The sequence below is a fragment of the Hydrogenophaga sedimenti genome, from assembly GCF_051857515.1.
In the GTDB taxonomy this organism is placed as follows: domain Bacteria; phylum Pseudomonadota; class Gammaproteobacteria; order Burkholderiales; family Burkholderiaceae_C; genus Hydrogenophaga.
Map to the genome: position 1 here is coordinate 163,463 of NZ_JBPZHA010000003.1, position 56,235 is coordinate 219,697.

The window sequence follows — 56,235 nt, forward strand, 5'->3', positions numbered from 1 at the left end:
CTGGTCGGCATCGACCACGCAGACGATCAGCAAGCCCTCGTCAACCAAGGCAGCAGCGGCCAGTGCCGGGGTGTCGGCCAGGGACGCCCCAGCCGACGCCGCCTGCTGCTGCCGCCGCAGATCGATGTCACAGGCCACGACCGGCACGCCGCCGTCACACAGCCGCGCCACCATCGCTCCGCCCATGTTGCCGGCGCCGATGACCGCGACCGAGTACCCGCGCAGCGGCGGAGCGTGGGGGCCGTCACCCGTCATGACTGCATTAGCCGCTTGGACTTGGCGATCGACATCAGGATGCCGAGCGCCACGCCCAGCGTCACCATCGCGGTGCCGCCATAGCTGATGAAGGGCAGCGGCACCCCCACCACCGGCAGGATGCCACTGACCATGCCCATGTTCACGAACGCGTAAACGAAGACGTTGAGCGTCATCGCCCCGGCCAGCAGACGCGCGAACAGGGTCGGCGCCTCCAGCGCGATGGTCAGGCCGCGCACGATCAGGAAGATGAAACCGGCGATCAGGCTCAGCGTGCCGGCCAGCCCGAATTCTTCGGAAAACGCGGCAAAGATGAAGTCGGTGGTGCGCTCGGGGATGAACTCCAGGTGGGTCTGCGTGCCCTGCATGAAGCCCTTGCCCCAGACACCGCCGGAGCCGATCGCGATCATGCCCTGGATGATGTGGAAACCCTTGCCCAGCGGGTCCTTGGAGGGGTCCAGCAGCGTGCAGATGCGTTGGCGCTGGTATTCGTGCAGGATCTTCCAGTCCACATCGGGCGCGCACCACTGCGGCTCCATGGCGACGATGACCACCACCCCGATCACCCCGAGCAGCACCGGCGGGATGATCAGCTTCCAGCTCAGACCGGCGAAAAAGATCACCGCCAGGCCCGACGCCACCACCAGCAGCGTCGTGCCCAGGTCGGGCTGCTTGAGGATCAGCGCGGCCGGTACCGCCAGCAGCACCCCGGCCATCACGAAGTCCAGCGGCTTGAGCATGCCTTCCCGCCGCTGGAACCACCAGGCCAGCATCAGCGGCATGGCCACCTTCATCACCTCGCTGGGCTGGATCACGATGCCCACGTTGATCCACCGCGTCGCGCCCTTCTTGGTGATGCCGAACAGCGCCACGCCCAGCAGCAGGATCACCCCCAGCGTGTACATCGGCACCGCCAGCGCCATCAGCCGCTGCGGCGGCACCTGCGCCAGGGTGAACAGCACCACCGCCGCCAGCGCCATGTTGCGGCCATGGCTGGAGAAACGCGTGCCGTGGTCGAACCCGACCGAATACATCGTGACCAGACCGCCGCAGGCCAGCAGGATCACGGCGAGCGCCAGGGGCACATCAAAGCCCCGGAAGACCGGGCTGATGCGTTGCCAGAGAGTGGGTTTGTCGAGAACGGCGGCCATGAGGACGCGATTATCCTTTGCCCATGACCACCTCCGCCGCCCCCCGCACCAGTCACCTGCTCTACCTGCACGGCTTCCGGTCCTCGCCCCAGTCCGCCAAGGCGCTGATGGTGGCGCAACGGGTCCGCGAGCGGCACCCGGGCGTGGTCTGGTGCTGCCCGCAGCTGCCGCCCTCGCCGCAGGAAGCCACCACGCAGATGCGTTCGCTCACGGACGGCTGGCCGCGCGAAGGCATGGCGGTGATCGGCTCGTCGCTGGGTGGCTTCTATGCGCGCTGGCTGTCCCTGCAGCGGGACTGCCGGGCGGCCCTGCTCAATCCGGCGCCATTTCCCCAGCGCGACCTGAAGAAATACATCGGCGAGCACCCGGTCTGGCAGAACCCGGACGAACACATCTTCTTTCGCGCCGAATTCGTCGATGAGCTGCAAGCGCTGGCCCGCGACATCGACCGGCGGATGCCACAGACCCCGGCGACACCAGACCGGCTGTTCGCCCTGGTTTCCGAGAAGGACGAGGTGCTGGACTGGCACGAAATGACGACGTTCTGCGCCGGCGGCGACATCCGGCGGCTGCCCGACGGCGACCATGCGATCAGCGACTTCGAGCAACATCTGGACGCGCTGATGCGGTTCCTGCGACCGCTGGACTGAGCGCGGGATGCACCGCCCGGCATGGGACAATCCCGCCCCATGCACATCCTGTTCGATGAAGCCGGCAAACTGATGACCGGCCGTCTCCTGTCCGAAGCCGAAAGCTCCCTGCAAGTCGAGCTCGACTCCGGCAAACGCGTGAAGGTCAAGCTGGCCAACACCCTGCTGCGGTTCGAGAAACCCGCCCCGGCCCAGCTCATGCCCGCCGCCACCACCCTGGCCGCGTCCATGGAGCTGGAGCTGGCCTATGAGTTCGCCCCCGAGGACGAGTTCGGATTCGCCGATCTCGCGGCCGACTATTTCAGCGATCCGGCGACCACCGAGCAGCAGGTCGCCGCGCTGATCTGCCTGCAGGGCGCGCCGCACTACTTCCGCCGCGCCGGCAAGGGCCGTTACAAAAAGGCGCCGGCCGAGGTCGTGGCGCAGGCGCTCGCCGCGATCGAGAAGAAGCAACAGATCCAGGCGCAGATCGACGGCTGGACCGCCGAACTGGTGGCCGGCCACTGCCCGGAGCCGGTGCGCCAGCAGCTCTACAAGATCCTGTTCAAGCCCGACAAGAACGCGCCCGAGTACAAGGCCGTGGTCGAGGCCGCGCGCAGCAGCCACCTCAATCCGCTGGCCCTGCTGGAAAAGGCCGGCGCCATCAGCAGCGCCTACCAGTTCCACTGGCAGCGCTTCCTGTTCGACCAGTTCCCCAAGGGCACCGGCTTCCCGGCCCTGCAGGCGCCGGCCATCACCGACGAATTGCCGCTGGCCGCCGTGCAGGCGTTCTCCATCGACGACTCGCAGACCACCGAGATCGACGACGCGCTCTCGCTGCAGGGCCTGGGCAGCGGCACGGTCACGCTGGGCATCCACATCGCGGCACCGGGCCTGGCGGTCCAGCCCGACAGTCCGGTCGACCAGGTCGCGCGCCACCGCCTGTCCACGGTCTACATGCCCGGCCACAAGATCACCATGCTGCCCGACGCCGTGGTGCAGAGCTACACGCTGGAAGCCGGGCGCGACTGCCCGGCGGTCTCGCTGTACGTGAGCTTCGACGAAGCCACGCTGGAACTCAAGGACAGCCGCACCGCGCTGGAGCGGGTGCCGATCGCGCACAACCTGCGCCACGACCAGCTCGACAGCGTGATCACCGAAGCCTGGCTGACCGGGGAATCCCCGGTGGGCGCCGCGAACGGCGAGATCGCCGCGCTGCAGCCGCAGCTGGCCTTCATCTTCCGCCTCGCGAAGCACCTCAAGTCGCAGCGCGAGGTGGTGCGCGGCAAGCCCGAGACCTTCAACCGGCCCGACTACACCTTCAAGCTGCAGGGCGTGACCGGCAGCGAACCGGACGGCAGCGAGACCGTGGTGATCGGTACCCGCTCGCGCGGCGCGCCGCTGGACCTGATGGTGGCCGAGGCCATGATCCTGGCCAACAGCACCTGGGGCCTGTGGCTCGCCGCCTGTGGCGTGCCCGGCATCTACCGCAGCCAGGCCAGCCTCGCGCCGGGCATGAAGGTGCGCATGGGCACCCGCGCCCAGCCGCACGCCGGCATCGGCGTCAAGGCCTACGCCTGGAGCACCTCGCCCTTGCGCCGCTATGTCGACCTGGTCAACCAGTGGCAGATCATTGCCTGCGCGCGCCACGGCAACACGGCCGCGCTGGTGGCGCCGTTCAAGCCCAAGGACGCCAACCTGATGGCCGTCATCAGCAGCTTCGACGCCGCCTACACCGCCTACAACGGCTTCCAGAACGGCATGGAACGTTTCTGGACCCTCAAGCACCTGCAGCAGGCCGGCATCACGGAGCTGACCGCCACGCTGATCAAGGACAACCTGGTGCGCGCCGACAGCCTGCCGCTGGTGCTGCCGGTGATGGGGGCCGAAGGCCTGCCGCGCGGCGCGCACGTGAAGGTTCGCCTGGGCGACATCGACGAGATCGCGCTGGACGTCTCGGGCACGGTGATCGAGCGGCTGGACGGACCGGTGGCGGATGCCGACGAATCGGCCGAGGAAGACGACGAAGACCTGGGCGCGCCGCTGGCCCTGGCGATCGACGTCAGCGAGGCCGAGCCCGGCGCTGCCGACGCGACGGCCGCCCCCTGACGCTGCACGGATAATCGCGCCCGTGAATCCGGTTCTGAACTTCCTGCGGCGGCTGAGCACCCTGCAGATCGCGCTCGGCATCTCCGTCGCGGTCCATGCGGTGCTGCTGACGGTCCGCTTCGTCGACCCCGAGGGCTTCAACCGGGTGTTCCAGGACACGCCGCTGGAGGTGATCCTGGTCAACGCCAAGAGCGAGGAGCGGCCCGAGAAGGCGCGCGCCATCGCCCAGGCCTCGCTGGCCGGCGGCGGCGATGCCGAAAAGGGCCGCGCGACCTCGCCCCTGCCCTCGATGCAGGAAGCCCGGCTGGGCGAAACGCCGGAAGAAGACGAGCGCATGATCGAGGCGCTCAAACAGCAGCAGAGCCAGATCCTGGCCCAGGTCAAGCAGCAGCTGGCCACCATGCCGCCGCCCGACCTGCAGGCCGTGAACCCGAGCCCGGAATCGGTCGACCGCGAGCGCCGCCGCCAGTTGCTGACCAAGCTGCTGGCCGAGATCGAAAAACGCATCAACGAAGAGAACGCGCGGCCGCGCAAGCGCTACATCAGCCCGGCCACGCGCGAAGAGGTCTACGCGATCTACTACGACGAGCTGCGCCGCAAGATCGAGGACCGCGGCACCACCAACTTCCCCGAAGTCGCCGGCCGCAAGCTCTACGGCGAGCTGACCATGGTCATCACGGTCAACCACACCGGCCAGGTGCTCGGCACCGAGATCGTGCAGACCTCGGGCAACACCACGCTGGACCGGCGCGCCGAGTCGATCGTGCGCAGCCTGGGCTTTGGCAAGTTCAACGAAGCGATGCGCCGCCGCGCCGAGCAGATCGTGGTGGTGTCGCGCTTCCGCTTCACACGCGAAGCCGGCCTGCAGACCCAGATGGGTGCGCAGTGACATGAGATCGATTGGCCGCTGGTTGCTGTGGGTGGTGCTGGCGGGTCTGGCCCTGCAGCTGTTCTTCGTGCTGCGGATCGCGCTGATGCTGGTGGTCGCGCCGCAGAGCACGGCCTTCATGCGTTCGGAGGCCTGGCAGATCGCCAGCGGCTCGCTGACCACCGACAAGTCCTGGCACTGGTCGTCGCAATGGGTCGACTACCAGGACATCAACCCCAACCTCAAGCGCGCGGTCATGGCCTCGGAAGACGCCGGCTTCCCCGAGCACGGCGGCGTCGACTGGGACGCCATCGAGGCGGCCTGGGCCAAGAACGAGAAGCGCCAGGAGCAGGCCGAGAAGCGCCAGGAGCAGATCGAGAAGAAGCTGGCCAACAAACCCGAAGCGGCCGAAGCGGCCCTCAAGAAGGTCAAGCCGGCCAAGATCCTTGGCGGCTCGACCATCACCCAGCAACTGGCCAAGAACCTGCTGCTCTCGGGCGAACGCAGCCTGCTGCGCAAGGGCCAGGAACTGGTGCTCACACTGACGCTGGAAGCCGTGCTGAGCAAGCGCCGCATCCTGGAGATCTACCTCAACAGCGTCGAGTGGGGCGAAGGCGTGTTCGGTGCCGAGGCCGCGGCGCAGCGCTACTTCAAGAAGCCTGCCTCGCAGCTCAATGCCCACGAAGCGGCGCGGCTGGCGGTGATGCTGCCCAGCCCCAAGTTCTTCGAAACCCGTCCCGGCTCGGCCTACCTGTCCCGGCGCACTGCCACCATCGTCGCGCGCATGGGCGACGTGAACCCACCATGAGCGTCGCCCGGCCGCTCCGAAGACGCTCTGCCCCGAAGTGCGCAGCACGAAGGGAGTTCCATTGAACTGGCGCGCCAAGGCCATGGGCATGTTCCTGCTGGGCCTGGTGCGTGCGCTCACCGGCGCGCAGGCCCGCTGGTACGGCTGCCCGCCCAAGGCCGAGCAGCGCATCTATTTCGCCAACCACCAGAGCCACGCCGATCTGGTGCTGATCTGGGCGGCGCTGCCGACCGAGCTGCGCAGCATCACGCGCCCGATCGCCGCCAAGGACTACTGGACCGCCTCCAACTTCAAACGCTGGATCACCACCGCCGTGTTCAACGCGGTCTACGTCGAGCGCGAACGCAAGGGCGACGAAGACCCGCTGCAGCCACTGATCGATGCGCTGGACAGCGGCGACTCGCTGATCATCTTCCCGGAAGGCACGCGCGGCCACGCCGACGAGCCGCAGCCCTTCAAGTCCGGCCTGTACAACCTCGCAAAACGTTTTCCGGACGTCGTGCTGGTCCCGGCCTGGATCCACAACGTGCAGCGCGTGATCCCCAAGGGCGAGGTGATTCCGGTGCCCGTGCTGTGCTCGGTCACCTTCGGTGAGCCGGTGAAGCTGGGTGCCGACGAAGACCGCGGTGTCTTCCTCACCCGCGCCCGCGACGCCGTGGTCGCCCTGCGCGAGGTCTGATCCATGGGCCTGACCTCCTTCCTGCGCAGCCTCACGCCCGACCAGCAGGTCAGCCTGGTGTTCGTGCTGCTGTTCGGCCTGCTGTTGCTGGCCAGCGGCGTGTCGGTGCTGCTGTCGATGCGCGAACGCCGCCGCGCCGATGGTGCCGAACCCTCGCCCGCCCGGCCCCATGAATACCAGGCCCTGCTGCGCAACTCGTGGATCATGGCGCTGGTGTTCTGGGTCGCCTGGGCCGCGGGCGACGGCTTTGCCATCGTGCTGTTCGGCTTCGTCTCGTTCTTCATCCTGCGCGAGTTCATCAGCCTTTCGCCCACCCGCCGGGGCGACCACCGCAGCCTGGTGATGGCCTTCTTCATCGTGTTGCCGCTGCAGTACGCGCTGGTCTGGAACCGGGAGTTCAACCTGTTCACCGTGTTCGTCCCGGTGTACGTGTTCCTGGCGATCCCGGTGGTCAGCGCGCTGGGCAACGATCCGCAGCGCTTCCTGGAGCGCAACGCCAAGCTGCAGTGGGGCATCATGGTCTGCGTTTACGGCATGAGCCACGTGCCGGCCCTGCTGTTGCTGCAGTTTCCGCGCTTCGCCGGCAAGATGGCCTTTCTCGTGCTGTTCCTCGTGCTCGTGGTGCAGACCTGCATGCTGGTCCAGCACCTGGTCGCGCGGCGGCTGGACAAACCGGTCGCCCCGGCCATCAGCGAGAGCTTCCAGTGGCGCAGCTGGGGCGCCGGCCTGCTGGTCGGCGGACTGCTGGGCGCCGCGCTGGCCGGGCTGACGCCGTTCAAGCCTCTGCCGGCGCTGGCCATGGCGCTGATCGCCTGTGCGGCCGGTTCGCTGGGACACCTGGTGATGAAGGCCATCAAGCGCGACCGCGGCGTGACCCACTGGGGCTCGGCCGGCCGCTCGGTGACCGGCGCCAGCGGGATGCTCGACCGTGTGGACGCCCTGTGTTTTGCCGCACCGGTGTTTTTCCATTCGGTGCGCTGGAACTTCAACCTCTGACGGGCGACCCCACCCATGCGCATCCTCGGCATCGACCCCGGCCTGCAGTGCACCGGCTTCGGCGTGGTCGACACCGAAGGCGCGGCCCTGCACTACGTGGCCAGCGGCACGATCCAGACCAGCCCCAAGGACGGCGCCCTGCTGCCGGCGCGGCTCAAGATCCTGTTCGACGGCATCAGCGAGGTGGTGCAGCGCTACCAGCCCGAAGTGGCGGCCTGCGAAATCGTGTTCGTCAACGTCAACCCGCAGGCCACGCTGCTGCTGGGCCAGGCGCGCGGCTGCTGCCTGACGGCCCTGGTCGCGAACAACCTGTCGGTGGCCGAGTACACGGCGCTGCAACTCAAGAAAGCCGTGGTCGGCTACGGCCGCGCCGACAAGGCGCAGATGCAGGAGATGGTCAAACGCCTGCTGCAGCTGCCCGGCCTGCCCGGCAAGGACGCGGCCGACGCGCTGGGCCTGTGCATCACGCACGCGCAGGTGGCGCGCAGCGTGGCAGCGATCAACAAGGTGTCACCGCTGCAGGCACGGACGCATGCGGCCTACAAGGGCGGGCGCAGCTACTGAACGCCGCTACAGCAGGCGTTCCAGCACCAGGATGCCGAAGAAGATCAGTGCCGCACTCAGCGACCACTTGAGGATCACCCAGCCCCAGCGCAGGTAGCGCTGATCGCGGGTAAAGGCATAGACGCCGAAACACACGCCCGAGACGATCAGCAGCAGGACCAGGGCAAAACGCAGCAGCAGCATGGTCTGTCCCTGGTCCGCGGCCTCACCAGGCCGGAGCGAGCTGGGCAAAACCCAGCGGTGCTTCGCGCTCGTGTTCGAAGCTCACGATCTCGTAGGCATCGGGCTGGGCCAGCAGGGCGCGCAGCAACTGGTTGTTCATCGCGTGGCCGCTGCGGAAGGCACTGTAGGCGGCCAGCAGAGGCTTGCCCACGATGTACAGGTCGCCGATGGCGTCGAGGATCTTGTGTTTGACGAACTCGTCGGAGTAGCGCAGGCCATCGGCATTGAGCACCTTGACGTCGTCCATCACGATCGCATTGTCCAGCCCGCCACCCAGCGCCAGGCCGTGCGAGCGCATCATCTCGACGTCGCGGGTGAAGCCGAAGGTGCGGGCACGGGCGATCTCGCGCGCGTAGCGGCCGCTGCCCATGTCGAACTCGACGCGCTGGCCGCTGGAGTTGACCGCCGGGTGGTCGAACTCGATCTCGAAACTGAGCTTGTAGCCGTGGAACGGGTCCAGCCGCGCCCACTTGAGGTTGCGGCCCTCCCCCTCGCGCACCTCGACCGGTTTCTTGACCCGGATGAAGCGCTTGGGCTTGTTCTGCAGCGCAATGCCCGCGCTTTGCAGCAGGTAGACGAACGAGGCCGACGATCCGTCAAGGATGGGCACCTCTTCGGCCGTGATGTCGATGTAGAGATTGTCCAGCCCGAGCCCCGAGCAGGCGCTCATCACGTGCTCGATGGTGTTGACCTTGACCCCGCCATTGGAAATCGTCGAGGCCAGCCGGGTGTCGGTCACGGCTTCGGCGGTGACCGGAATGTCCACCGGTTCGGGCAGATCGACCCGGCGGAACACGATGCCGGTATCGGGTGCTGCCGGCCGCAGCGTCAGCTCCACCCGCTGCCCCCCGTGCAGGCCGACACCGACCGCCTTGGTCAGGGATTTGAGCGTTCTTTGAGCAAGCATCCAGCGATTGTAGGTTTCAGGGCAGCTCCGCCATGGCCGGGAAAGCTATCCCGGCCATAGCGAAGTCCCGGAATCAATCGGCTTGCTTGCGCAGGAAGGCCGGGATCTCGAAATCGTCCATGCCACCCGACGCCAGGGCATCGACCTTGGCGGCCGCCTGGGTGCGGTTGGTGCGCCAGACGCTGGGCACGGCCATCGACTCGTAGTTCGGCTGGGCTGAAGCCCCCGGGCCACCAACCGCGGCGTTGACCGTCGGCACGTTGAACGGGGCGTTGTCGGTGCCGGTGCGCAGCACCTGCAGCGGAGGCGCGGTGCGGCGGGCGCCGGCGCGGCTCAGGCCGGTGGCCACCACGGTCACGCGCATGTCGTCGCCCAGGCTGTCGTCGTAGGCGGCGCCATAGATCACATGGGCGTCGGCCGCGGCGTAGGCCTTGATGGCGTTCATCGCCTCCTTCGACTCCTTGAGCTTCAGGCTGCCCTTCGAGGCAGTCACCAGCACCAGCACGCCCTTGGCGCCGGACAGGTCGACCCCTTCCAGCAGCGGGCAGGCCACGGCCTGCTCGGCGGCGATGCGGGCGCGGTCCGGACCGCTGGCGGTCGCGGTGCCCATCATGGCCTTGCCGGGTTCGCCCATCACGGTGCGCACGTCTTCGAAGTCGACGTTCACGTTGCCGTACTCGTTGATGATCTCGGCGATGCCGCCGACGGCGTTCTTGAGCACGTCGTTGGCGTGGGCGAAGGCTTCGTCCTGCGTGATGTCATCGCCCAGCACGTCCAGCAGCTTCTCGTTGAGCACCACGATCAGCGAATCGACGTTGGCTTCGAGCTCGGCCAGGCCGCTGTCGGCGTTCTGCATGCGGCGGCCGCCTTCCCAGTCGAAGGGCTTGGTCACCACGCCCACCGTCAGGATGCCCATTTCCTTGGCCACACGGGCGATCACGGGCGCGGCGCCGGTACCGGTGCCGCCGCCCATGCCGGCGGTGATGAACAGCATGTGGGCGCCATCGATGGCGGCGCGGATTTCTTCTTCGGCGGCTTCGGCAGCCTCACGGCCCTTTTCCGGCTTGCTGCCGGCGCCCAGGCCCGAACCACCGAGCTGGATGGTGCGTGCGGCGTGGCTGCGGGTCAGGGCCTGCGCATCGGTGTTGGCGCAGATGAACTCCACGCCCTGAACATGGCGTTCGATCATGTGGTCCACCGCATTGCCGCCACCGCCGCCGACGCCGATGACCTTGATCTGTGTGCCCATGTTGAACTCTTCCACTTCGATCATTTCGATGCTCATTGTTCTCTCCTGTGAGGCCCTGGTCCGCTGGGGGTCGGGCATGGTTTCAATTGTATGTGTGAGTAGGGGTATTTTTCAGAGGGAGCAACCCTCATCCAGGCGGTCCCGTGCACTCGAGACATCGACCGAAGAAACCGCATCTTTTGGTGCTCGTGTTCATCAGAATGTCCCCACAAACCAGTTCTTCACGCGGTCCAGCGCGCCCTGCATGGACCCGGCCTTCTGCGCCACCTTGTGACCCCGCACGCGGGCCAGCCGCGCCTCTTCCAGCAGCCCCATGACCGTGGACGCACGGGGCTGGGCCACCATGTCGGACAGGGCACTGGTGTAGTGCGGCACGCCGCGGCGCACCGGCTTGAGGAAGATGTCCTCGCCCAGCTCGACCATGCCCTGCATCACGGCGCTGCCACCGGTGAGCACGATGCCCGAGGACAGCACTTCCTCGAAGCCCGAATCGCGCACCACCTGCTGCACCAGTGCAAAGATTTCTTCCACCCGCGGCTCGATCACGCCGGCCAGCGCCTGGCGGCTGAGCATGCGCGGACCGCGGTCGCCCAGGCCCGGCACTTCGACCTGCGTGTCCGGATCGGCCAGCAACTGCTTGGCGCAACCGCTCTCGACCTTGATGTCCTCGGCGTCCTTGGTCGGCGTGCGCAACGCCATCGCGATGTCGCTGGTGATCAGGTCACCGGCGATCGGGATCACGGCCGTGTGGCGGATCGCGCCGCCCGCGAAGATCGCCACGTCGGTGGTGCCGGCGCCGATGTCCACCAGCGCAACACCCAGATCCTTCTCGTCGTCGGTCAGCACCGCCTGGCTCGAGGCCAGCGGGTTGAGCATCAGCTGGTCGACTTCCAGGCCGCAGCGGCGCACACACTTGATGATGTTCTCGGCGGCGCTCTGGGCGCCGGTGACGATGTGCACCTTGGCTTCGAGGCGGATGCCGCTCATGCCGATCGGCTCCTTGACCTCCTGGCCGTCGATCACGAACTCCTGCGGCTCGACCAGCAGCAGGCGCTGGTCGGTCGAGATGTTGATCGCCTTGGCGGTCTCGATCACGCGCGCCACATCGGCCGTCGTCACCTCGCGGTCCTTGATCGCCACCATGCCGCTGGAGTTGATGCCGCGGATGTGGCTGCCGGTGATGCCGGTGTAGACGCGGGCGATGCGGCAGTCGGCCATCAGCTCGGCCTCTTTGAGCGCCTGCTGGATGCTCTGCACCGTGGCGTCGATGTTGACCACCACGCCGCGCTTGAGGCCGTGGCTGGCGGACACGCCCAGACCGGCCAGCTTGAGCTCGCCGTTGGCCTGGACCTCGGCCACCACCACCATGATCTTGGCGGTGCCGATGTCCAGTCCCACCACCAAATCCTTGTATTCCTTGGCCATGATCGTCTTCTTGTGTTCAGCGGGTTTGGGTTGGTTTCTTGGAAGCGTCTTCGCTCACGGTCGTCACACCCTGCACGCGCAGGGCATAGCCGTTGGGGTAGCGCAGGTCGACCGACTGCAGGGTGCCCGGGTAGCGCTGCGTCAGCTGCGCCAGGGTGGCGGTGAAGCGGCGCACACGCTCCATCAGGTCCTCCGGCGTGCCACGCCCCAGTTCGATGAAGGCGCCGCTGTCGAGCTCGGCGCGCCAGTTGCCGCGTTCGTTGAGCTCCAGCCGCACCAGGCCAAGTTCGAGCCGCTCCAGTTCGGCCGACAGCGACTGGTAGAGGCTCCAGATCTGGGGTGCCTGCTCGGTCGGGCCGGCCAGCTCGGGCAACTCTTCACCGTCGTCGGGGTTGGCCTCGAACACCTGGCCCTGGTCGCTGACCAGCTGGCCGGACCCGGCCTCGCCCCACCAGGCGACGGCGCGGTGTTCTTCGAGCGTGACGCGCAGGCGGTTGGGGAATTCGCGCTGCACCCGCGCGTGCTTGACCCAGGGCACGGCTTCGAACATCTGACGGACCTGCTGCAGGTCCAGGGTCAGGAAACTGCCCTGCAGCTTGCTGCGCAGCGGCGCCGCCAGCTGGGCGCGCAGACCCACCGCGTTCTGGTGCGTCACCTCGCCCTGCACCGAGATCGCGCGCACCGACCAGGCCGGATGGCGCACGATCCAGGTCGCGATCGCGCCCAGGCACAGGACGGCGAAGACCAACACCAGGCCACGGGTGACCACAGTCATCAGTCTCACGTCCAGGGGCAGGTCGGCGCGTTCCATCTTGCTTGCTTCAGACCGTGGTGTTGTCCAGCGACGCAGTCGCCAGCACCTGCAGACACAGGTCCTCGTACGACAGGCCGGTCGCGCGCGCCGACATCGGCACCAGCGAATGGCCGGTCATGCCGGGCGAGGTATTGATCTCCAGCAGCCAGGGCTTGCGGGCGTTGCGGTCGATCATCACGTCGGCGCGCGCCCAGCCGCGGCAGTCCAGGGCGCGGAAGGCCTGGAGCACGATGGCCTGGATGTCGGCCTCTTCGCCCTCGGGCAGGCCGCAGGGCACGAGATACTGGGTGTCGTCGGTGAAGTACTTGTGCTGGTAGTCGTAGTTGCCGTCGGGCGCCACGATGCGGATCAGCGGCAGCGCGCGGGCGTCGCTGCCCGTGCCCAGCACCGGACAGGTCACTTCGTCGCCGGCGATGAACTGCTCGCACATCACCATCGGGTCCTGCCCCGAGGCCAGCGCGTAGGCGGCGTCGCACTGCTCCAGCGTCATGACCTTGGTCAGGCCGATGGTCGAACCCTCGCGCACCGGCTTGACGATCATGGGCGAACCGAGCGCAGAGAACGCGGCGCGCGTTTCGGCCGCGCTGTGGACCTGGCGCCAGGCCGGCGTTGGCAGGCCCTCGGCCAGCCAGATGCGCTTGGTCATCAGCTTGTCCATCGCCACCGACGAGGCCATCACGCCCGAGCCGGTGTAGGGGATGCCCATCAGCTCCAGCGCGCCCTGCACCGTGCCGTCCTCGCCGAAGCGGCCATGCAGCGCGATGAACACCCGCTCGAAGCCTTCGCGCTTCAGATCGCCCAGATCGCGTTCGGCCGGATCGAAGGCGTGCGCATCGACGCCCTTGGACTTCAGCGCGGCCAGCACGCCGTTGCCCGACATCAGCGATACCTCGCGTTCGGCGGAGCGACCGCCCAGCAGCACGGCGACCTTGCCGAGCGCTTGTACATCGATGGAGTTCACAGCAGCTCCCACGTTCACACCTTGCCTTTGCCAGCCAGCTCGACCACCTGCCCGGCCACCGCGCCGATGGAGCCGGCGCCCATGCACAGCACCACATCCCCGTCGCGCGCGTTGTCCAGCACCGCCTGCGGCATCGCCGCGATGTCGTCGACAAACACCGGCTCGACCTTGCCCGCCACCCGCAGCGCGCGGGTCAGCGCGCGCCCGTCGGCGGCCACGATCGGCGCCTCGCCGGCGGCATACACCTCGGCCAGCAGCACGGCGTCGGCGTTGCCGATCACCTTCACGAAATCCTCGAAGCAGTCGCGCGTGCGGCTGTAGCGGTGCGGCTGGAAGGCCAGCACCAGGCGGCGGCCCGGGAAGGCGCCGCGCGCCGCGGCCAACGTGGCCGCCATCTCGACCGGGTGGTGGCCGTAGTCGTCGACCAGGGTGGCGGTGCCGCCCGACGGCAGGGCCGCTTCACCGTAGCGCTGGAAGCGGCGGCCGACACCCTTGAACTCGGCCAGTGCCTGTTGCACCGCCGCGTCCGGCACGCCCAGTTCCTCGGCGATGCCGATGGCCGCCAGCGCGTTGAGCACGTTGTGCAGGCCCGGCAGGTTCAGCACCACCGGCAGCGGCGGCTGGCCGTCGTCGCGTTGCACGGTGAAGTGCATCTGGCCATCCACCGCCCGCACGTCCACCGCGCGCAGCTGGGCGCCTTCGGCGAAGCCGTAGCCGGTGATCGGGCGGGCGATCTGCGGCAGGATGTCGCGGATCGCCGGGTCGTCGGTGCAGACCACGGCGGCGCCGTAGAACGGCATCTTGTGCAGGAAGTCGACGAAGGCCGACTTGAGCTTGCCGAAGTCATGGCCGTAGGTGTCCATGTGGTCGGCGTCGATGTTGGTGACGACCGACAGCACCGGCAGCAGCATCAGGAACGAGGCGTCCGACTCGTCGGCCTCGACCACGATGTACTCGCCCGAGCCCAGCTGGGCGTTGGCACCGGCGCTGTTCAGGCGCCCGCCGATCACGAAGGTCGGGTCCAGTCCGGCGGCGGCCAGCACGCTGGCGACCAGACTCGTGGTGGTGGTCTTGCCGTGGGTGCCGGCGATCGCGACACCCTTCTTCATGCGCATCAGCTCGGCCAGCATCACCGCGCGCGGCACCACCGGAATCAGTTTTGCGTGGGCCGCGACCACCTCGGGGTTGTCGGCCTTGACCGCGGTCGAGGTGACGATGGCGTCGGCGCCCTCGATGAACTTCGCGTCGTGGCCCTTGTGCACCGTGGCGCCCAGCGAGACCAGACGGCGCGTGGCCGCGTTCTCGCCCAGGTCGGTGCCGGAGATCACGTAACCCTGGTTGAGCAGCACCTCAGCGATGCCGCTCATGCCCGAGCCACCGATGCCCACGAAATGGATGTGTCGGATCGCGTGCTTCATGACGCCTTCACCTTCGCGAGTTGCTCGCAGGCCGCCACCACGGCGGCCACGGCCTGTGTCTTTTCCATCTGCTTGGCCTTGCCGGCCATCTCCAAAAGTTGCGCGCGATTGACCGAGCGCAGCCGCTCGGCGAGTGCCTGTGGCGTGAACGCGGGTTGCGGCACCAGCCAGGCGCCACCGGACTCGACCAGGAACTTCGCGTTGGTGGTCTGGTGGTCGTCGACCGCGTGCGGGAACGGCACGAACAAGGCCGCAGCGCCCACGGCAGCGATCTCGGTCACCGTGCTGGCGCCGGCGCGGCAGACGATCAGGTCGGCCTCGGCGAAGGCCTCGGCGGTGTCGTCGATGAAGGGCGTGAGCTGGGCCTGGACACCGGCAGCCGCGTAGTTGGCCTTCAATGCGTCGATCTGCTTCTCGCCGCTCTGGTGGATCACCACCGGGCGTTCCTCGGCGGGCAACAGCGCCAGCGCCTGCGGCACGGTGTCGTTGAGCGCCTTGGCGCCCAGGCTGCCACCAACCACCAGCAGGCGCAGCGGGCCGCTGCGGCCGGCGAAACGTTCGGCCGGCGCGCCCTGCTTCAGGAACTCGGCGCGCAGCGGGTTGCCGACCCATTCGCCTTTGCCGAACACGCCCGGGAAGGCGGTGAACACCTTGTCCGCGATGCCCGACAGCACCTTGTTGGCCATGCCGGCGACCGAGTTCTGCTCGTGCAGCACCAGCGGTTTGCCGCGCAGCACGCCCATCATGCCGCCCGGGAAGGTGATGTAGCCGCCCAGACCGACCAGCACGTCGGGCTTGACGCGACCGACCGTGGCGAACGCCTGCGCAAAGGCCTTGAGCAGGCGCAGCGGCAGCAGGAACAGAGTCTTCAGACCCTTGCCACGCACGCCGCCGAAATCGATCAGCTCCAGCGCGAACCCGCGCGGCGGCACCAGCCGGCTTTCCATGCTGTCGGGCGAGCCCAGCCAGTGCACGCGCCAGCCTTTTTCACGCAACGCCTGGGCCACGGCCAGACCCGGGAAGATGTGGCCACCGGTGCCGCCGGCCATGATCAGGGCGCAGGGTTGCTGGCTCATGCCCGGCCTCCCTTCATCAGCTGCCGGTTCTCGTAGTCGATCCGCAGCACGATGGACAGCGCGACCAGCTCCAGCAGGATGGCCGACCCCCCATAGCTCATCAGCGGCAGCGTCAGGCCCTTGGTCGGCAAGGCGCCCAGGTTCACCCCGATGTTGATGAAGGCCTGGAAGCCCATCCACAGACCGACGCCCTGCGCGACCAGCCCGGAGAACACCTGGTCCAGCGCGATGGCCTGGCGGCCGATCAGCATGATGCGGCGAACCAGCCAGAGGAAGGACCCGATCACGACCAGCACGCCGATGAGGCCGAATTCCTCGCCGATCACGGCCAGCAGGAAGTCGGTGTGGGCCTCGGGCAGCCAGTGCAGCTTCTCGACGCTGCCGCCCAGGCCGACGCCGAAGATTTCTCCGCGACCGATGGCGATCAGCGCGTGCGAGAGCTGGTAGCCCTTGCCCAGCGCGTGGTCCTCGCTGAACGGATCGAGGTAGGCAAAGATGCGCTGGCGCCGCCATTCGCTGGTCAGCACGATCACCGCGAACGCCGCCACCACCAGCAGCGCCATCAGGAAGAACATGCGCGCGTTCACGCCACCGAGGAACAGGATGCCCATGGCGATCACCACGATCACCATGAAGGCGCCCATGTCGGGCTCGGCCAGCAGCAGCATGCCCACCACCAGCACCGCCACCGCCATCGGCAGCACGGCGCGGAAGAAGCGCTCCTTGACCTCCATGCGCCGGACCATGTAGTCCGCCGCGTAGAGCAGCACGGTCAGCTTGGCCAGCTCGGACGGCTGGAAGCTCATGAAGCCGAACGAGATCCATCGCCGCGCGCCATTGACCACCGAGCCGATGTGCGGGATCAGCACCAGCACCAGGAACACCAGCGAGACGGCGAACAGCCAGGGCGCGAACCGCTCCCAGGTCTGCATCGGCACCTGGAAGGTGATCAGCGAGGCCACCAGCCCGATCACGATGAACAGGCCGTGGCGCACGACGAAGTGGGTCGGCGCGTAGTTGGTGAACCGCGGGTTGTCGGTCAGCGCGATGGAAGCGGAATAGACCATCACCAGCCCCCAGCACATCAGGGCGATGACCACCCAAGCCAGCGGCTGGTCAAAGCCCAGTTCGCGCACCGGTCGCTGCTGCGTCCCCGCGTAGGTGCGGTTCGACAGCCGCACCGGCAGCCCGTCGGCACCGACCGCGTTGCCCAGTCCGATCAGGGCGGGCATCTTGCTGCGCAGCGTGGCGCGCATGCGATCCAGGGCGTTGGAGAAGAAGGCCTTCACAGCGATCCTCCCAGGCTCACGCCGCGCTCGTCGGCCAGCGCACCCACGGCCTCGACGAACACGTCGGCGCGGTGCTTGTAGTCGCGGAACATGTCCAGGCTCGCGCAGGCGGGCGACATCAGCACCGCGTCACCGGCTTGGGCCTGCCGGGTGGACTGCGCCACCGCGTCGGGCAGGGAGGCGGCATCGCTCATCGGAACGCCCGCCGACTCCAGCGCCTCCGCCACCTGGGCGCGGATCTTCGGCGCATCGCGACCGATCAGCACCACGGCACGCGCGTGGCGCGCGAGCGGCTCGGCCAGCGGAGCGAAGTCCTGCCCCTTGCCGTCGCCCCCCAGGATCACGACCAGACGCCGGTCGGCCCCCAGCCCGCGGATCGCGGCCAGCGTGGCGCCGACATTGGTGCCCTTGCTGTCGTCGAAGTATTCGACGTCGTCGATGATGCCCACCGGCTCGACGCGGTGCGGTTCGCCGCGGTACTCGCGCAGGCCGTGCAGCATCGGCGCCAGCGGCGCGCCGGTGGACGTCGCCAGCGCCAGCGCCGCCAGCGCATTGGCCGCGTTGTGGCGGCCACGGATGCGCAACGCATCGACCGGCATCAGCCGCTGGAAATAGATCTCTTCCTCGTCGTCCCGGCCACGGCCGCGCAGACGGGTCTCGTCCACCGCCAGGGCACGCACCAGCCACTCCATGCCGTTGACCGACTCGATGCCCCAGTCGCCGGCGCGCGTGGGCGCCTCCAGGCCGAAACTCGCCCAGGGGCGCGCCGGCTGCTGGCGGTTGCGGCCACTGATCTTCACGGTCACCATGCCCGGCGCCATCGCGGCCACCAGCGGGTCTTCGCGGTTGAGCAGCATCAGCGCCTGCGTGCCGAACACCGCGGCCTTGGCCTGCGCATAGGCGGCCATGGAGCCGTGCCAGTCCAGATGGTCTTCGGTGATGTTGAGCACCGTGGCCGCGGTAGGCACACGGTCCCAGGCGCCACCGGCCGTGCCGTCGAGCTGGAAGCTGGAGAGTTCGAGCACCCAGGCCTGCGGCAGGTGCGGCGGTTCGGGGTCCGACACGGGCGGCGGCACGAGCAGGGTCGGGCCTTCTTCATCGGCTGCCGGTTCGTCCGCCGGACCGGTGGCTTCCACGCCTTCGCCGGCGGGTGCGTCTTCCGGCGCCACTTCAACGCCATCCAGCGCCGGCGCTTCCGGTGCAGCGGCTTGCGCCGAAGCCTCCACATCCTCCGCAGCAGCAGCCTCTGCTTCGCTCTCGGCGCGTGCCGCATCGGCGGCATTGCCTTCGGCTTCGGCATCGAGCGCCGCCGACAGCACGTCCAGCAACGCCGGGCCGATGTTGCCCGCGACCGCCACACGCCAGCCGGCGCGCTGCAGCAGCAGACCGGTGAGCGAGGTCACCGTGGTCTTGCCGTTGGTGCCGGTGATCGCCAGCAGCCTGGGCCGGTAAGGCAGGGTTTCGCGCTGCGCCAGGTCGTTCAGCGCCTGGGCGAACAGGTCCAGTTCACCGACAAAGCCCGCACCGTTCGCCTCTGCCCAGGCACGCGCCGGAGCCAGCTGTTCGGGCGGCAGGCCCGGGCTGCGCGCGATCAGGTTCCAGTGGGCGCGCGACAGCAGCGCCTGGTCGAACGCTCCCGCCACGAACTGCGCCGCCGGGCATTCGGCGCGCAGCGCGGCCAGCGACGGTGGGCTCTCGCGTGTGTCGGCGACCGTCACCTGCGCACCGTGGCGCACGCACCAGCGCGCCATCGACAGCCCGGAAATGCCGAGGCCGAGGATGAGCACGTGTTGGTCTTGAAGAGCGTTCATGGGTGGTTCAACGCAGCTTCAGGGTGGACAGGCCGATCAGGCACAGCAGCATGGTGATGATCCAGAAGCGGACCACGACCTGGGTCTCTTTCCAGCCCTTCTTCTCGAAGTGGTGGTGCAGCGGCGCCATCTGGAACAGGCGCCGGCCTTCGCCGTATTTCTTCTTCGTGTACTTGAACCAGCTCACCTGCAGCATCACCGACAGCGCCTCGACCACGAAGATGCCGCCCATGATGGCCAGCACGATTTCCTGCCGCACGATGACCGCGATGGTGCCGAGCGCGCCGCCCAGGGCGAGCGCACCGACGTCGCCCATGAAGACCTGGGCCGGATGGGTGTTGAACCAGAGGAAGGCCAGCCCCGCCCCCGCCATCGCTGCGCAGAAGATCAGCAGCTCGCCCGCACCAGGGATGTAGGGCATCAGCAGGTACTTCGAATACACCGCGTTGCCGGTGACGTAGGCGAACAGGCCCAGCGCCGTGCCGACCATCACCACCGGCATGATCGCCAGCCCGTCCAGGCCATCGGTCAGGTTCACCGCGTTGCTCGAACCCACGATCACCAGGTAGGTCATCAGCACGAAGCCGAACACGCCCAGCGGATAGCTGATTTCCTTGAAGAACGGCACCATCAGACCGGCCTGCGGCGGCAGCTCGACTGTGAAGCCCGAGATGACCCAGCGGAAGAACAGTTCGAGCACCCGCAGGTTGGTGGTGCCGGACACGCTGAACACCAGATAGAACGCGGCCACCAGCCCGATCAGCGACTGCCAGAAGTACTTCTCGCGCGAACGCATGCCTTCGGGGTCCTTGTGCACCACCTTGCGCCAGTCGTCGACCCAGCCGATGGCGCCAAAGCCCAGCGTCACCACCAGCACGATCCAGACGAAGCGGTTGGTCAGGTCGAACCACAGGACGGTGGAGAGCGCGATCGCGAACAGGATCAGCACGCCGCCCATGGTCGGTGTGCCGCCCTTGCTCAGGTGCGACTGCATTGCATAGCCGCGGATCGGCTGACCGATCTTGAGCGCGGTCAGGCGGCGGATGAAATACGGACCGGCCATCAGACCGACGATCAGCGCCGTCAGCGCGGCCATCACCGCGCGGAAGGTCAGGTACTGGAAGACCCGCAGGAACCCGAATTCGGGTCCCAGGCTTTGCAGCCAGAGGGCCAGGCTAAGCAGCATGTGCGTCCTTCTTGTTCTGTTCGTGTTGAGCCGAAACGTCCAGGGCCAGCAGTCCCTGCACCACCCGTTCCATGCGCATGAATCGCGAGCCCTTGACCAGCACGCTGCGCAGCGCGGGCGCCGGACCGGCCGACACCATGTGGCAGACGTGCGCCACCAGGTTGTCCACCTCGCTCCAGTGGCGCGGCGCGGATTCACCAGCGGCCTGCATCGCGGCCACGGCCTGCGCCATCCAGTCGCCGGCGCAATGCACCGACTCGATGCCCGAGGCCATGGCGTGGCGCAGCACTTCGAGGTGGAAATCCAGGCCCTGGTCACCGACCTCGCCCATGTCGCCCAGCACCAGCAGGCGTGGCGCAGGCAGTTCGGCCAGCACACGGATCGCGGCCACCACCGAATCGGGGTTGGCGTTGTAGGAGTCGTCGATCAGTGTCACGCCGCGATCGGCCAGCGCCAGGCGCAGCGCGCGCGAGCGGCCACCGACCGGTTCAAAAGCGTTGAGACCCCGCTCGATGTCGGCCAGCGACACCCCGGCCGCCAGGGCGCAGGAGGCCGCGGCGAGTGCGTTGCGCACGTTGTGGCGGCCGGCGATCTGCAGGCGAACGTTCGCGGCACCGGCCGGGGTCTTGAACGACACCGTCCAGGCACCGTCCTTCCAGTCGGCCTGCAGCGCGTGCACGCTGGCCTGCGCATCGCTGTCGCTGAAGGTCAAGGTGGTGCGCGCACCGGCCAGCTCGCGCCACACCGGCGTGTAGTCGTCGTCCGACGGAAACACCGCCACACCGTCGGCCGCCAGCGCGGCGATCACCGAGCCGTTTTCGCGCGCCACGGCCTCGACCGTGCCCATGAACTCCTGGTGTTCGCGCTGGGCGTTGTTCACCAGGGCGACGCTCGGCCGGGCCAGGTCGGCGAGGTAGGCGATCTCGCCGGGATGGTTCATGCCCAGCTCGATCACCGCCAGCCGGTGCGAAGCGGTCAGGCGCAGCAGCGTCAGCGGCACACCGATGTCGTTGTTGAGGTTGCCCTGCGTGGCATGGGCGGCGGTGCCGGCCGCCGCGCGCAGGATGGACGCGATCATCTGCGTCACCGTGGTCTTGCCGTTGCTGCCGGTCACGCCGATCAGCGGCAGCGTGAACTGCGTGCGCCAGCGCCGGGACAGCTCACCCAGCGCCAGCCGGGTGTCGGGCACTTCGGCGCCCGGCAGTCCGGCCGCGGCCAGGCCGGCATGGGCGATGGCGGCCACGGCGCCCGCAGCCCGGGCCTGGGGCAGGAAGTCGTGGGCATCGAAGCGCTCGCCCTTGAGCGCGACAAACAGGTCACCCGGCTGCAGGCTGCGGGTGTCGGTGTGCACCCGCGCGATCGTCTGGTCGACGGTGCCCACCGGGCGGGCGCCCGTGAGTTGCGGCAGCAGTTGCGCCAGGGTCTTCATGCGCTGCCTCCTGCCGCAGCGCGGGCGACCAGCGCCGCACGCGCGTGTTCCACATCGGAGAACGGCTTCTTTTCGCCCATCACGTCCTGGTAGTCCTCGTGCCCCTTGCCGGCGATCAGCACCACGTCGGCCGGCGAGGCCATGGTCACGGCCTCGGCAATGGCCCTGGCGCGGTCGACCTCGATCCGCGCGGCATCGGCCCGCTGCAGGCCGGCGCGCATCTGGTCAAGGATGGCCACCGGGTCTTCGGTGCGCGGGTTGTCGCTGGTCAGCACCACGTGCTGCGCTTCGTGCTCGGCCACCGACGCCATCAGCGGGCGCTTGCCCGGATCGCGGTCACCACCACAACCCGCCAGCGCCCACAGCGCCCCGCCCCGCTGGCGGGCCAGCGGCTGCAGGGCCCTGAGCGCCTTCTCCAGCGCGTCGGGGGTGTGGGCGTAGTCGACCAGCACCAGCGGCTGTCCGGCGACGACCGCCACCTGCTCCATGCGACCCGGCACCGGGCTGAGCGCCGCACAGGACCGCAACGCATCGTCCAGCGACAGGCCCAGCGCCCGCGCAGCAGCGATCACGCCCAGCAGGTTGGACACGTTGTAGCCGCCGATCAGGTTCACGGTCAGCGCACCCCGGTCGCATTCCCGGCCCTGTGCGTCGTGCTCGACCACCTCGAAACCCATGCCGTGGTCGGTGTAGCTGAGGTTGCGGGCCATCAGGCGCGCGGGATGTTCGATGCCGATGCTCCAGCGGCCCAGCGACGGACGTCCGGCCAGCGCCTGGTCCAGCGCCCGGCCCTGCGGATCGTCCACGTTGACCACCGCCGATTCGAGGCCGGGCCAGTGGAACAGGGCCGCCTTGGCTTCCCAGTAATCGGACATGTTGCCGTGGAAGTCGAGGTGATCCTGGGTGAAGTTGGTGAACACCGCCACGCGGATGTGGCAGGCGTTCAGGCGTCCTTCGAACAGCCCGATCGAGGAGGCTTCGATGGCGCAGGCCCGGATCCCGGCGTCGACCATGCCGCGCAGCCGCGACTGCAGCAGGACCGGGTCGGGTGTGGTCAGCCCGGTGGGCACCAGGCTGTGCCGACGCTCGCCGGCCTGCGGCGGCTGCCCGATGCCCAGCGTGCCCACCACCGCGCAGGGACGGCCCGCCGCGCCCAGCAACTGCGCCATCCACCAGGCCGACGAGGTCTTGCCGTTGGTGCCGGTGAAGGCCACCATGTCCAGCGCCGCGCTGGGATCACCGTGGTAGGCGCTGGCGATCGGTCCGGCCAGGGTCTTCAGCCCGTTCACCGCCTGCACCCGCTCGTCGCTGAACCCGAAGGCCTGCAGGCCGTCGGCCTCGACCAGCACGGCGGCGGCGCCCGCCTGCAAGGCGGCCGGGACGAAATGGCGACCGTCCGTGGCGGCACCAGGCCAGGCCACGAAGGCGTCGCCCGCGTGCACCCGGCGGCTGTCGCACTGCAGCTCGCCGGTCACGCGTTCGCGCAACCAGCTGGCCACGGTCCGTGGGTCGTTCATCGTCATCAGAACGACTCCTCGACCGTCTCGGTCACGATCTGCGGCTTGACGTTCATGTCCGGCTGCACACCCAGGATGCGCAGGGTCTGCTGCACCGTCTCGCTGAAGACCGGTGCCGCCACCAGCCCACCGAAATACTGTCCGTTGCTGGGCTCGTCGATCATCACCGCCACCACGATGCGCGGCGCCTCGACCGGCGCCAGTCCCACGAAGAAACCGCGGTACTTCTTGTCGGCGTAGCCCTTGCCTTCCTGCTTGTGCGCGGTGCCGGTCTTGCCGCCCACCGAATAGCCCATGGTCTGGGCCAGCGGCGCGGTGCCACCGGGTCCGGTGACCAGCTGCAGCATCTTGCGCACCGCCAGGGCGTTCTGCTCGCTGAACACGCGCGCGCCGGTGGCAGCGGCCTCGCTGCGGAGCATGGTCACCGGGATGTACTCGCCGTTGCGCGCGAAGATCGTGTAGGCCTCGGCCAGCTGGAACAGCGACACCGACAGACCGTAGCCGTAGCTCATGGTCGCCTGCTCGATCGGGCGCCAGGACTTGTAGGGCCGCAGCCGGCCGCTGACCGCGCCGGGGAAAGGCACCTGCGGCTTCTGGCCGAAACCGGCTTCGGCGAAGGTCTCCCACATTTCCCGCGGGCTCATCTGCATCGCGATCTTGACAGTGCCCACGTTGCTCGACTTCTGGATCACTTCGTTGACCGTCAGCGGGCCATGGGCGTGGGAGTCGCTGATGGTGGAGCCGGCGATCGTGATGCGTCCGGGCGCGGTCTGGATCACCGTGGTCGGCTTGACCAGCCCCTTCTCCAGGGCGCGCGAGATGATGAATGGCTTCATCGTCGAGCCAGGCTCGAAGCTGTCGGTCAGCACCCGGTTGCGCAACTGCTCGCCGGTCAGGTTGAGCCGCTTGTTGGGGTTGTAGCTGGGGTAGTTGGCCAGGGCCAGCACTTCGCCGGTCTGCGTGTCGATCACGACCACGCTGCCGGCCTTGGCCTTCTGGGCCACCACCGCATCGCGCAGCTTCTGGTAGGCGAAGTACTGCACCTTGCTGTCGATCGAGAGCTGCAGATCGGGTCCATCCACCGGCGGAATGACGTCGCGCACGTCTTCCACCACATGACCCAGGCGGTCCTTGATCACTCGGCGCGAGCCGGCCTTGCCCGCCAGCTGCTTCTCGAAGGCGAGCTCGACGCCCTCCTGCCCCTTGTCTTCCACGTTGGTGAAGCCGACCACGTGCGCAGCCGCCTCGCCCTCGGGGTACTGGCGCTTGTACTCGCGGCGCTGGTAGATGCCCTTGAGATTGAGCGCGGCGATGTCCTTGGCGACCGGCTCGTCGACCTGGCGCTTGACCCAGACAAAGGTCTTGTCCTCGTTGGCCAGCTTCTTCTTGAGATCGGCCAGCGGCATCTCCAGCAGCCTGGCCAGGTCCTTGAGCTTGGGGTCGGCCTTGTCGACGTCCTCCGGAATCGCCCAGATGCTCTGCGCCACCACGCTGGATGCCAGGATCAGGCCATTGCGGTCCAGCACCCGCCCGCGGTTGGCGGGCAACTCCAGCGTGCGCGCGAAGCGGACCTCGCCCTGGCGCTGGAAGAAGTCGTTGCCGATCACCTGCACATAGGCGGCGCGCCCGGCCAGACCGGCAAACGCCAGCGCCAGCGCGGCCACGATGAACTTGCTGCGCCAGACCGGAGTCTTGCTCGCCAGCAGGGGGCTGGCGCTGTAGTTGATGGCGCGGTGGCTCACCTTGCTCATCGCCGCACCTCCGTGGCCGGTGCGGCCGGCGCGGTCAGGGTCACGTACTCGGTGATGCCGGGGTTGACCGGACGCATCTGCAACTGCTTCGCGGCCAGTTGCTGGACCCGCGCCGGCGTGGCCTGCTCACGCTTCTGGACCTGCAGCTGCTCATGGTCGGCCTCCAGGCGGTGCGCCTGCGCGTTGGCCTTGTCGATGGCGGTGTAGAGACGGCGCGACTCGTACTGCGTGTGCACCAGATAGAAGGCGCTGACGATCACCGCCGCCAGCAGCACGAGGTTCAACCGGATCATGCCGCCACCCCGGTGCGCGTGGCCACGCGCATGACGGCGCTGCGCGAGCGCGGGTTGGCTTCGATTTCGGCTTCCGACGGCATCACACGGGACACCTCGGTCAGGCGCGTGGGCGCCGGCTCGGCAAACGGGACGCGGCGATCCACCACGGTGCGCGAATGGCGCGCCATGAACTGTTTGACCATGCGGTCTTCCAGTGAATGGAAGCTGATCACGACCAGTCGACCTCCGGGACGAAGCACATGCAGGCTGTCCTCTAGCGCTTGTTGCAGCTCTTCAAGCTCGGCGTTGATGAAAATCCGAAGAGCCTGAAATGTGCGCGTTGCAGGGTCCTTGCCCGGCTCGCGGGTTTTGACCGCGCCAGCCACGACTTCGGCCAGCTCGCGGGTGGTTCGAATAGGGCCCCGTTCCTGTCGGCGACGATCAATCGCCTTTGCAACCTGTTGAGCAAACCGTTCTTCGCCGTATTCACGGATGACCTCCGACAGGGTGGATACATCGGCTGTTTCCAGCCACTGGGAGACGCTCTGGCCGCGCGTGGTGTCCATGCGCATGTCCAGCGGGCCGTCGTGACGAAAAGAAAAACCCCTCTCGGGGTCGTCGATCTGGGGCGAACTCACACCCAGGTCCATCAGTACCCCGTCCGCACACTGCGGCCCGAGCCCGCCCAGATGCCGGAAACCCTCGTGACGGATCGCAAACCGCGCATCGCCAGCCTCCAGCTGCTGCGCTGCCGCGATGGCCTGCGGGTCCTTGTCGAACGCCGTCAACCGGCCGGCCGGCGAGAGCTGCTGCAGGATCAGCCGCGAGTGACCGCCGCGCCCGAAGGTCGCGTCGACGTAGTGCCCATCTGCCCGAATGGCCAGCGCTTGCACGGCTTCGTTGAGCAGGACGGTGTGGTGTACCCATGTGTCTGTCACCGTGATCCTCAGAAGGCAAAGTCCTTGAGGACATCGGGCATGGGCTTCTGCATTTCCTCGGCCTCCTTGGCGGCGTAGGACTGTGCATCCCACAGTTCCAGGTAGGAGCCCATGCCCAGCAGCACCGCGTCGCGCGAAATGCCGGCGGCAGTGCGCAGCTCGGGCGACACCAGGATGCGGCCGGAAGCGTCCATGTCCACATCCATCGCGTTGCCCAGGAAGATGCGACGCCACCATTGCGCGTCCATCGGCAGGGTGGCGATGCGGGCCCGGAATTTCTCCCACTCGTCGCGAGGGAATACCATCAGGCAGCCATGCGGGTGCTTGGTGATCGTGAGTTGGCCGGTCGCAGCACCCAGGGCGTCACGGTGCCGGGTCGGCATGGAAAGCCGACCCTTGGCATCGAGACTGAGAGAGGAAAGACCCTGAAACACTGCGAATTGCCCTGCTAAAACACTTTTCACCACTTAATTGCACTTTTTTCCACTGTAGCAGGAAAACAGAGTGGTGCAACTGCGCAGGCGCAGCTTTTTTCAATGAAATCAATCACTTAGAACACATTTTGAAGCAATTGCGACTTCAAAAGTTCAGCAAAAGCAAGCACTTACAACGTGCTGTGAAAGTGATGCTTGAAAACCCCGTTACACACGTGGTTGCCGACAGACGGCCATCCCCCCTTCCGGGCGGGTGCCAGCGGCCCAAACAAAAGGCCTCACCCGCCGTGCAGCGGATGAGGCCCTGAAGGATTCAAGCCCGGGTTCAGAAGCCGGTGGTCAGAGGATGTAGCGCGAGAGATCCTCGTTGCGGCTGAGTTCGCCCAGGCGGCCGTTGACGTACGCGGCGTCGATGACCACGGCGGCGTCCGGCAGCGCGCAGGCGCCGAAGCTGACCTCGTCCAGCAGATGCTCCATCACCGTCGCCAGCCGGCGGGCGCCGATGTTCTCGGTGCGCTCGTTGACATCGCAGGCAATCTGCGCCAGCTGGCGGATGCCGTCGGGTCGGAACTCCAGCGTCACGCCCTCGGTGGCCAGCAACGCCTGGTACTGCTTGACCAGGCTGGCATGGGTGCTGGTGAGGATGGCCTCGAAATCGTCGACCGACAGCGACTGCAGCTCGACCCGGATCGGGAACCGCCCCTGCAGCTCGGGAATCAGGTCACTGGGCTTGGCCAGGTGAAAGGCGCCACTGGCGATGAACAGGATGTGGTCGGTCTTGACCATGCCGTACTTGGTCGACACCGTCGTGCCCTCGACCAGCGGCAGCAGGTCGCGCTGCACGCCCTGGCGCGAGACTTCGGCGTTGCCACCACCCTCGCCGCCGCGCGAAGCCACCTTGTCGATCTCGTCGATGAAGACGATGCCGTTCTGTTCGGTGTTGTGCAGCGCGCGCGTCTTGACGTCTTCGTCGTTGACCAGCTTGCCGGCTTCCTCATCGATCAGCAGTTTCATCGCCTCGGCAATTTTCAGCTTGCGCTTGCGGCGCTTGTCCTGCCCCATCTGGCTGAACATGCCACGCAGCTGCTCGGCCATCTCCTCCATGCCGGCCGGTCCCATGACCTGCATGGCGGGCGCGGTTTCGGCCAGGTCGATTTCGATCTCGCGGTCGTCGAGCAGCCCCTCGCGCAGCTTCTTGCGGAAGGCCTGGCGGGCCGTGCTGTCGGGGTTGGGCAGCGGCTCTCCAGCCATGCCGCGTGGCGGCGGCAGCAGAACATCGAGGATGCGGTCCTCGGCCGCGTCTTCGGCGCGCATGCGCTGCTTGCGCATGTCGTTCTCGCGGGTCTGCTTGACCGCGATCTCGACCAGGTCGCGCACGATGCTGTCGACGTCCTTGCCGACATAACCGACCTCGGTGAATTTGGTGGCTTCGACCTTGATGAAGGGCGCATCGGCCAGCCGCGCCAGGCGGCGCGCGATCTCGGTCTTGCCCACGCCGGTCGGGCCGATCATCAGGATGTTCTTGGGGGTGATTTCAGGCCGCAGCTTCTCGTCGACCTGCTGGCGGCGCCAGCGGTTGCGCAGCGCGATGGCCACGGCGCGCTTGGCGCCGTTCTGGCCGATGATGAAACGGTCGAGCTCGGAGACGATCTCCTGGGGCGTCATTGAAGACATGACTTAGAGCACCTCGACGGTGTGGTTCATGTTGGTGTAGATGCAGATCTCGCCGGCGATCGCCAGCGACTGCCGCACCACGTCTTCGGCGCTGAGCGCGGTGTGCTGCACCAGCGCACGGGCCGCAGCCTGGGCGTAGGCACCACCCGAACCGATGGCGACCACACCGTGTTCCGGCTCCAGCACGTCACCATTGCCGGTGATGATCAGCGCCGCACTGCGGTCACCGACCGCCAGCATGGCCTCGAGGCGCCGCAGCACGCGGTCGGTGCGCCAGTCGCGCGTCAGGTCGATGGCCGCGCGCACCAGATGCCCCTGGTGCTTCTCCAGCTTGGCCTCGAAGCGCTCGAAGAGCGTGAACGCGTCGGCCGTGGCACCGGCAAAACCCGCGAGCACCTGGTCGCGGTAGAGCTTGCGCACCTTGCGCGCCGTGCCCTTGACGACCACATTGCCCAGCGTCACCTGGCCATCGCCGCCGATGGCGACCTGCACCCCGTCAGGCGTCTCGCGACGCACGCAGACGATGGTGGTTCCGTGAAAAGTTTCCATAGAAATCAGTAAGTGGGGACGACCCAGCCGAGCTCAAGCCCGGAGACAGAACGAAGTGGACTCGACCAAGGGCACCGCGGAACCGGCTTCGCCGGGCCGCCAGTGCCGCCCCCCCGGGGGTGACGCCGCAGGCGGCGCGGGGGGGAACCAATCTAGTCGTTTCTCACGACCACCTTGGCGTACTCGGTGATGCCGATGACGTTGAAGAACGCAGACACCAGGCGGTGCACGTCCACGAACTGGACGATGCGCCCGGAGGCGTGGTGACCGGCGACCCAGTTGAGCAGGGTCCCGGCGGCCGAAAAATCGACCCGGATCAAGTTGCGGCAGGAGATGATCATCACGTCCGCGCCCTGCAGACGCTGTTCGAGGTCCTCCAGCGTGCCCTGCGGATCACCGCGGATCTCACCAGAGAGCTCCACCAGGCCGAGATGGTTGAACTCGGTCGAGGGGCCGTCGACGCCCGAATCCCCCATGTACCCGGAGTGGCCCGACGGGATGGTCTCGCGGATGGCCTCGCCAAGCACCGATCCCCCTTCATCGGGGTCGGTTTTCCCGCTGGAAAGCGACTTGAAGTGGCAGCGCGGCCGCTCCCACCCCGGGGGCGACACCTCATAGGTCACACAGAAATCCAGCGCGGTCAGCTCAAATTCGTCCGGCCGGTTCATCACGCGCAGCACCGCCATGCGCAGTTCCCACCAGAGCTGCTCGACATCCCGGCGGCCCGACGGCGTGAGCTGCTTGAGCAGTTCACGCAACTCCGCAGCGCCCAGGAAGGCCAGCTCCACGTCCTGGTCGCCCCAAAGCGTGAACACACCCAGCAGCGCTCGCGCGGCCTTGACATCGATGGCTTCGATGTCCGACCAGTCCAGCACCCAGGGCTGGTTCGCGCGCAGCAGCACGTTCTGCAAGGTGCCCACCGCGTGCGCGTCCACCTCGGGATCGCAGGCCCAGGCGGCCCTGGTCGGCGCCGACGAAGGCGTGTAGACCTTGCCGGTCATCGCCGAAACGATCCCGGGCAGGTCGTACCACTGCGGCGGCGAACGCCCGAACCGGTTCACGAAATCGACTGCCTGGCTCTCGAACGGCGCCAGCTGGCCGGTCGCACGGTACAGGTCGAACAGGGCCAGCCAGTCGTCGAGCTGGTTCTCGCGCGGCCCGCCTTCGGCAATGGTTTCCTTCAACCCCTGCTCGGCTCCCGCATCGTCGCCATTGGCAAAACGGATCGCCGCTTCTTCGACCTCCGGGTCCTGGGCGATTTCATGCACATCGAGCGCGTAGAAATGCGAAGCGGAAAAAGCCGGGCCCGCGCCGCCCCGGCTGCCACCGCCCAGCGGTGCGTTGCTGGTGGGCGCCATCAGGCCGGTCCGCGCCGTCGCCGGAGGAGGTGCCGCCGGCTCGGCCGACGGCCTGGGCGGGGGCACGGATTCGCGCAACTCGGGAATCGTCCGGCCGTCATGGGCAGGCGCCATGCGGGGCGCTGGCACCGACAAGGGTTGCGGCGGAGACGTGGTGTCCCCGGTGTCGTTCAGCCCGGCCGCCTCGGTCTCGTTGTACTGGGCATCCAGCCGCTTCTGCTCAGGCTCTTTCTTGGCGGCCGCGTTGCTGTTCTTGCGTTCCAGCGGCGACCCGCCCGTGGTGTGGGCGCCCGAATTGGGACCGCCGGCCGTGGTCAGGGAATCCGGCCCCTTGGTCTTCCACCACTGCATCGACATCTGCGCTTCGATCTCGTCGATCTTCTTGAGCGTCATGGCCCGGTCGTCCGGCTTGGACGGCAGACTGCTCTGGAAGAACGAAGGACGCACGCCCTGGCCACCTTCGCCGGTCGCCTCGCGGCTGCGGATCTTGCGCAGCATGTCGAACTCGCGCTTGCGCACGAAGTCGTTGCGCCGCTTGCGCTCGATCATTTCCTTGAGCGCAGCCTTGTTGTACTCGCTCTCGCGGTCCGCGCTGCGCGTGTCCAGATCCGACCAGCTCGTGGTCGGATGACGCACGAACTTCACCACCTTCGACAGGAAACCGCCGTTGGAGTCGTCCTTGGTCATGGGAGCGTCAAGACGTGAATGAAGAAGAAACAGGCCAGGGAATCAGTCCCCGAACATCTTCTGCTTGAGCTCGCGGCGTTGTTGCGCTTCCAGCGACAGGCTGGCGGTCGGACGGGCCATCAGGCGGCCGACGCCGATGGCTTCACCGGTTTCTTCGCAGTAGCCGTAGTCGCCCGAGTCGATGCGGGCAATCGCCTGCTCGATTTTCTTGAGCAGCTTGCGTTCGCGGTCGCGGGTGCGCAGTTCCAGGGCGTGTTCTTCCTCGATCGTGGCCCGGTCGGCCGGATCGGGCACCACCACGGTGTCTTCGCGCAGGTGCTCGGTCGTCTCGCCGGCATTGGCCAGCATGTCGTCCTTGAGCTGCGTCAGTTTTCGCCGGAAAAACGCGAGCTGGACGTCGTTCATGTATTCCGAGTCGGGCATGGACTGCACGTCCTGGTCGGTCAGTTGGTCGACCGGCAGGGACTTCCAGTTGTTCGCCCGCTTGGGGTCTTTCTTGATGGCGGAGGGCGCGGGGGAGGTCATCACAACACGTTCGTTCGATTGGGAAAAGGTCGCCTTGGCGGCGTTGGGAGCATGGGTGGGAACGACGGCGGCCTGTGTCATCTGCTCCATCATCACCTTCTTGGCCGCCCGCTTGCCCAGAGGGCGCGGGGTCGGCTCGACGACGATGGGGGCAGGCACTGGCGCGGCTGCGGCCACGGAAACGGACTTGGCTGGCGATTTCCTGGCTGCGGCAGCCTGGGGAGCCGGCACCACCTTGGGAGCTGGCACTTTCTTGGGAACGGCCACCGCCTTGGGAGCGGGTGCGGCCTTGGCCGGGGTCTTGGCCTTGGCGGGCGCCACCACGGGTTTTTTGGCGGAGGCCGCGGGCTTGGGCGCGACAGCCTTCTTGGCCACGGGTTTCGCCGCCGGCTTGGCGACGGTCTTGACCGCGGTCTTGGCGGCCGCCTTCTTCACGGGAGATGCCTTGGCAACCGTCGGCTTCGCAGCAGACGCGGACCGCCCCTTGCCTGCCGCGGGGGCGGGTTTCCGGTTCTTGGCGGTTGGGGTGGCCGGGGCTTTCACAAAGGATCTCCTCTCAGTGCCTGACGTTGCCTGAAGCTGGGGTTGCGGGCTGATCCGGGAAGAATCCCTGACCGCCTCGCCCGGCTCGGTCGAAACCGGCTGGTTTGTGGTTATACCCCGTTTGCGGGCCTCGACTGCACCGCTCTCGACCTGCAGGCGGTCGACAGGTCTGTTGGGTCGGGGGGCACCCGACTTGGGCGGCGATTGTAACGACGCAGGCGGAGCGGGCACTGACTTGGGATCCGAGGGAAAACCCAGGCGTTGGAGAAGCGAGACAAACAGCATCCGGGGTTCCGTTTCCGCTTCGTTGGCGCAACAGTCCGCTCAGACCAGCGCCTGGTCCAGCCCCTGGACCAGGATGTCCCTGGGCAGGTCGATGCCGATGAACACCATCTTGCTCATCCGGACCTCGCCCTCTGCCCAGACCGGCCCGAGGTCACTGCCCATGAGCTGGTGCACGCCCTGGAAGATCACCTTGCGGTTGGTGCCCAGCATGTTCAGCACACCTTTGTAGCGCAGCATGCGCGGGCCGTAGACCTGCACGATGGCACCCAGGAAATCTTCCAGCTTGGCCGGGTCGAAGGGTTTGTCGGCCCGGTAGACGAAGCTTTTCACATCGTCATCGTGGTGATGGTGGTGGCCGTGGGCGTGATCGTGCGAGGGGTGGTTGCAGTGTTCGCCGTGTTCGTGGTCGTGCCCATGATCGTGGTGGTCGTGATCATGGTCATGGTCGTCCACCTTCAGAAAGTCGGGGTCGATGTCCAGCTTGGCGTTCAGGTTGAAACCGCGCAGGTCGAACACTTCCCTGAGCGCCACCTCGCCGAAATGCACGGTGCGGATCGGCGCGCGCGGATTCATGTGCTTGAGGCGGTGGATCAGGGCGTCGACCTCTTCCTGACCCACCAGATCGGCCTTGCTGACAAAGATCTGGTCGGCAAAGCCCACCTGGCGGCGCGCTTCCTGGCGGTCGTTGAGCTGCTGGGCCGCGTGTTTCGCGTCCACCAGGGTCAGGATGGAGTCGAGCAGGTACTGCTCGGCCACCTCGTCGTCCATGAAGAAGGTCTGCGCCACCGGACCGGGGTCGGCCAGGCCGGTGGTCTCGATCACCACACGCTCGAAATCCAGCTCGCCCTTGCGCTTCTTCTGCGCCAGATCGGCCAGGGTGGCGCGCAGGTCGTCGCGGATGGTGCAGCAGATGCAGCCGTTGCTCATCTGGATGATGTTTTCCTGCGTGTCGGCGACCAGGATCTCGTTGTCGATGTTCTCTTCGCCGAACTCGTTCTCGATCACCGCGATCTTCTGTCCGTGCGCCTCGGTCAGCACGCGCTTGAGCAGCGTGGTTTTGCCCGAGCCGAGGAAGCCGGTGAGGATGGTGGCGGGGATGAGCGACATGGCGGGTTCCGATAGCAAAAAGCAGGCCGGGAGTGTAGTGCAGCTGTGTGACCCTGGCTCGGTCAAAGCTTTTTCATCACCACCAGGCCCTTGAGGTATTCCCCTTCGGGGAAGTTGATGGTCATGGGATGGTCGCAGGCACCGCCCAGGCGCTGCAGGATGGCACCGTCCACGCCCGCGTCCAGCCCGGCCGAGGCCACGATCTTGTGGAACAGCTCCACGCCGATGCCGCCCGAACAAGAGAAGGTGAACAGCACGCCACCGGGCGGCAGCAGCTTGAAGGCCAGGCGGTTGATGTCCTTGTAGGCGCGGGCGGCCCGCTCGGCGTGCGCCGCCGTGGGGGCCAGCTTGGGCGGATCGAGCACGATGGCGTCGAACTGGCGGCCTTCGGCCACGAACTGGCGCAGCGAGGCGTTGACGTCGGCGTCGATGAAGCTGGCCTGCGCCGGGTCCAGCCCGTTGAGCAGCAGGTTGGCGCGCGCCTGCTCCAGCGCCGGACCGGACGAGTCGATGCTGGTCACGTGCCCCGCCCCGCCCGCCAGCGCGGCCACCGAGAAACCGCCGGTGTAGCTGAAGCAGTTGAGCACCTGGGCGAACTTCAGTCGCTTCGTGTAGTCGTGCAGCGCCCCCCGGCTGTCGCGCTGGTCCAGGTAATAGCCTGTCTTGTGGCCCAGGGCGATGTCCAGGCCCAGGCGCCAGCCGTGTTCTTCCAGCTCGAAGGCGGTGGGGCCGTCGCCGCGCAGCCAGCCGGTCACCTCGGGCAGGCCTTCGAGCCCGCGCGCGCTGGCGTCGGACCGCTCGTACAGGCGGGGGCAGCCGGTCAGCTCCAGCAGCGCGTCGGCGATCGCATCTTTCCAGCGCTCGACGCCCGCGGCGCCGAACTGCGCCACCAGCGTGTCGCCGTAGCGGTCGACCACCAGACCGGGCAGACCGTCGGATTCGCCGTGCACCAGGCGCAGGCCGTTGCTGGCGATGCCCATGCGCCCGCGCAGGGCGATGGCGCGACCGAGCGTGTCGCGGAAGAAGGCGGCGTCGATGCGCTGTGCCTGGTCAAAGCTCCAGGCGCGCACGCGGATCTTGGAGCTGGGCGAATACGCGCCCCAGGCGAGAAACTCGCCTTCGTGGCTGTCCACGCGCACGGTTTCGCCGCTGTCGCCGCCGCCCTTGGCGATGGCGCCGTCGAACACCCAGGGGTGGCGGCGCTGCAGCGAGCGTTCTTTGCCGGGCTTGAGTCGGATGGTTTTCATGGAGCGATTGTGGCTCCCCCCGCGCCGCCTGCGGCGTCACCCCCAGGGGGCGATGCGTGTGGCCCGGCGGAGCCGGTTCCACCGCATCCTCGGTGGAAGGCACTTCGCGCCGGCACCGCCTCGGTCGCCCGGGGAGCGGCCACCGGTGAGAACACTGGTTCTACTCTGGCTTGTCCGGCGGTTTGCGCTTGTGGGCCCTGGGGTGGGCGGCGTCGTAGGCCTTGGCCAGGTGCTGGAAATCCAGCCGGGTGTAGACCTGCGTGGTGCCGATGCTGGCGTGGCCCAGCAGCTCCTGCACGGCGCGCAGGTCGCCACTGGATTGCAGCAGGTGGCTGGCAAAGGAGTGACGCAGCATGTGCGGGTGCACCGGGGTCGAGAGGCCGGCCAGCATCGACCGGCGCTTGAGCCTCACCCGGATGTGCTGCGGCGTCAGGCGTTGCCCGCGCTGCCCGATGAACAGCGCCGGGTCGTCCTTGGCCCAGGCAGTGCGAGCCTCCAGCCAGCGCGCCAGCGCCGCCAGCGCGGCCCGTCCGACCGGCACGCTGCGCCGCTTGGAGCCCTTGCCCAGCACGTGCGCCTCGCCACCAGGCAGGTCGATCCAGCCGCGCGCGGTGGTGCTGGCGATCACGTCCAGCCCCACCAGCTCGCCGATGCGCAAGCCGCAGCCGTACAGCAGTTCGGTGATGCAGGCGTCGCGCGCCTCCAGCCCGGGATCGTCGCCCTCTTCCACGTGCGAGGCCAGCTGCACCGACTCGTCGACGCCGAGCGCCTTGGGCAGCGGCTTGCCGGCCTTGGGCGCCCGCACGTCCTGCACCGGGTTCTGGGTGACCAGGCCTTGACGGCCCATCCAGACATAGAGACCGCGCCAGCCCGAGAGGATCAGCGCGATGCCCCGCGCGCTGCGGCCGGCGCTGTGCATCTGCGCCACCCAGCGCCTGACATGCGCGCTCTGCACCTGGCGCAGGCCGACGCCGGCAGACTGCGCGGCATCGGTCAGCCGGCGCAGGTCACCGGTATAGAGCTCGACGGTGCGTGTGGCCAGCCGTTTGTCGATGCGCACATGGTCGAGATAGGCCTCGACCAGCGCCGCGTCGGTGGCGTCTGCGGGCTGCCGGGAGAGCACGCCGCCGCCGTTCATGTCGGTTGTTCGCTCAGGGACGCAGGCGCGAGAGCGCCGCGCTGGTCAGCTCGCCCATGCGTTCGAGGAACTCGGTGCCCATGTCGGCCGCGAAACGGTGCGGGTCGGACGAGCCCAGCACCAGCAGGCCGAAGGCATCCGGGCTGCCCGCATCGCGCAGCGGAATCAGCGCCAGCGAGCCCACCGCCCCCGGATCGACCAGCCAGCTGGCCGCCTCCAGGCCCGGGTTGGCGCCGCAGTAGGGGCGCGGCAGGGACGCGGCGAAAGCGCGCACGTCCTCGCTGGCGCCCTGCGCATACGTCTGGCCGGCGAAGTCGGCGGCCACGTCCCACAGCTTGATCGCCACCTGCGGCACGTTGAACTGGGCCGCCATCTCGCTGGCCACCACCAGCGGCAGGTCCTGTGCGTCGCGGGTCAGCAGCAGCTCGCGGGTCCAGCGGTGCAGGCGGTCGGCGATGGCCGAGTTCTCCTGCCCGTGGCGGATCATGTCGGCCGAGCGCAGCTCCAGCCCCTTGATCTTCTCGCGCAGCATCTCGGCCTGGCGCTCCTGCAGGCTCACGGCGCGCTGGCCGTGCGGACTGCTCAGCTGCACCGAGGCCAGCACGCCCGCGTGACGCTCGAAGAAATCCGGCGTGTTGGCCAGGTAGTTGGCGATGTCGTCTTCGGTGATCGGGGGAATGGTCGGTTCGGTCATCTTGTGTCTTGGTGGTCAGGGTCAGGCCAGTTCGGGAACCTCGATCTCGCCGTCGAACACCGACGTGGCGGGACCGGTCATGTAAACCGGTGCGTCGTGCGCGGCATTGTCCTGCCACGCGATGGTGAGCACGCCGCCGCGCGCCTGCACGTCCACCCGGGCGTCCAGCAGGCCCAGGCGGATGCCCGCGACCACGGCCGCGCAGGCGCCGGTGCCACACGCCAGGGTCTCGCCCGCGCCGCGCTCGAACACCCGCAGGCGCACGTTCGCACGGTCGATCACCTGCAGGAAGCCGGCGTTGACGCGGGACGGAAAGTGGCGGTGGCTCTCGATCTGCGGACCCCAGGTCGGCACCGGCGCGGTGTCGACGTTGTCCACCAGCAGCACGGCGTGCGGGTTGCCCATTGACAGCACGGCCACCGGCGCCACATCACCACCGGCCAGCGGCAGCGACCAGCGCTCGAAGCCGCCCATGGGCAACGGAGACAGACCCGCCGGATCGAAGGGCACGCGCTCCAGGTCGAACACCGGCGCCCCCATGTCCACGGTCACGCGGCTATCGGCGTTCAGCGCCAGGCTGATCTCGCCGTTCTTCACCTTCACCCGCACCGGGTTCAGATCGGTCAGACCCTTGTCGCGCACATAACGCACGAAGCAGCGTGCGCCGTTGCCGCAATGCTCGACCTCGCCGCCGTCGGCGTTGTGGATCACATATTCAAAGTCGACCGCATCCGACGGCGCGGGCCGCACGCTGAGGATCTGGTCGGCACCGACGCCGAAATGGCGGTCGGCCAGGAAACGGTACTGGGCTTCGCTCAGGCCCAGGCGCCCGCGCGTCTCGTCGAGCACGACAAAGTCGTTGCCCGCACCCTGCATCTTGGTGAATCTCACTCGCATGGGCCGATTATCGGCCCACATCGGTGCGCCGCAGGCCGGTGCACGGGCACCGTCCCGGCACAGCCCGCCGCCCCACGGACGGACTTGCGCACAAAGCCGGTGCTGTTTTGTATGCAATCTTGTGCGGATTGCATACAAAACAGCTGGCACGGCTCGTGCAAGAAGAGCGGCATGGACGCCACTTCCGCACCAGCACCCGCCGCCATCGAGCTCGTGGCCCTGACCAAACAATATGGTCCGGGCGCCACCGCCGTCGATGCCATCGATCTCCGCATCGACGCCAACAGCTACTGCTGTCTGCTCGGCCCTTCGGGCTGCGGCAAGAGCACGACGCTGCGCATGATCGCGGGCCACGAGAGCACCACCAGCGGCGACATCCTGCTGGAGAACCGCAACATCACCACCCTGCCCGCCGCGGCGCGCGGCACGGCCATGATGTTCCAGAGCTTCGCGCTGTTCCCGCACCTCTCGGCGCTGGACAACGTGGCCTTCAGCCTCAAGATGAAGGGCGTGGGCAAGGCCGAGCGCCACGCCCGCGCACAGGACCTGCTTGAACGCGTGGCCATGGGCCACCTGGCGCAACGCAAGCCCGGCGAGCTCTCGGGCGGCCAGCAGCAGCGCGTGGCGCTGGCGCGCGCCCTCATCACCCAGCCGCGCGTGCTGCTGCTGGACGAACCACTCTCCGCGCTCGATCCCTTCCTGCGCATCCAGATGCGCGCCGAGCTGCGCCACTGGCAGCGCGAGCTGGGCCTGACCTTCATCCACGTCACGCACTCGCAGGAAGAAGCGATGGCGCTGGCCGACACCATGGTGGTGATGAACCACGGCCGCATCGAACAGGTCGGCTCGCCCCATGTGGTCTACAACCGCCCGGCCAGCGAGTTCGTGGCGCGATTCATGGGCGGCCACAACGTGCTGCAGACCAGCAGCGGCAAGGTCGCCGTGCGCAACGACCACATCCGGCTCGCGCCGGCCGGCAGCACCGGCTGGACCGCCACCGTCAGCGACGTCGAGTACCAGGGCACCTATGTGCTGCTGGGCCTGCAGCTGGACGGCATCGAACACAAGGACGGCGGCATCTCGGTCATGTTGCCCGAGGCTCGCTTCGTCGAACAACCCCTGGCCACCGGCGACCGCGTCGACCTCGGCTGGGACCCCGCACAGGCGCATGCGCTGGCGGCCTGAGCCCTTGTCCTTTTCCGTTTCCCCTCCCCCAACCCCTTCCGCAACCCGACCCAAGGAGTTTTCCATGTCCGATTCCACCGATCCGAAAACCGGCGCCGACGGCATCTCGCGCCGCAGCCTGCTGCAGGGCACCGCCGGCATGGCCGGCATCCTGGCCAGCGGCCTGGCCCCGGCCGTGCACGCCGAAGAGAAGATCACCCTGCGCTACCTGGGCACCGCGGTGAACCAGGACAAGGCCATCGGTGACAAGTTCGAAAAAGACACCGGCATCAAGATCCAGTACGTGGCCGTGACCACCGACGACGTGACCAAGCGCGCCGTCACCGCGCCCAACAGCTTCGACCTGATCGACACCGAGTACTTCTCGCTCAAGAAGATCGTGCCCACCGGCAACCTCAAGGGCATCGACACCAAGAAGATCAAGAACGCCGACAAGATCACCTCGCTGTTCACCACCGGCACCGTCGCCGGCAAGGCCGTGGGCGACCAGGGCACGGCGCCCAAGAAGGTGATCTACCTCGAAGGCGAGAAGAGCAAGAAGTTCGCGACCGCGCCGACGCAGTTCATGTCGCTGATCCCCACGGTCTACAACGCCGACACCCTGGGCATCCGCCCCGACCTGATCAAGCGCCCGATCAGCTCCTGGGCCGAACTGCTGAACCCCGAATTCAAGGGCAAGGCCGCGATCCTGAACATCCCGTCGATCGGCATCATGGACGCGGCCATGGTGGTGGAAGCCATGGGCATCTACAAGTACCCCGACAAGGGCAACATGACCAAGAAGGAAATTGATCTGACGATCAAGACCCTGATCGAGGCCAAGAAGGCGGGCCAGTTCCGCGCCCTGTGGAAGGACTTCAACGAGTCGGTCAACCTGATGGCCTCGGGCGAAGTGGTGATCCAGTCGATGTGGAGCCCGGCCGTGACCGCCGTGCGCACCAAGGGCATCGCCTGCAACTTCCAGCCGCTCAAGGAAGGCTATCGCGCCTGGGCCGCCGGCTTCGGCCTGCCCGCCACGCTGTCGGGCCGCAAGCTCGACGGCGCCTACGAGTTCATCAACTGGTTCCTCGACGGCTGGGCCGGCGCCTACCTCAACCGCCAGGGCTACTACAGCGCCGTGCTGGACACCGCCAAGTCCAAGATGGAAGCCTACGAGTGGGCCTACTGGATGGAAGGCAAGCCCGCCACGCAGGACATCAAGAGTCCCAACGGCGACGTGCTGGCCAAGGCCGGCGCGGTGCGCGACGGCGGCAGCTACGAAGCGCGCATGGGCGGCATCGCCTGCTGGAACGCGGTCATGGACGAGAACGAGTACATGGTCCGCAAGTGGAATGAATTCGTCGCAGCCTGACCACCCAGCCATCTGAGCCCATGAGCACGAACATCAGCATCGCGGCCCCGGTCACCGACAGCCCCAACCGCACGGTACCGGCCTGGTGGCAGGCCACACCGTACACGCTGGTGTTCGTGCTGTTCTTCCTCATCCCTCTGGGGCTGGTCCTGATGGTCAGCTTCTGGGACTTCAACGAGTACGAGCTGCTGCCGGCCTTCACACTGCGCAACTACCTCTCCATCTTCGAGGGCTGCTCCACGCTCACCGAACACGGTGACTTCTGCGTCACGCTCTCGACCTATTTGTCCACGCTCAAGTTCAGCTTCCTGGTCTGGCTGATCACGCTGGTGCTGGGCTTTGCCGTGGCGTATTTCCTGGCCTTCCACGTGCGGTCCTCTGGCATGCAGACGGCGCTGTTCGTGCTGTGCACCGTGCCCTTCTGGACCTCGAACGTCATCCGCATGATCTCGTGGGTGCCGCTGCTGGGGCGCAACGGACTGGTCAACCAGAGCCTGCAGGGCCTGGGGCTGATCGAGACGCCCATCGAGTGGCTGCTGTTCTCCGACTTCTCGGTGGTGCTGGCCTTCGTGCACCTCTACACCATGTTCATGATCGTGCCCATCTTCAACAGCATGATGCGCATCGACCGCAGCCTGCTCGAAGCGGCGAACGACGCCGGGGCGAGTGCCTGGCAGACGCTGTGGAACGTGATCGTGCCGCTGTGCAAGACCGGCATCATCATCGGTTCGATCTTCGTCATCACCATCGTCATGGGCGACTTCGTGACCATCGGCGTCATGGGTGGCCAGCAGATCGCCTCGGTCGGCAAGATCATCCAGGTGCAGACCAGCTACCTGCAGTTCCCGCTGGCCGCGGCCAACGCGGTGATCCTGCTCGCCGTCGTGCTCATGATCATCTGGGGCCTGACGCGCCTCGTCGACATCCGGAAGGAACTCTGACCATGCAGGCGCGTGTCTCCGATGCAAGGGCCGCCGGTTTCTGGCCGCTGGCCGCCGTGTTCGCCCTGTTCGTGCTGTTCATGTACGGCCCGATGTTCGTGATCTTCGTGCTCTCGTTCCAGGGACCGGAAGGCGGCCTCACCTTCCCGATGCGCGGCACCTCGCTGCATTGGTTCCGCCAGCTGGCCGAAGGCCTGGGCACCGTCGACATCGGCGCGGCATTCACCCGCTCGCTGATGCTGGGCGCGGTGGTGATGGCGTTCACCGTCGTGCTGTCGGTGCTGGCCGGCCTGGCCTTCCGCAAGAAGCTCTCTGGCGGCAACGCGCTGTTCTACGTGACCGTGGCCAGCCTGATCATGCCGTCCATCATCGTGTCGCTGGGCATCGGCCTGCAGTTCCGCCTGCTCGACGGCGCGCTCAAGTGGCTGCTGGAAGCCGTGGGTGCGACCACCACGCTGGAGGGCTACGGCACCGCGCTGGGCCTGTTCACCTCGGCCCTGGGCGCGCACCTGACCTGGACCCTGCCGTTCGGTCTGCTGATCATGTTCGCGGTGTTCAACCGCTTCAACCCGGCCTACGAAGAAGCGGCCCGCGACCTGGGCGCCACGCCCTGGCAGACCTTCCGCCACGTGGTACTGCCGCTGATCGGACCGTCGGTGGTCGGCATCGGCATGTTCGGCTTCACGCTCAGCTGGGACGAGATCGCCCGCACCTCGCAGGCGATTGGCGACGTCAACACCCTGCCACTGGAACTGCAGGGCCTGACCTCGACCGTCACCACGCCGGCCATCTACGCGCTGGGCACGGTGACCACCGTCGTCTCCTTCGCGGTGATGGGCCTCACGGTGGGTCTCGCCCTGTGGCTGAAGAAAAAATGAAACCCGCCACGACTCCGCTGTCCGACCAGGCGATCTACGAGCGCATGGTCTCGGCCATCCTCGACCACCAGCTGCCACCCGGCACCAAGCTGGTGGAGGACCGGCTGGCGGCGGCGTTCGGCGTCTCGCGCACGCGCATCCGGCCGGTGCTGGTGCGGCTGGCCAACGAGAAGGTGGTCACGCTCACGCCCAACCGCGGCGCGGCGATCGCCGAGCCCAGCGAGGCCGAAGCCCGCGAGGTGTTCGAGGTGCGCCGCATGATCGAGCCGCTGCTGGTCGAGCGTTTCATCGGGCGTGCCACCGCGGCGGACATCCAGACCCTCAAACACTGCATCCGCGACGAAGAGGCCGCGCGCAAGGCCGGCGACATGCGGCGCGCGATCCGGCTCTCGGGCGACTTCCACCTGCAGATCGCCGAACACGCGGGCCACCAGACCCTGGGCGGCATCCTGCGCGAACTGGTCTCGCGCACCTCGCTCATCCTCATGGCCTACAGCGCGCCGCACGGCCAGGCGCGCGACGAGGCCACGGCCTGCGGTTGCCTGGAACACCGCGCCCTGCTCGCGGCGATCCAGCTGCGCGATGCGAAGGAAGCCGCGCGCCTGATGCGCGAGCACCTGGAGCGGCTGGAATCGCAGCTGAGCTTTTCCGCGACGCCCGAAGCAGCGCCCGACCTGCTGGAACTGTTTGGCTCATGAAGCGTTTGCTCGTCATCAACCCCAACACCTCGGAACGGGTCAGCGCGCTGCTGCAGCAGCACGTGCAGGCCGCCGCCGGCTCGCACGTGGCGGTGCGCACCGTCACCGCCCGCTTCGGCGCGCCCTACATCGCCGACGAGGCCGGCTACGCCGTGGCCGGCCATGCCGCGCTGGATGCCTGGGCGGCAGCGCTGACAGGCTCGGAACCCCAGCCCGATGCGGTGCTGATCGGCTGCTTCGGCGACCCGGGGCTGATGGCGCTGCGCGAATCCAGCCCGGCGCCGGTCACCGGCCTGGCCGAAGCCGCCTTCATCGAGGCCGCGCGCCACGGCCGCTACGCCATCGTCACCGGCGGCGAGCGCTGGGGCCCCATGCTGCAGCGGCTGGCGCAGGCGCTGGGCCAGGCCCAGCAGCTGGCCGGCATCCACACCGTGGCGCCGACCGGCGCACAACTCGCGGCCGACCCGGCCGGCGCCCACCGGCTGCTGGCCCAGGCCTGTCGCGACGCGGCGCACCAGCTGGGCGTGCAGGCCGTGATCCTGGGCGGCGCGGGACTGGCGGGCATGGCCGCCGCCGTGCAGGCCCAGGTGCCCGTGCCGGTGATCGACAGCGTGATCGCCGGCACCCACTGGGCGCTGCGCACGCCGCCGCTGCCGCCGCAACGGCAGACACCGGGGTTCGACAACGCCTGGCAGGGCCTCTCCCCCGAAATGGCGGCCCTGGGGCCCGCCGCGTAAACCCTGAGGCCACCGCGACAGCGGCGGCAGGGGACTCACCGCACAATGTGCGCATGGTCCGCCCCACCCAACTGCTCCATCCCCAGCGCCCGCCCGCCGCCGTGCGCCCCGCCGCCACCGTCCTGCTGCTGCGCGATGCGCCGCAAGGCGTCGAGGTATTGATGACCCGCCGTTCGATGACGGCGAGCTTCGCACCCGGCGCCTACGTCTTCCCCGGCGGCGGCATCGACGCCGCCGATGCCCTGGCCCATGGCCACTCGACCCGCCGCGACACCCAGAGCGATCTGCACCTGACGCAGGCCATCGCCGCGATCCGAGAGAGCTTCGAAGAGCTGGGCATCCTGCTGGCGCGGCGTGCCGACGGCTCGCACCTGGACACCGCGCAGATCGCCGCGATGGATCGAAAAGCCCCGTTCGCCACGCAGTGCGCCGAACAGGGCCTCACGCTTTCGGGCGCCGAGGTCTTCGTGCTCGCGCACTGGGTCACCGACCGCGACCTGCCACGCCGCTTCGACGTGCCTTTCCTCGTCGCGCGCATGCCCGAGGGCCAGGAGCCGGTGGCCGACGAATCGGAACAGTTCGAGCCGCTCTGGGTGCGCCCGGCCGACGCGCTGGCCCGCCACGCGGCCGGCCAGTTCTTCATCATCTTCCCGACCATCCGCACGCTGGAGCGGCTGCAGGCCTACCCGACGGTGCAGGCGGTGCTGGATGCCTGTGGCCAGTCGCTCGCCGGGCCGCCCCAAGAGCGACTGCATCCCCTCGGGGGGCCTGGCGAAGCCAGGGTTGGGGGCCAAGTTCACGACGAACCGCTGTTCACCAGCTGCCCGCGCGCCGGCCTGATGAATGGCCACGAATCGCGCCACATGGAGCACGAGCAGCCGTTCGGCGAACTGGCCCTGGTCTGCCCCGACGGCCAGATCGCGCACGAGCTGGCCTGGCAGACCGAGCGGCCGGTGCCGCTGCTGAAAAACGTGATGCGCCTGACCGCGCCCAACCCCGGTTTCATGACCGGCCCCGGCACCAACAGCTACGTCGTCGGCGATCCGTCCACCGGCCACACCGTGATCGACCCCGGCCCGGACGATGCGGGACACATCGAGCGCCTGTGGCGCGCGGCGGGTGGCGACATCCGCGCCATCGTCTGCACCCACTCGCACCCCGACCATTCGCCCGGCGCGGCGCGGCTGCAAGCGCTGTGCGAGGCCGCCGACCTCGGCCGGCCGCCGATCCTCGGACTGCCCAGCGCACCGACCTCGCGCGAGAACAGCCGCTTCACGCCCGAACGCGCGCTGGCCGACGGCGAACGGCTGGTGCTGGTCGGTGCCGACGGCGACCAGCTCAGCAGCCACACCCTGCGGGTCGTGCACACCCCCGGCCACGCGGCCAACCACCTGTGCCTGCTGCTCGAGGAAGACGGCCTGCTGTTCAGCGGCGACCACATCCTCAACGGCAGCACCACCGTGATCGACCCGCCCGACGGCCACATGGGCGACTACCTGGCGTCGCTCGACAAGCTCGACCGCCTGTGCGAAGCCCACGGCGTGCACTTCATCCTACCCGCGCACGGCTATGTGCTGGGCGACCACCCGCGCAGCGCCGACAACCCCGGTGGACCGGCGCACGGAGGCGCCCGCGCCGCCATCGCCCACCTCAAGGCACACCGGCTGGCGCGCGAGGCCAAGGTGGCGCGGGCCATGGAATCCCTGCCCGACGGCACGATGGACGACTGGGTGAAGCTGGCCTACGACGACGTGCCCGAACGGCTGTGGCCGGTCGCCAAGCGCTCGATGCAGGCGCACGTCGAGCGCATCCAGAGCCTGGGTGGCTTCAACGCCTGAGAACCCCTGAAAACATGAAGACCAGCACCGACCACCACACCTGGTATTCCAGCTTCGCCAAGGCCACGGCCCGCTACGCCGGCCGGCCGCGCACCTTCACCCTGGCGGTGGCGGTGATCGTGGTCTGGCTGGTCACCGGTCCCTTGTTCGGCTTCAGCGACACCTGGCAGCTGGTCATCAACACCGGCACCACCATCGTCACCTTCCTGATGGTGTTCCTGATCCAGAACACGCAGAACCGCGACACCGAGGCGATCCAGGTCAAGCTCGACGAACTCATCCGCGCCACGCAGGGCGCGCACAACGCCCTGCTGGACCTGGAAGAGCTCGAAGCCGACAACCTGGACGCGTTCAAGGCGCGTTACCTCGCGCTGGCCGCCGCCGCGCGCGCCCAGCTCGACCTGGGCGAGCAGGACACCGACACCCCCGAGGCCTGAGCGGCGGCCCCATCCCATGCGCATCGCTTTTGTCTCCGACATCCACGGCAACCTGCCCGCACTGCAGGCGGTGGTGGCCGATATGGCCCGGCGTGGCGTGGACCGTGTGGTCAACCTCGGTGACAGCCTCAGCGGCCCGCTGCTGCCGGAAGAGACGGCCCAGTTCCTGATGGCGCAGGACTGGCTGCACCTGGCCGGCAACCACGAACGGCAGCTGACCGACCGCCCCCTGGAACGCATGGGCGCGTCGGACGCCCACGCCCGCAGCCGGCTGGGCCCGGCCCCGCTGGCCTGGATCGCCACCCAGCGTCCGACACACAGGCTCAGCGACGAGGTGTTCCTGTGCCACGGCTCGCCCCGGAAAGACGTCGAGTACTTCCTCGAAACCGTGACCCCGCAAGGCCTGCGCCTGGCCACCGCCGACGAGATCGCCCTGCGCCGCGGCGACACGCCCGCCCGCCTGATCGCCTGCGGCCACAGCCACCTGCCCCGCGCCCTGCGCGCGCCCGATGGTTGCCTGCTGCTCAACCCGGGCAGCGTGGGCCTGCCCGGCTACGACGACGAGCACCCGCACCGGCACTGGGTGGACAACGGCAGCCCCGATGCGCGCTACGCGATCGCCGAACGCGGAGCGGATGGAGTCTGGCGCGCCGAGCTGATCGCCGTTCCCTATGATTTCAGCGCCATGGTGATGCTGGCAAGGAGCAACGGCCGCGAAGACTGGGCCGTGCCGCTGGCCACCGGCTACGCGTTGCGCACCAACGACGCGGAACGCTGAGCATCGATCTACAGCCGGGCCACCCGACGGCAGATCAGCACCCTCGGGTGCAGCGGCGGAGCGTGGGGGGTGTAGGAACAGGGCCAGCCGCCGGGCCGCCCCAAGGCAGGCCCAGCCCCCACGGGGGGCAGCGACCCGCGCAGCGGCGGAGCGTGGGGGCACAAATAAAGTGTGAAGCGCGCCGATAAGCCGGATTCTGTGCACCCGGGTTGCCCCGGATGTGACCGCCATTCCTCTGGGCCGGGGGTCGCCCACCCGGCTCGATGCTACCTACCCGCCAGCTCCGCGGAACCACGTCAACGCTGGCCTATTTGGTATTGCTGCGCGTAGAGATTGCCCGTTTCACCCGAACTGAATCGGCTCGTCTCTGTTGCTCTGATCCTCACCTTAGGGCCTGGCAGGTTGCCCTGCCCGGCTGGTCGGTGGAGAGGTATTACCTCCTACGCTGTCCTGTGCAGTCCGGACGTTCCTCCAGTGCTCCCTTTCGGGTCCCCTTGCGGGGTTGCACCAGCGGCGGTCTGGCGCGCTTCACCGGCGGATTATCCCGCAGCCCCATCGCGTTCAGATCAGCTTGCGGATTTTTCTGTGCCGCCAGACACCCAGGTAGTAGGCCGACTGCAGCAGCAGCATCGCCACGTAGGCCACCGGGAACGCGATCCAGATGCCTTCGAGCCCCAGGCGCCCGTTGAGCCACCAGGCCACCGGCAGCTGCACGCCCAGGATGCAGAACACCGAGATCGCCATCGGCACCAGCACGTCGCCGCTGGCGCGCATCACGCCACCGATCACCGCCTGGAAACCGAACACCAGGATGCTCCAGAGCATCAGGTGCAGCAGGTGCTGCGCCTGCGCCATCACCGGCTCCTGTGTCAGGAACAGGCTCAGCGCCGGACCCGAGATCGCATAGCCCAGCAGCACCAGCGCCCCGGTGAGCGTGGCGTTCAGGCCCAGCCCGGTCTTGAGAATCGGCCCCAGGCGCTCGATGCGGCCGGCACCAATCGTCTGCGCGGCCAGGATCGATGCCGTGATCGCGATCGAGAGCGCCGGGAACTGCACATAGTTCACCAGCTGCGTGACCGCGCCGTAGGCCGCGGTGGCCTGCGAGCCGTGGTGGTTGACCAGCGACAGGATCACCAGCTCCGAAAGCGAGATCACCACCATCTGCAGCCCGGTCGGCAGACCGATGCGCATCACCTTGGCCAGGATCTCGCCGTCCAGCCGGAGCGCGTGCATCAGCTCGCGGTCGGGAGCCAGCACGTGATTCAACCGGCGCAGGCGCAGGCTCAGGAACAGCAGGGCGACGGCGGTCGAGACGAAGCCGGCCAGCGCGGCGCTGCGGATGCCCATGGGTGGCAGGCCGATCCAGCCCTTGATCAGCAGCGGTGTCAGCGCCAGGCCGACCGTGGTCGAGGTCAGCAGCGCCATCAGCGGCGAGATCGTGTCGCTGACGCCGCGCAGCAGCTGCGTGAGCAGGATGAACACCAGCAGCAACGGCATGAACAGCATCATCATGCGGGTGTAGGACACCGCGTCGTCCAGCACATCGGCCGGTGTGCCCAGCGCCGTCATGGCCTCGCGCGCGAAGATGGTGCCGGCCACCGCCGCCACCAGGCCGATCACCGCCCCCAGGGTGATGGCCGTGCCGGCGATCTTCTTGACCTTGTGCGGCTCGCGCGCACCCCAGGCCTGGCCGATCAGCACCGAGGCACCCGAGCCCAGGCCGATGATCAGCGAGATGAAGAAGAACACGATCGGGAACATGCCCGAGACCGCGGCCAGCGCGTGCGTGCCCAGCATCTGGCCGATGTAGATGCCGTTGAGCGTGCCGGAGAGGCCCTGCAGGATGTTCGACAGCACCATCGGCACCAGGAACATCAGGTAGACGCGCCACAGCGGTTTGTTGGCGGCGGGATGGGAAGGGGGAGAAGTGGTGGACATGGTTTATTTTACCCGGATAAATTATTTTACCCGGGTAAATTTGACAACACGGGGCGTGGGGGCAAGACAGCGACAATAACTGCCTTCGCTGCTTGATCGACACAAGCCCTCCGAGACCATGATCCGCATCGCCGAACTCAAACTCCCTCTGGCCCAGGTGCCGTCCGAGCACCGCCGCGCCGCCGACGCCCCCACCGAAACCGCCGCCGACCGCGAACCGCCGCCGCATCCGGTCGACACCCTGACCTGCCAGGCCGCGAGCGCCCTCGGCGTGCCGCGCGAGGCCATCGCCTCGCTGCAGGTCTTCAAGCGCAGCTTCGACGCCCGCAAGGCCGAGCTGCTGGCGGTCTACATCGTCGACGTCGCGCTGGCCGATCCGGCGCAGGAAGCCGCCGTGCTCGCCCTGCACGCGAACAACCCGCACGTGCTGCCCACGCCCGACATGGCCTGGCGCGCGCCCGGCCATGCCCCGGCCGGCTGGCCGTCCACCGAGGCCGAGCGCCCGGTGGTGGTCGGCCTCGGACCCTGCGGCCTGTTCACCGCGCTGGCGCTGGCGCAGATGGGTCTGAAGCCCATCGTGCTCGAACGCGGCAAGCCGGTGCGCGAACGCACCAGGGACACCTGGGGCCTGTGGCGCAAGAAGGTGCTCAACCCGCAGAGCAACGTGCAATACGGGGAAGGCGGTGCCGGCCTGTTCTCCGACGGCAAGCTCTACAGCCAGATCAAGGACCCGCGCTTCCTCGGCCGCAAGGTGATGCAGGAGTTCGTCGACGCCGGCGCGCCACCCGAGATCCTCTACCAGGCGCACCCGCACATCGGCACCTTCAAGCTGGTCCGGGTGGTCGAGACCATGCGCGAGAAGATCGTGGCGCTGGGCGGCGAGATCCGCTTCCAGCACCAGGTCACCGGCGCCGTGCTGGCGCCGGCCGGGGAAGGCCAGCAACTGCAGGCACTGCGGGTGCTGAAGCTCGACACCGGCGAGACCGTCGAGATGCCGGTGCGCCACGCCGTGTTCGCGCTGGGCCACAGCTCGCGCGACACCTTCGCCATGCTGCACGACGCGGGCGTGTTCCTCGAAGCCAAGCCGTTCTCGGTCGGCTTCCGCATCGAGCACCCGCAGAGCGTGATCGACCGCGCGCGCTGGGGCAAACACGCCGGCCACCCGCTCTTGGGCGCGGCCGACTACAAGCTGGTGCACCACGCGAAGAACGGCCGCGCGGTCTACAGCTTCTGCATGTGCCCGGGCGGCACGGTGGTCGCGGCGACCTCCGAACCCGGCCGGGTGGTCACCAACGGCATGAGCCAGTACTCGCGCAACGAGCGCAACGCCAACGCGGGCATGGTGGTGGGCATCGACCTGAGCGACTACCCGGTCCGTTTCCCGCAGGACCTGCCGCTGTGGACGGCCGCCTTCGGCGAGACCGACGGCCCGCGTTACGCCCAGGAGGCCGAGGCCATGGCCGCCGAAGGCAAGACCCATCCGCTGGCCGGCATCGTGCTGCAACGCCAGCTCGAAGCCCGCGCCTTTGAGCTGGGAGGCAGGAACTACGAAGCGCCCGGCCAGAAGGTCGGCGACTTCCTGGCGGCGCGCCCCTCGACCGCCTTCGGCGAGGTGCTGCCGTCCTACAAACCGGGTGTGAAGCTGGGCGACCTCGCCCCCTCCCTGCCCGACTTCGCGATCGAAGCCATGCGCGAAGCCCTGCCGGTGTTCGGCCGCAAGATCAAGGGCTACGACATGCCCGACGCGATGCTGACCGGCGTCGAGACCCGCACCAGCTCACCCTTGCGCATCACGCGCGGCGACGACCTGCAGAGCCTGAACACCCGGGGCCTGTACCCGGCGGGCGAAGGCGCGGGCTACGCGGGCGGCATCCTGTCGGCCGGCGTGGACGGCATCAAGATCGCCGAGGCGGTGTCCAGGGCCATCCTCGGGGTCTGAACACCGCTGGTTACAACTTGCCCGCCAGCTTTACAGCGGGTGCGGAGCGGCTTGACAGTCGGCCCGCACAGTGGAGGCTCCTTCAACCCCCGGAGACCTCCATGAACTCCTCCTCCCGTTCCGTCCTGCTCCCCGTCCTGACCGGCGTGTTGGCCCTCGCCGGTGCCTCCGCCGCCCAGGCGCAGGAAGAACGTGGCCGCGTGCTCAGCAGCACGCCCGTGATCCAGCAGGTGGCCGTGCCGCAGCAGGTTTGCCAGAACGTCACCGTGCGCGAACCGGCGCGCGGCTCTGGTGCCGGTGCCGTGATGGGCGCGATCGCCGGTGGTGCAATGGGCAACGCGGTCGGTCATGGCAACGGCCGTGCCGCCGCCACGGCGCTGGGCATCTTCGGTGGCGCCATCCTGGGCGACCGCATCGAGGGCCGCGGCCAGGACACCGTGCGCACGGTGCAGGAATGCAGCACGCAGAGCGTGGTCGAGAACCGCACCGTGGCCTACAACGTGGTCTACGAGTACGCCGGTCGCCAGTACAGCGTGCAGATGGCCAACGACCCGGGCCGCTGGGTGCCGGTGAGCGTGATGCCGGTCGGCGCCAGCCCGGCGCCGTCGGGCTACTACCGCCCGCAGGCCGCCGCGCCCGACGTGGTGCGCATCGGTGGCTTCCGCCACGACCACGACCGCTACCGCGACGACCGCCGCTGGGACGACCGCGACGAAGGCCACTGGGACCGCAACTACCGCTAAACCCGCGCGCTTCCAGAAACAGAAAACGCGACCCAAGGGTCGCGTTTTTCATGGCCGGAGACCGTGTCCCGTTCAAGGATGCCGCGGAACCGGCTCCGCCGGGCCGCCAGCATCGCCCCCTGGGGGGTGACGCCGAAGGCGGCGCAGTGGGGTCACAACTTCTGCAGCGCAGCGATGCGCTCTTCCATCGGCGGGTGGGTCGAAAACAGCTTGCCCAGACCGCCGGAAATGCCGAAGGCCTGCATGTTCTTGGGCAGCTCGCCCGGGGTCAGACCACCCAGGCGGGCCAGCGCGTTGATCATCGGCTGCTTGCGGCCCATCAGGCCGGCAGCACCGGCGTCGGCGCGGAACTCACGCTGGCGCGAGAACCAGGCCACGATGATCGCGGCGACAAAACCCAGCAGCAGGTCCAGCACCATGGTGGTGACCATGTAGCCGATGCCCGGGCCGCTGTTGCGGTCGTCGCCGCGGCGCAGGAAACTGTCGACCGCGTAACCGATCGCGCGGCTGAGGAACACGACGAAGGTGTTCATCACGCCCTGGATCAGGGTCATGGTGACCATGTCGCCGTTGGCCACGTGGGCCACCTCGTGGCCGATCACGGCCTCGACTTCCTCGCGGGTCATGTTCTGCAGCAGGCCGGTCGACACCGCGACCAGGGCCGAGTTCTTGAAGGCGCCGGTGGCGAAGGCGTTGGGCGCGCCGTCGTAGATCGCCACTTCGGGCATGCCGATGCCGGCCTTCTGGGCGAAGGTCTGCACCGTCTGCACGATCCAGGCCTCGTCGGCCGTCTGCGGCTGGTTGATCACGCGCGCGCCGGTGCTCATCTTGGCCATGGTCTTGCTCATCAGCAGCGAAATGATCGCGCCACCAAAGCCCATGATGAGCGAGAAGCCCGCCAGCGCCGACATGTTCAGACCGTTGGCCGTGAGGTAGCGGTCCACGCCCAGCAGGCGCGAGGTGACCATCAGCACCGCCATCACGGCGAAGTTGGTCAGCACGAACAGGAAGATGCGTTTCATGGGGTCTCCGGGGAAAAGAGGGACGGATGATAGTAGGGGCTGACCGACCCCGTTTCAAGATGGGCAAAGATCCGGCGCCGGGCCGCCCCAAGCCGGATCAGCCCCTTTGAGGGGCAGCGACCCGCGCAGCGGCGGAGCGTGGGGGCTCACGGTTCAGACTTGCGGCAGCAGGTAGCGGCGTTCCCACGCGCTGATTTCTTTCAGGTAGTGGTCATGCTCCAGCGCCTTGACCGCCAGGTAGCCGCGCACGAAGCGCTCGCCCAGCAGCCGCGGTGCATGCCGGCTGTGCGCCATCTGATCCAGCGCGGTGTCAAAGGTTCGCGGCAGGCTGCGCGCCTGGTCGTAGCCGTTGCCGGTCACCGGCTCGGCCGGCGCCAGCCGCTCTTCCATCCCGGCCAGACCGGCCGCCAGCGTGGCCGCCATCGCGAGATACGGGTTGGCGTCGGCCCCGGCGAGGCGGTTTTCCACCCGGCGCGCGGCCGGGCCGCTGACCGGCACGCGCAGTCCGGCGGTGCGGTTGTCGTGGCCCCAGGCCACATTGGTCGGCGCCTGGCTGCCAGCGACATAGCGGCGGTAGCTGTTGACCGTGGGCGCGTAGATCAGCATCAGGTCGGGCGTGTAGGCCTGCAGACCACCGATGAAGTGCCCGAAGGCGTCGGCGGCGGAACCGTCGGCGGCGCTGAAGACGTTGCGGCCCTGCGCATCGACCACGCTCTGGTGCAGGTGCATCGAGCTGCCCGATTGGCCCGCGATGGGTTTGGCCATGAAGACGGCGTTGAGCCCGTGCTGCAGCGCGATCTCGCGCGCGGCGGTCTTGAACAAAAAGGCCTGGTCGGCCACCGCCACCGGGTCGCCGTGCAGCAGGTTGATCTCGTACTGGTTCTCGCCCACCTCGTGCAGCCAGGTGTCGGCGCGGATGCCCAGGCCGTCGATCGCGGCGTGGAAAGCGTCCCAGAACGGCGCCAGTTCGTTGAGCGCGTTCAGGCTGAAGGCCGACTGGCCCACCTCGGGCCGGCCGCCCTTGCCGGTCGGCGAGGCCAGCGGCTGGGCCGGATCGGTCATGGCGGCCGTCAGGTAGAACTCGATCTCGGGCGCCACCACCGGGGTCAGGCCCTTCGCGGCGTAGCGGGCCACCACGTTCCTGAGCACCGAGCGCGGCGCGAATTCACACAGCGAACCGTCGAGCTCCAGGCAATCGTGGATCGCCAGGTAGCGCGGCACACTGGCCCAGGGCGAGCGCTTGAGCGTGGCCAGGTCGGGCACCAGCCGCACATCCGGATCGCTGTCGGGGAACACCGGGTCGTAGCTGTATTCGCCCGTGACGCACTGCATCGGAATCGCCTGGCAGATGCGCAGTTCGGTGCCGCCGGCGAAGCTGGCGGCTGGCATCAGCTTGCCGCGCGGGTAGCCGGTCACGTCGGCGAACAGGCACTCGACGTCGCGCACGCCGGTCTCGCGGAAATGCGCGGCCAGCGTGGCGCGGTCGGCCTCGTTCGCGAGGTTCAGGTGGGCCCAGGACGGATTGGCGATCGGCATGTCAGGTTTCCATGGTTTGGCGGGGCGGCCGGAAAACCGTGGCGTCCTCGTAGAACGCCGGGTCCTGGCTGGCCGGCCACCAGCCCGGCACCCCGAGCACGGGCAGCGGGGTGAAGGGCTTGGTGGCCAGTTCCGAGGCCGTCAGGCGCGCCGCCAGCCACCGGTCCCAGGCCGCCACGTCGTTCCCCAGTTCGGGAGGCACGGGTGTGCGGTAGACATGTCCGGTGATGGACTTGTAGGGTGAGACCAGCTTCTCCAGCAGCGCGTGCCCGAACCCTATCAGCCGGGCCTGCGCCCACAGGGGCCGCAGCTCGACGAAGAGCCGGGTCCATTCGCGCGCGATCAATGCCTCCCACAGCGCGTCGGGCGCCTGCAGCAGCACCGCGTTTTCGTCGAACAGGGTGATCGCGTCGCGCACCGGCCCACGCACCTGGCCCACACCCGCCTGGGCGATCTCGGCGGCCTGCAGACGGTTGAGCAGGCGCTTGGTGGCGGGGAAGCGCTTCCACACCAGACCGTTGAAGAAGTCGTGCAGGCCTTCGCGCGTGGGCACGGCGCCGGTCTCGAAGATGAACTGCTCGTAGGCCATGCCCTCGGGCAGCTCGGTCTGCGGCACGAAGCGTGGCCCGGCGCCGCCGACCGATTGCGTCAGCGCCTGCGGCAGCGGCACGCCCGCGTCACAGGCGGCACGCACCACCGATCCGTCGTCGGCGAACGGTGCATTCCAGGGCCGCACCCAGTCGGGCGCGGGCCAGCCGGCCACGGCGTTGCCGACGGCACACATGGACGCTCAGGCCACCAGCTTCCAGGGCAGGGCTTCGCCCGAACGCAGCGGCTTGAGCTCGGCCTCGCCGAAAGCAAAGCTCTCGGGCGGGGTCCAGCTTTCCTTGCGCAGGGTGATGGTGCCGCTGTTGCGCGGCAGGCCGTAGAAGGCCGGGCCGTTGAAACTGGCGAAGGCTTCGAGCTTGTCCAGCGCACCCGCGGCCTCGAAGGCTTCGGCGTACATCTCGATGGCGGCGTGGGCGGTGTAGCAGCCGGCGCAGCCGGTGGCGTGTTCCTTCAGGTGGGCCGGGTGCGGCGCGCTGTCGGTGCCCAGGAAGAACTTGGGCGACCCGCCGGTGGCCGCGGCCACCAGGGCCTGGCGGTGGGTTTCGCGCTTGAGCACCGGCAGGCAGTAGTAATGCGGGCGGATGCCGCCGGTGAAGATGGCGTTGCGGTTGTAGAGCAGGTGGTGGGCGGTGATGGTGGCGCCCAGGTGGTCACCGGCCTCGGCCACGTACTGTGCCGCCTCCTTGGTGGTGATGTGCTCCATCACGATCTTCAGGCCCGGGAAGTCCTTGCGCAGCGGCGCCAGCTGCTGCTCGATGAACACGGCCTCGCGGTCGAACAGGTCGATGTCGGGGCTGGTCACTTCGCCGTGCACCAGCAGCAGCACGCCGGCCTTCTGCATGGCTTCGAGGGTCTTGTAGGTCTTGCGGATGTCGGTCACGCCCGCGTCGCTGTTGGTGGTGGCGCCGGCCGGGTAGAGCTTGGCGGCGACCACGCCGGCGTCCTTGGCCCGCGCGATCTCGTCGGCCGGCAGGTTGTCGGTCAGGTACAGCGTCATCAGCGGCTCGAAGCTCACGCCCGCCGGCACGGCGGCGCGGATGCGGTCCGCGTAGGCCACGGCCTGGGCCGCAGTGGTCACCGGCGGCTTGAGGTTGGGCATGATGATCGCGCGGCCGAACTGGGCGGCGGTGTGCGGAACGACGGTGTGCAGGGCGGCGCCGTCGCGCACGTGCAGGTGCCAGTCGTCGGGGCGGGTGATCGTGAGCGAGGTGGTCAGGGTCTGGGTGGTCATCCTCCGATTTTCCCACCCCCGCGGGGTCACTTGGCGTGGCTGGCCAGGTGGCGCTCCAGATCGTTCCAGAACGCGTCCACCGAACCCTTGGCCTTGCGGGTGCCGGGGCGCTCGCGGTAGATGCGGATGTCCAGCGTCGTGTCCAGCCCCTCGCCTGCGCTCACCAGCCGCTTGCTGCGCAGTTCGCGCCGCACCGCGCTGGCCGGCAGGAAGGCGATGCCGTGGCCTTCGAGCGCCATGGCTTTCAGGCCTTCGGACATGTCGGTTTCGTAGATGCGGTCCAGGTGCACCGGCACCGGGCTGCTCTTGAGCACCTGCTCCACCGCCCGGCCCATGTAGGCGCCCGGCGCGTAGGCCAGGTAGGGCAAGGGATGCGGCGTGGTGCCCGGCAGGCGGAACATCGGCTCGCCCTGCTCGTTGGGCTTGACGTAGGGCGAGAGCGTCTCGCGGCCCAGCGGCAGCATCTCGTAGCGCGCGGCGTCCAGCTGAATCGGCTGCGAGGTGTGGTGGTAGGCGATCAGCAGGTCGCAACTGCCTTCGACCAGGCGCATCACCGCGTCGTGCACGTTCATCGCGATCAGCCGGCTCTTGATCGGCCCGCAGCTCTCGCGCAGGCCCGAGAGCCAGGACGGGAAGAAAGTGAAGGCCAGCGTGTGCGGCACGGCGAACTCGATCACGTCCTGCGCCGCCGCGGTGTGGGCGCGCAGCATGGCGCGCGTGCTCTGCAGCGCCTGCAGCATTTCCAGCGACTGCTCGTAGAGCACCTGCCCCGCGGCGGTCAGGCGCGTCGGATAGGACGAGCGGTCGACCAGGTCGGTGCCGGCCCAGGCTTCGAGCGACTGGATGCGGCGCGAGAACGCGGGTTGCGTGACGTGGCGCAGCTGCGCGGAGCGGCTGAAGCTGCGCGTC

The 56,235-nt window shown here is 68.1% G+C and carries 52 protein-coding genes and 1 other RNA gene (2 of these 53 only partly in view); 18 read left to right on the forward strand and 35 right to left on the reverse strand.

Translation table 11 applies throughout. The features are described from left to right. Together ACS5NL_RS05905 and rodA are read right to left on the reverse strand one after the other, a co-directional pair. Window positions 1-255, reverse strand: partial view of an NAD(P)-dependent oxidoreductase gene (locus tag ACS5NL_RS05905; RefSeq protein WP_439352716.1) — the 5' end (the start) only. 675 nt of this gene lie to the left of the window's left edge; 255 of the gene's 930 nt are visible here — the first part of the coding sequence; the start codon lies at window positions 253-255; its stop codon lies off the left edge, out of view. After that, on the reverse strand, window positions 252-1,406 hold the full coding sequence (gene rodA, locus ACS5NL_RS05910) for a rod shape-determining protein RodA (protein ID WP_439352717.1): 1,155 nt from the start codon (window positions 1,404-1,406) through the stop codon (window positions 252-254). The genes ACS5NL_RS05905 and rodA overlap by 4 nt, the downstream gene beginning before the upstream one ends. Before the next feature lie 23 nt (window positions 1,407-1,429). Between rodA and ACS5NL_RS05915 the strand changes: the two genes are divergently transcribed. The 7 genes from ACS5NL_RS05915 to ruvC all read left to right on the forward strand — a co-directional run bounded on the left by ACS5NL_RS05915 (window position 1,430) and on the right by ruvC (window position 8,059). Further along, window positions 1,430-2,056, forward strand: a complete 627-nt coding sequence (locus ACS5NL_RS05915; RefSeq protein WP_439352718.1) for a YqiA/YcfP family alpha/beta fold hydrolase — start codon at window positions 1,430-1,432, stop codon at window positions 2,054-2,056. A gap of 39 nt (window positions 2,057-2,095) precedes the next feature. Beyond that, on the forward strand, window positions 2,096-4,144 hold the full coding sequence (locus ACS5NL_RS05920; protein WP_439352719.1) for a ribonuclease catalytic domain-containing protein: 2,049 nt from the start codon (window positions 2,096-2,098) through the stop codon (window positions 4,142-4,144). A gap of 43 nt (window positions 4,145-4,187) precedes the next feature. Continuing rightward, on the forward strand, window positions 4,188-5,033 hold the full coding sequence (locus ACS5NL_RS05925; RefSeq protein ID WP_439352967.1) for an energy transducer TonB: 846 nt from the start codon (window positions 4,188-4,190) through the stop codon (window positions 5,031-5,033). 1 nt (window position 5,034) lies between these two features. Further along, the gene (locus ACS5NL_RS05930; protein ID WP_439352720.1) at window positions 5,035-5,820 is read left to right on the forward strand and encodes a transglycosylase domain-containing protein; all 786 of its coding nucleotides are present in this window, start codon (window positions 5,035-5,037) and stop codon (window positions 5,818-5,820) included. Window positions 5,821-5,902: 82 nt separating this feature from the next. Further along, window positions 5,903-6,499, forward strand: a complete 597-nt coding sequence (locus ACS5NL_RS05935) for a lysophospholipid acyltransferase family protein (RefSeq protein WP_439352968.1) — start codon at window positions 5,903-5,905, stop codon at window positions 6,497-6,499. Between the two features lie 9 nt (window positions 6,500-6,508). Beyond that, complete coding sequence (locus tag ACS5NL_RS05940) at window positions 6,509-7,495, forward strand: phosphatidate cytidylyltransferase (RefSeq protein WP_439352969.1); 987 nt, start codon at window positions 6,509-6,511, stop codon at window positions 7,493-7,495. Window positions 7,496-7,510: 15 nt separating this feature from the next. Beyond that, complete coding sequence (ruvC, locus tag ACS5NL_RS05945) at window positions 7,511-8,059, forward strand: crossover junction endodeoxyribonuclease RuvC (RefSeq protein WP_439352721.1); 549 nt, start codon at window positions 7,511-7,513, stop codon at window positions 8,057-8,059. A gap of 6 nt (window positions 8,060-8,065) precedes the next feature. On the opposite strand, the gene ACS5NL_RS05950 is transcribed toward ruvC, so the two are convergent. The 26 genes from ACS5NL_RS05950 to dapF form a co-directional block, all read right to left on the reverse strand. Further along, a complete protein-coding gene (locus tag ACS5NL_RS05950) occupies window positions 8,066-8,242 on the reverse strand; it encodes a hypothetical protein (protein ID WP_439352722.1) in 177 nt (58 codons plus the stop codon). A gap of 22 nt (window positions 8,243-8,264) precedes the next feature. Beyond that, window positions 8,265-9,188 (reverse strand): UDP-3-O-acyl-N-acetylglucosamine deacetylase, encoded by a 924-nt coding sequence (lpxC, locus tag ACS5NL_RS05955; protein WP_439352723.1) that lies wholly within the window; start codon window positions 9,186-9,188, stop codon window positions 8,265-8,267. Window positions 9,189-9,261: 73 nt separating this feature from the next. Next, complete coding sequence (gene ftsZ / locus ACS5NL_RS05960; protein ID WP_439352724.1) at window positions 9,262-10,473, reverse strand: cell division protein FtsZ; 1,212 nt, start codon at window positions 10,471-10,473, stop codon at window positions 9,262-9,264. A 159-nt stretch (window positions 10,474-10,632) separates the two neighbouring features. Next, on the reverse strand, window positions 10,633-11,862 hold the full coding sequence (gene ftsA, locus ACS5NL_RS05965) for a cell division protein FtsA (protein WP_411365082.1): 1,230 nt from the start codon (window positions 11,860-11,862) through the stop codon (window positions 10,633-10,635). Between the two features lie 16 nt (window positions 11,863-11,878). Further along, entirely contained in the window at window positions 11,879-12,673 is a 795-nt protein-coding gene (locus ACS5NL_RS05970; RefSeq protein WP_439352725.1) for a cell division protein FtsQ/DivIB, read from the reverse strand. 10 nt (window positions 12,674-12,683) lie between these two features. Beyond that, entirely contained in the window at window positions 12,684-13,637 is a 954-nt protein-coding gene (locus ACS5NL_RS05975; RefSeq protein WP_439352726.1) for a D-alanine--D-alanine ligase, read from the reverse strand. A gap of 14 nt (window positions 13,638-13,651) precedes the next feature. Further along, the gene (gene murC, locus ACS5NL_RS05980) at window positions 13,652-15,055 is read right to left on the reverse strand and encodes a UDP-N-acetylmuramate--L-alanine ligase (RefSeq protein WP_439352727.1); all 1,404 of its coding nucleotides are present in this window, start codon (window positions 15,053-15,055) and stop codon (window positions 13,652-13,654) included. After that, window positions 15,052-16,131, reverse strand: a complete 1,080-nt coding sequence (murG, locus tag ACS5NL_RS05985) for an undecaprenyldiphospho-muramoylpentapeptide beta-N-acetylglucosaminyltransferase (protein ID WP_439352728.1) — start codon at window positions 16,129-16,131, stop codon at window positions 15,052-15,054. The genes murC and murG overlap by 4 nt, the downstream gene beginning before the upstream one ends. Continuing rightward, on the reverse strand, window positions 16,128-17,363 hold the full coding sequence (ftsW, locus tag ACS5NL_RS05990) for a putative lipid II flippase FtsW (RefSeq protein ID WP_439352970.1): 1,236 nt from the start codon (window positions 17,361-17,363) through the stop codon (window positions 16,128-16,130). The genes murG and ftsW overlap by 4 nt, the downstream gene beginning before the upstream one ends. 53 nt (window positions 17,364-17,416) lie before the next feature. Continuing rightward, on the reverse strand, window positions 17,417-19,231 hold the full coding sequence (murD, locus tag ACS5NL_RS05995) for a UDP-N-acetylmuramoyl-L-alanine--D-glutamate ligase (RefSeq protein ID WP_439352729.1): 1,815 nt from the start codon (window positions 19,229-19,231) through the stop codon (window positions 17,417-17,419). 7 nt (window positions 19,232-19,238) lie between these two features. Then, complete coding sequence (gene mraY, locus ACS5NL_RS06000) at window positions 19,239-20,417, reverse strand: phospho-N-acetylmuramoyl-pentapeptide-transferase (RefSeq protein ID WP_439352730.1); 1,179 nt, start codon at window positions 20,415-20,417, stop codon at window positions 19,239-19,241. Further along, window positions 20,407-21,846 (reverse strand): UDP-N-acetylmuramoyl-tripeptide--D-alanyl-D-alanine ligase, encoded by a 1,440-nt coding sequence (locus tag ACS5NL_RS06005; protein ID WP_439352731.1) that lies wholly within the window; start codon window positions 21,844-21,846, stop codon window positions 20,407-20,409. Before ACS5NL_RS06005 ends, mraY begins: the two co-directional genes overlap by 11 nt. Then, window positions 21,843-23,369, reverse strand: coding sequence for a UDP-N-acetylmuramoyl-L-alanyl-D-glutamate--2,6-diaminopimelate ligase (locus ACS5NL_RS06010; RefSeq protein WP_439352732.1), 1,527 nt, complete (start codon window positions 23,367-23,369; stop codon window positions 21,843-21,845). The genes ACS5NL_RS06005 and ACS5NL_RS06010 overlap by 4 nt, the downstream gene beginning before the upstream one ends. After that, window positions 23,369-25,114, reverse strand: a complete 1,746-nt coding sequence (locus ACS5NL_RS06015) for a peptidoglycan D,D-transpeptidase FtsI family protein (protein WP_439352733.1) — start codon at window positions 25,112-25,114, stop codon at window positions 23,369-23,371. Before ACS5NL_RS06015 ends, ACS5NL_RS06010 begins: the two co-directional genes overlap by 1 nt. After that, window positions 25,111-25,407, reverse strand: a complete 297-nt coding sequence (gene ftsL, locus ACS5NL_RS06020; protein WP_439352734.1) for a cell division protein FtsL — start codon at window positions 25,405-25,407, stop codon at window positions 25,111-25,113. The genes ACS5NL_RS06015 and ftsL overlap by 4 nt, the downstream gene beginning before the upstream one ends. Next, entirely contained in the window at window positions 25,404-26,327 is a 924-nt protein-coding gene (gene rsmH, locus ACS5NL_RS06025; RefSeq protein ID WP_439352735.1) for a 16S rRNA (cytosine(1402)-N(4))-methyltransferase RsmH, read from the reverse strand. Before rsmH ends, ftsL begins: the two co-directional genes overlap by 4 nt. An 8-nt stretch (window positions 26,328-26,335) precedes the next feature. Next, window positions 26,336-26,761: a division/cell wall cluster transcriptional repressor MraZ gene (gene mraZ, locus ACS5NL_RS06030; RefSeq protein ID WP_439352736.1), complete on the reverse strand. Its 426-nt coding sequence runs from the start codon at window positions 26,759-26,761 to the stop codon at window positions 26,336-26,338. A 339-nt stretch (window positions 26,762-27,100) separates the two neighbouring features. After that, window positions 27,101-28,435 carry an ATP-dependent protease ATPase subunit HslU gene (hslU, locus tag ACS5NL_RS06035; RefSeq protein ID WP_439352737.1) on the reverse strand — a complete coding sequence of 445 codons (1,335 nt, stop codon included), beginning with the start codon at window positions 28,433-28,435 and terminating at the stop codon, window positions 27,101-27,103. A gap of 3 nt (window positions 28,436-28,438) precedes the next feature. Further along, complete coding sequence (gene hslV, locus ACS5NL_RS06040; protein ID WP_411365068.1) at window positions 28,439-28,984, reverse strand: ATP-dependent protease subunit HslV; 546 nt, start codon at window positions 28,982-28,984, stop codon at window positions 28,439-28,441. A gap of 152 nt (window positions 28,985-29,136) precedes the next feature. Continuing rightward, window positions 29,137-31,029, reverse strand: coding sequence for an STAS domain-containing protein (locus ACS5NL_RS06045; protein WP_439352738.1), 1,893 nt, complete (start codon window positions 31,027-31,029; stop codon window positions 29,137-29,139). Window positions 31,030-31,071: 42 nt separating this feature from the next. After that, a complete protein-coding gene (gene dksA / locus ACS5NL_RS06050; protein WP_439352739.1) occupies window positions 31,072-31,989 on the reverse strand; it encodes an RNA polymerase-binding protein DksA in 918 nt (305 codons plus the stop codon). Between the two features lie 432 nt (window positions 31,990-32,421). Then, the gene (locus tag ACS5NL_RS06055) at window positions 32,422-33,489 is read right to left on the reverse strand and encodes a CobW family GTP-binding protein (RefSeq protein WP_439352740.1); all 1,068 of its coding nucleotides are present in this window, start codon (window positions 33,487-33,489) and stop codon (window positions 32,422-32,424) included. Window positions 33,490-33,551: 62 nt separating this feature from the next. Then, window positions 33,552-34,736 (reverse strand): class I SAM-dependent rRNA methyltransferase, encoded by a 1,185-nt coding sequence (locus ACS5NL_RS06060; RefSeq protein ID WP_439352741.1) that lies wholly within the window; start codon window positions 34,734-34,736, stop codon window positions 33,552-33,554. A gap of 160 nt (window positions 34,737-34,896) precedes the next feature. Next, the gene (locus ACS5NL_RS06065; RefSeq protein ID WP_439352742.1) at window positions 34,897-35,874 is read right to left on the reverse strand and encodes a tyrosine recombinase XerC; all 978 of its coding nucleotides are present in this window, start codon (window positions 35,872-35,874) and stop codon (window positions 34,897-34,899) included. A 13-nt stretch (window positions 35,875-35,887) separates the two neighbouring features. Next, window positions 35,888-36,568, reverse strand: coding sequence for a DUF484 family protein (locus ACS5NL_RS06070; protein WP_439352743.1), 681 nt, complete (start codon window positions 36,566-36,568; stop codon window positions 35,888-35,890). Window positions 36,569-36,589: 21 nt separating this feature from the next. Continuing rightward, on the reverse strand, window positions 36,590-37,465 hold the full coding sequence (gene dapF / locus ACS5NL_RS06075) for a diaminopimelate epimerase (RefSeq protein ID WP_439352744.1): 876 nt from the start codon (window positions 37,463-37,465) through the stop codon (window positions 36,590-36,592). Between the two features lie 171 nt (window positions 37,466-37,636). On the opposite strand from dapF, the gene ACS5NL_RS06080 reads away from it, so the two are divergent. The 9 genes from ACS5NL_RS06080 to ACS5NL_RS06120 all read left to right on the forward strand — a co-directional run bounded on the left by ACS5NL_RS06080 (window position 37,637) and on the right by ACS5NL_RS06120 (window position 46,308). Continuing rightward, window positions 37,637-38,650 (forward strand): ABC transporter ATP-binding protein, encoded by a 1,014-nt coding sequence (locus ACS5NL_RS06080; protein ID WP_439352745.1) that lies wholly within the window; start codon window positions 37,637-37,639, stop codon window positions 38,648-38,650. Between the two features lie 64 nt (window positions 38,651-38,714). Beyond that, window positions 38,715-40,001, forward strand: a complete 1,287-nt coding sequence (locus tag ACS5NL_RS06085) for an ABC transporter substrate-binding protein (protein ID WP_439352746.1) — start codon at window positions 38,715-38,717, stop codon at window positions 39,999-40,001. Window positions 40,002-40,021: 20 nt separating this feature from the next. Next, window positions 40,022-40,942, forward strand: a complete 921-nt coding sequence (locus ACS5NL_RS06090) for an ABC transporter permease (protein ID WP_439352747.1) — start codon at window positions 40,022-40,024, stop codon at window positions 40,940-40,942. 2 nt (window positions 40,943-40,944) lie between these two features. Further along, window positions 40,945-41,820 carry an ABC transporter permease gene (locus tag ACS5NL_RS06095; protein ID WP_439352748.1) on the forward strand — a complete coding sequence of 292 codons (876 nt, stop codon included), beginning with the start codon at window positions 40,945-40,947 and terminating at the stop codon, window positions 41,818-41,820. Next, on the forward strand, window positions 41,817-42,518 hold the full coding sequence (locus tag ACS5NL_RS06100; protein ID WP_439352749.1) for a GntR family transcriptional regulator: 702 nt from the start codon (window positions 41,817-41,819) through the stop codon (window positions 42,516-42,518). Before ACS5NL_RS06095 ends, ACS5NL_RS06100 begins: the two co-directional genes overlap by 4 nt. After that, a complete protein-coding gene (locus tag ACS5NL_RS06105; protein WP_439352750.1) occupies window positions 42,515-43,255 on the forward strand; it encodes an aspartate/glutamate racemase family protein in 741 nt (246 codons plus the stop codon). The genes ACS5NL_RS06100 and ACS5NL_RS06105 overlap by 4 nt, the downstream gene beginning before the upstream one ends. Window positions 43,256-43,308: 53 nt before the next feature. Then, a complete protein-coding gene (locus ACS5NL_RS06110) occupies window positions 43,309-45,093 on the forward strand; it encodes an MBL fold metallo-hydrolase (protein WP_439352751.1) in 1,785 nt (594 codons plus the stop codon). 14 nt (window positions 45,094-45,107) lie between these two features. Continuing rightward, window positions 45,108-45,530, forward strand: coding sequence for a low affinity iron permease family protein (locus ACS5NL_RS06115; protein ID WP_439352752.1), 423 nt, complete (start codon window positions 45,108-45,110; stop codon window positions 45,528-45,530). Between the two features lie 16 nt (window positions 45,531-45,546). Beyond that, a complete protein-coding gene (locus tag ACS5NL_RS06120) occupies window positions 45,547-46,308 on the forward strand; it encodes a metallophosphoesterase family protein (protein ID WP_439352753.1) in 762 nt (253 codons plus the stop codon). A gap of 169 nt (window positions 46,309-46,477) precedes the next feature. On the opposite strand, the gene rnpB is transcribed toward ACS5NL_RS06120, so the two are convergent. Both rnpB and ACS5NL_RS06130 read right to left on the reverse strand, forming a co-directional pair. Further along, an RNA gene (gene rnpB, locus ACS5NL_RS06125) (RNase P RNA component class A) lies at window positions 46,478-46,838 on the reverse strand. A 31-nt stretch (window positions 46,839-46,869) separates the two neighbouring features. Continuing rightward, complete coding sequence (locus ACS5NL_RS06130; protein WP_439352754.1) at window positions 46,870-48,246, reverse strand: MATE family efflux transporter; 1,377 nt, start codon at window positions 48,244-48,246, stop codon at window positions 46,870-46,872. Between the two features lie 118 nt (window positions 48,247-48,364). On the opposite strand from ACS5NL_RS06130, the gene ACS5NL_RS06135 reads away from it, so the two are divergent. Then, the gene (locus tag ACS5NL_RS06135; RefSeq protein WP_439352755.1) at window positions 48,365-50,185 is read left to right on the forward strand and encodes an NAD(P)/FAD-dependent oxidoreductase; all 1,821 of its coding nucleotides are present in this window, start codon (window positions 48,365-48,367) and stop codon (window positions 50,183-50,185) included. 101 nt (window positions 50,186-50,286) lie between these two features. Next, window positions 50,287-50,928 carry a glycine zipper 2TM domain-containing protein gene (locus ACS5NL_RS06140; RefSeq protein WP_439352756.1) on the forward strand — a complete coding sequence of 214 codons (642 nt, stop codon included), beginning with the start codon at window positions 50,287-50,289 and terminating at the stop codon, window positions 50,926-50,928. A 152-nt stretch (window positions 50,929-51,080) separates the two neighbouring features. On the opposite strand, the gene htpX is transcribed toward ACS5NL_RS06140, so the two are convergent. The 5 genes from htpX to ACS5NL_RS06165 all read right to left on the reverse strand — a co-directional run. Continuing rightward, window positions 51,081-51,950, reverse strand: a complete 870-nt coding sequence (gene htpX, locus ACS5NL_RS06145) for a protease HtpX (protein WP_439352757.1) — start codon at window positions 51,948-51,950, stop codon at window positions 51,081-51,083. 153 nt (window positions 51,951-52,103) lie between these two features. Next, the gene (locus ACS5NL_RS06150) at window positions 52,104-53,486 is read right to left on the reverse strand and encodes a glutamine synthetase family protein (protein ID WP_439352758.1); all 1,383 of its coding nucleotides are present in this window, start codon (window positions 53,484-53,486) and stop codon (window positions 52,104-52,106) included. 1 nt (window position 53,487) lies between these two features. Further along, window positions 53,488-54,270 carry a DUF3025 domain-containing protein gene (locus tag ACS5NL_RS06155; RefSeq protein ID WP_439352759.1) on the reverse strand — a complete coding sequence of 261 codons (783 nt, stop codon included), beginning with the start codon at window positions 54,268-54,270 and terminating at the stop codon, window positions 53,488-53,490. Between the two features lie 6 nt (window positions 54,271-54,276). After that, the gene (pyrC, locus tag ACS5NL_RS06160) at window positions 54,277-55,326 is read right to left on the reverse strand and encodes a dihydroorotase (RefSeq protein WP_439352760.1); all 1,050 of its coding nucleotides are present in this window, start codon (window positions 55,324-55,326) and stop codon (window positions 54,277-54,279) included. Between the two features lie 26 nt (window positions 55,327-55,352). After that, on the reverse strand, window positions 55,353-56,235 hold the 3' portion of the coding sequence (locus ACS5NL_RS06165; RefSeq protein WP_439352761.1) for a LysR substrate-binding domain-containing protein. Its footprint extends 41 nt past the window's final position; the window shows 883 of its 924 coding nt (coding positions 42-924); its start codon lies off the right edge, out of view; it ends in the stop codon at window positions 55,353-55,355.

Bases quoted from the DNA above. Each gene is read 5' to 3' on its own strand.
- ACS5NL_RS05915 (WP_439352718.1), top strand. From the start codon at position 1,430: ATGACCACCTCCGCCGCCCCCCGCACCAGTCACCTGCTCTACCTGCAC.
- dapF (WP_439352744.1), bottom strand. From the start codon at position 37,465: ATGCGAGTGAGATTCACCAAGATGCAGGGTGCGGGCAACGACTTTGTC.
- rodA (WP_439352717.1), bottom strand. From the start codon at position 1,406: ATGGCCGCCGTTCTCGACAAACCCACTCTCTGGCAACGCATCAGCCCG.
- ACS5NL_RS05935 (WP_439352968.1), top strand. From the start codon at position 5,903: ATGGGCATGTTCCTGCTGGGCCTGGTGCGTGCGCTCACCGGCGCGCAG.
- ACS5NL_RS06140 (WP_439352756.1), top strand. From the start codon at position 50,287: ATGAACTCCTCCTCCCGTTCCGTCCTGCTCCCCGTCCTGACCGGCGTG.
- ACS5NL_RS06120 (WP_439352753.1), top strand. From the start codon at position 45,547: ATGCGCATCGCTTTTGTCTCCGACATCCACGGCAACCTGCCCGCACTG.
- ACS5NL_RS05930 (WP_439352720.1), top strand. From the start codon at position 5,035: ATGAGATCGATTGGCCGCTGGTTGCTGTGGGTGGTGCTGGCGGGTCTG.
- ACS5NL_RS06130 (WP_439352754.1), bottom strand. From the start codon at position 48,246: ATGTCCACCACTTCTCCCCCTTCCCATCCCGCCGCCAACAAACCGCTG.
- ACS5NL_RS06085 (WP_439352746.1), top strand. From the start codon at position 38,715: ATGTCCGATTCCACCGATCCGAAAACCGGCGCCGACGGCATCTCGCGC.
- ftsL (WP_439352734.1), bottom strand. From the start codon at position 25,407: ATGATCCGGTTGAACCTCGTGCTGCTGGCGGCGGTGATCGTCAGCGCC.
- ACS5NL_RS05970 (WP_439352725.1), bottom strand. From the start codon at position 12,673: ATGGAACGCGCCGACCTGCCCCTGGACGTGAGACTGATGACTGTGGTC.
- hslU (WP_439352737.1), bottom strand. From the start codon at position 28,435: ATGTCTTCAATGACGCCCCAGGAGATCGTCTCCGAGCTCGACCGTTTC.
- ACS5NL_RS06015 (WP_439352733.1), bottom strand. From the start codon at position 25,114: ATGAGCAAGGTGAGCCACCGCGCCATCAACTACAGCGCCAGCCCCCTG.
- ACS5NL_RS06060 (WP_439352741.1), bottom strand. From the start codon at position 34,736: ATGAAAACCATCCGACTCAAGCCCGGCAAAGAACGCTCGCTGCAGCGC.
- htpX (WP_439352757.1), bottom strand. From the start codon at position 51,950: ATGAAACGCATCTTCCTGTTCGTGCTGACCAACTTCGCCGTGATGGCG.
- ACS5NL_RS06045 (WP_439352738.1), bottom strand. From the start codon at position 31,029: ATGACCAAGGACGACTCCAACGGCGGTTTCCTGTCGAAGGTGGTGAAG.
- lpxC (WP_439352723.1), bottom strand. From the start codon at position 9,188: ATGCTTGCTCAAAGAACGCTCAAATCCCTGACCAAGGCGGTCGGTGTC.
- ACS5NL_RS06135 (WP_439352755.1), top strand. From the start codon at position 48,365: ATGATCCGCATCGCCGAACTCAAACTCCCTCTGGCCCAGGTGCCGTCC.
- ACS5NL_RS06005 (WP_439352731.1), bottom strand. From the start codon at position 21,846: ATGAAGACCCTGGCGCAACTGCTGCCGCAACTCACGGGCGCCCGCCCG.
- ftsW (WP_439352970.1), bottom strand. From the start codon at position 17,363: ATGCCCGCCCTGATCGGACTGGGCAACGCGGTCGGTGCCGACGGGCTG.
- murC (WP_439352727.1), bottom strand. From the start codon at position 15,055: ATGAAGCACGCGATCCGACACATCCATTTCGTGGGCATCGGTGGCTCG.
- ACS5NL_RS06115 (WP_439352752.1), top strand. From the start codon at position 45,108: ATGAAGACCAGCACCGACCACCACACCTGGTATTCCAGCTTCGCCAAG.
- pyrC (WP_439352760.1), bottom strand. From the start codon at position 55,326: ATGACCACCCAGACCCTGACCACCTCGCTCACGATCACCCGCCCCGAC.
- ACS5NL_RS06110 (WP_439352751.1), top strand. From the start codon at position 43,309: ATGGTCCGCCCCACCCAACTGCTCCATCCCCAGCGCCCGCCCGCCGCC.
- ACS5NL_RS05950 (WP_439352722.1), bottom strand. From the start codon at position 8,242: ATGCTGCTGCTGCGTTTTGCCCTGGTCCTGCTGCTGATCGTCTCGGGC.
- mraY (WP_439352730.1), bottom strand. From the start codon at position 20,417: ATGCTGCTTAGCCTGGCCCTCTGGCTGCAAAGCCTGGGACCCGAATTC.
- ACS5NL_RS05920 (WP_439352719.1), top strand. From the start codon at position 2,096: ATGCACATCCTGTTCGATGAAGCCGGCAAACTGATGACCGGCCGTCTC.
- murG (WP_439352728.1), bottom strand. From the start codon at position 16,131: ATGAGCCAGCAACCCTGCGCCCTGATCATGGCCGGCGGCACCGGTGGC.
- ftsZ (WP_439352724.1), bottom strand. From the start codon at position 10,473: ATGAGCATCGAAATGATCGAAGTGGAAGAGTTCAACATGGGCACACAG.
- ACS5NL_RS06090 (WP_439352747.1), top strand. From the start codon at position 40,022: ATGAGCACGAACATCAGCATCGCGGCCCCGGTCACCGACAGCCCCAAC.
- ACS5NL_RS06155 (WP_439352759.1), bottom strand. From the start codon at position 54,270: ATGTGTGCCGTCGGCAACGCCGTGGCCGGCTGGCCCGCGCCCGACTGG.
- ACS5NL_RS06080 (WP_439352745.1), top strand. From the start codon at position 37,637: ATGGACGCCACTTCCGCACCAGCACCCGCCGCCATCGAGCTCGTGGCC.
- ACS5NL_RS06105 (WP_439352750.1), top strand. From the start codon at position 42,515: ATGAAGCGTTTGCTCGTCATCAACCCCAACACCTCGGAACGGGTCAGC.
- ACS5NL_RS06055 (WP_439352740.1), bottom strand. From the start codon at position 33,489: ATGTCGCTCATCCCCGCCACCATCCTCACCGGCTTCCTCGGCTCGGGC.
- hslV (WP_411365068.1), bottom strand. From the start codon at position 28,984: ATGGAAACTTTTCACGGAACCACCATCGTCTGCGTGCGTCGCGAGACG.
- murD (WP_439352729.1), bottom strand. From the start codon at position 19,231: ATGAACGCTCTTCAAGACCAACACGTGCTCATCCTCGGCCTCGGCATT.
- ACS5NL_RS06095 (WP_439352748.1), top strand. From the start codon at position 40,945: ATGCAGGCGCGTGTCTCCGATGCAAGGGCCGCCGGTTTCTGGCCGCTG.
- ACS5NL_RS06100 (WP_439352749.1), top strand. From the start codon at position 41,817: ATGAAACCCGCCACGACTCCGCTGTCCGACCAGGCGATCTACGAGCGC.
- ACS5NL_RS06065 (WP_439352742.1), bottom strand. From the start codon at position 35,874: ATGAACGGCGGCGGCGTGCTCTCCCGGCAGCCCGCAGACGCCACCGAC.
- ACS5NL_RS06070 (WP_439352743.1), bottom strand. From the start codon at position 36,568: ATGACCGAACCGACCATTCCCCCGATCACCGAAGACGACATCGCCAAC.
- ftsA (WP_411365082.1), bottom strand. From the start codon at position 11,862: ATGGCCAAGGAATACAAGGATTTGGTGGTGGGACTGGACATCGGCACC.
- ruvC (WP_439352721.1), top strand. From the start codon at position 7,511: ATGCGCATCCTCGGCATCGACCCCGGCCTGCAGTGCACCGGCTTCGGC.
- ACS5NL_RS06010 (WP_439352732.1), bottom strand. From the start codon at position 23,369: ATGACGATGAACGACCCACGGACCGTGGCCAGCTGGTTGCGCGAACGC.
- ACS5NL_RS06150 (WP_439352758.1), bottom strand. From the start codon at position 53,486: ATGCCGATCGCCAATCCGTCCTGGGCCCACCTGAACCTCGCGAACGAG.